The following is a 45092-nucleotide window of genomic DNA, read 5'->3' as shown; positions in this document are numbered from 1 at the left end:
TTAGTGCAATGAATCAATTTAAACCCTGTTATGCTTCTGGATAATTTCACTTAGTTACTACTTGCTCATCCCGGAGAGTGACAGAAGAGGGTTACAGCTATTTTCAGGTAAATAGACCACGCGGTAGGGGCACAGCAATGCTGTGCCCTTACGATAGATGTGGTTCAAATAGATGAAAATTGCTGTAAGCCCCAGCGAGTGGAATTCGCGGCTACACAAACAAAGTCCGCCTGCGCGGACTAAAAAAATTGAGTGTTTGAAACCCACGGAGGTGGGTTTTGTCTGTGTAGATGCGGTTTCTAACCGCCCATTTAACGTTAAGTTGACTAATAAGCAAAAAATTTACAGCTTGAATAAATTTAAAATACTCCCACAATCTATGAGTCAATCCAGGGAGATCCAGCCACCATTTGTCAGTTCAACTAGTTTTTCTTCTAACCAGGCTTCAAAGAGTTCATCTAGCAGCCGTTGGCGCATTGATTCATCTAGTAAAGCTGGGATAAGTATCTCTAGTCTCATAATCACCAGCCATTCTCCTAAACGAGTAGGACGCCATAGTTGACCCGGTTTACTGCCATACAACATTTGCGCTAACTTTGGCGAGATTTTACTGAGTTCGACTGGCCCACACCAACCTCCGCTTTTTGCTTCTGGCCCTTGAGAAAATTGTCGAGCTAGTTCAGTAAAGGACTGCTCTCCTCCCTGAAGTCGGAAATAAAGCTCGTCAGCAAGTCCTTCATCCTTCGTCCTAATTAAAGAATAAATTACTTTGTTGAGTGAAGACTTACGTTTCAGGAAATGACTTTCAATTTTCGGCTCCCAGTTAGCCTGTTTAAACTTCTCAATTCTTAGTTCTCGAATAGCTATAGTTTCTAGTTGCTCTGGAGTCATTTCATAGAGTTCTAGCCATTGCTGACGTTTTAACTCGGAAGTCAGCTGCCATTTCTGATAAAATTGCTCACAAGCACTGGTTTTTTCTTCAAGCGTACAGGTAAAGGAAGCGATCGCCTGATCGGTGATAATCTCACGTAAAAATTGGGGAAACAGCTGATAGCTCGCCAACAAGCTAACAACTTTTTCCATCGGAATTTTTTGATTTTTAACTTGCAAAATCTGAGCCATATCTGAGAAAGGCAACGGATTTATTCATACTTTTGATATGTTTTGTAAGCAGAAAACAAGACTCTACTTGCAAAACTCATCTATGCTTTAAAAGATAATTTTCAGCTACATGCACACAAGTAACTTTTATTTATCTATACAACCGAAAATCCTAGTGAATACTGGCCGCCATTTCCAGAAAACGCGAATTCAAAGTAGCCAGGGGTTCCATCAAAGAAAATTCCGCCGTCTTTGATTGTACCTGGATCGCTACCGAAAGTTTGGCGTATGGATTTAAATTTGTCATCGCCAGAAGAGCCAGGATCGTCTTCCCATAATGTAAAAAACAGAGGATCTGCTTTGGTCGCCGGATCGTTTTCGAGTAGTTTGTCTGGAAATAGGAATTCACCAGCATCAAAACTATTACTCACTGTATTTTTCTTAGAACTATTCTCAACTAAGTAATAGATTTCATCATTATTATCACCACCACGTGGATCTTGCTCTTTGATACATTCTATGTAGGATAAGTAGACTTTAGCCATGATGCTTATTCTCCTTCAACATTTTTCAGATGATATTTTACGCTTGAGCTTTGGCTAGTTTGCAGTGTGCAACCCAAAAGCTCTACAGTAATTGAGATAGGGCAAAATGCAGTCAATCACAAGGCTTAATTATTATTGAAAAGATATCACGCTGATCAATACAATTGCTGGTTTCAGACATAAAATTTCATATTGTATTATGCAAATATCTCCAATCTGTAAAGTTTGCAATCCCCCTATAGTTGTAGATAATTGCTAGGGAATTTTTAGAGAAGGAATATGCAGTTTTTGGCACTCAGTGAGGAGTATAAATTTATTCATCCTCACAGTTATTTGTCAACTAGCTTAATTCGCGTATATTTTAAGACTTGGGCGAATAGCAGTAATAAAACTTTTTAGCTATATGGGGTCAGAATTTAAACTTTTAATCAATAAGTAGTGAGTGAACAGATATAGTGTATACTTCCGCAGACATAGTTGCCGGATAAGATTTGCAAGTATCCCTGTAACTGTTTTAAATTCCAATGCTCCAAAATTTTATTCACTTTTTTAACAAGATTGATACAAGCCTTGGTGGTTTATTTTGGTCTTCTTCATGCCACCATTCTTTGAAGTCTTCAAGTAAGAAGCCATGAACCTTTGCTGCGTGAAAAAAGTCTGATAAATGATGTACAAATGCCGGAATTTCAATGGAATTTTGCTGTCTTTGAAAATTAGCTTTTGTTCCTTGATATTGCTTGAATGGATGAAGCTCGCAGATGAAAAAGTATCCTCCTTTAACTAATACACGAGATGCTTCTGAAAATATCAAGCTGAGGTCTTCGATGTGTTCTAAAACAAGATTACAAGTGACTAAATCAGCAGACTCATTATGACAAGTCCATTGCTTGGTAATATCTTCGGTAATAAACATCACATTAGCAGACCTCACTTTCTCTTTCGCCTTTTCAATCATCTGTGCTGAAAAATCGATCGCACAAACTTTCAGAGCAATTTGTGAAAGCAAAAGTGTATTTTTACCAGTGCCACAGCCAATTTCCACGACTGATTTACACCTCAAACCCATCAAGGTTTCTCTGGTGACGGTTTGATCGAGATCGCGCGTCAGATTTTCGTCAGCATCGTATGTGGCTGACCAATTATCGTATGCTGCTTGAATACTCATATAGCTTCATTTTACCGAGCAAGTATTATACCTATTCATCATTCCTATTTCACCGTGCGATCGCACAGTCCGAGTATAAGTGCTGCCGCAAGTGCCGCTATTGTCCGAACGTGGTTCCAGAACGTCCAGTTGGTAAGATATCTAGCCCATAGGTTCGCGCCTTCAGTGCTATCCGGTTTGGCGATCGCTAACGCATCATTTAGCGGCACATTAAACGCGATCGTCACTAGAACAGTGCCAATAAGATAGAGCAAGCTACCAATAAGCAAGTAGGCAGCGCCAGGTTGATGCCACTTTAACACCGATGAAACCGCTAGAAATATGCAAGCCATAGCCGTTCCGAAAAGTGCCAACATGAACAACGGATTGATCGCGGTGATATTGATGGATTGCATAGCGATAATGCCCTCCTTTGGCTGGAGTCGTGCAAGGGCATTCATCACGAAAGTGGAGAAGGCAAAGAAGACGCCAGCCACCAGCCCGCAACCTAGTGCTGTTAAAAGCGTCAAAGGGAAGCGTAAATTGTCAACAATTATCATAAAGCCTCCTGTTAATTACTACCCAACGCCTTATTTGCAGATAGTGTTATGTCACAATACCCTTGGGTTAAGGGTTATTAGTGTAGATGATTGGTCTTTCAAGACGCGATAAATCGCGTCTCTACAATCTGGGTTTTGAGCTTATCCGATCGGACATGATATTATTTTATTTGCTGTTGATCCCACTTCTACTCTTATTACTGGGTTGCGACGCAAGCAGTTTGTTTGACGAGCGATCGCACTGCTTGCGACAATCTATTTACAACCTTTTTACATTAACGATCTACAGACTACATTACTGTGAATTTGAAACCAATATTTTAGCTGTATAGCTTGGTAAGTCAGTAACTAAACCATCCTCTCCAGGTTTCACTTCTTGATTGCTAACCCAATCTCGCCAATACTCAGCAGTTGGGAAGTCTGAAATTTTATATTGATTTAGATTTTGGTCGGAAAAATTTACCACGACGACAACATGAGAATTCTGCTCATGCCAACGAGTGTAAGCCAGCACTTTATCAGCTGCATTTTCGTAGAAAAACTGAATATTGTCACTTTGCAAAGCTAGATTTTGCTGGCGTAGGGCAATCAACTTTTGATAATACTCAAATAAATTATGATTCTGGCTGTTTGACAATAAAGACCAATTAATCTTTCGCGGCTTAGTCACATCTTCGCTTTTTTGCTGATATTCGCCAAACTCTTCTCCCATCCACAGCATCGGTATACCCATCGCTGTCATTAACACAGCAGCAGCTAACTTGGCTCGTTCAAATGCGGCTGCGTCAAAGATGCCGCAATTGCCTAATTCTCGTAATACACGTTCGCGATCGTGGGTTGCCAAATAATTAATTACATTGGTTGCGATCGCATAACCCTGCTGTTTGGGATCTAAAATTTGCTTGAGTTGTTCTAATTCAAATGATTTACCACAAATATACGGAATTATAAAGTAGCGAAAACTCTCATGCCAACAAGCATCTAATGGGCCATCTGGCTTGACTACAGTCTTTGTATCGGGAATGTGTTCAGCAATGTTGTAAAACTGTTTGGGCGCAGCATGGTTTTTCGCTTCCTTAGTCAGCCAGTTGAGAAATTCAAAGTTAGCCAATTGCCGCACTGCATCAAAGCGAATTCCATCAATGTGATACTCCTGAATCCAAAACTTTACCACATCGCCGATATATTCCCATGCAGGTTTAATATTTAAGTTTTTGTCGTAATTATCATAGTTAAACTCTGGCCCCCAGTAATTATCTGGGTCTTCAGGATAATGTTTGTGTTCGTAATACCAGTAATTTCGGTCAATAAGTATTAAAGGGCATTCTTCATCTGTATGGTTATAAATTCCATCCATAAAGACGCAAATGCCTCTACCATGACACTCGTCAATCAACCGCTTTAAATCTTCTGTTGAACCGTAACTAGATTCTGTAGCAAAGAAGTGGCGAACTTTATAGCCCCAGTTATAATCACCAGGGTACTCATTAACTGGCATTAATTCAATTGCATTAATTCCCAATTTGCAAAGATAATCTAACTTAGCAATTATCCCTAAATATTTGTCTTGTTCGTTAGAGTTAACTTCATCACCAGTAAAATCGGCGACGTGCATTTCATATATTACTAATTCCCGATTGTCTGGCAACGTTATTTCATCGTGTTGCCAAAGGTAAGTATCAACAATGCGTTGACCATCTTGAATGCGTACTATGCTGTATTTTTCTGTTTCATTAACATTTGTTGCTTTGGGATCAATGACATCTATCCATTCATTAAGTGCAAAATTTGGGCTTTTGGTTTGAATGCGAAATTTATATTGATAAATGCCATCTTCCAGTTTAATTTTAGTGCGAAAATAACCATCTTCACTTTTTGACATGGGAATTTCTTTCCAATCTGAAAAAGACCCAATTAAAGATGCTCCTTTGTTACGAGGAGCAAATAATGTAAATTCAGTTAGATTTGACATTTTCACACGTTTAAATTTTAGCTAGTTCTAGTCACTAAAATTATTGTGTAATATAAAAGAGTTTGCAGCTTCTTTCTTAAGTATTATCAATATTTTCCTAATGTGCTGGACTTCAACCAGATATTGCGATCGCTATGATTATAGGGATGCAATGACTATTTACCGATATCTTCATTCCAAAGTTCGGGGTTAGTTTCAATAAACTCACTCATCATTTGTTCGCATTCATCAAGATTAAGATCGATAACGTCCACACCGTGAGATACCATAAATTCTTTAGCACCAGGAAAAGTTCTAGATTCTCCAGCGATGACTTTTTTAATGCCAAATTGTACCACTGCTCCAGCGCAAAGGTAACATGGCATTAAAGTTGAATAGAGTGTTGTTCCTCTATAACTACCAACTCTCCCAGCATTGCGGAGACAATCGATTTCGGCGTGGGTAACAGGATCGCCGTCTTGCACGCGTTTATTGTGTCCTCTGCCGAGAACTTTGCCATCCTTGACGAGAACCGAACCAATAGGAATTCCACCTTCTTGTCTGCCTTGTTTTGCTTCCTGAATTGCAGCTTCCATAAACTCATCCATGTAATTCTCCTTTTATGACAAAACAACTAGTATTAATGGATCACGATGGCGGTGTAGATGATTATCTGGCAACTATGCTGCTGTTGACGATGGATCGTATTGAACTCCTTGGTGTTGTCGTCACTCCAGCAGATTGTTACGTTCAACCAGCTGTTAGCGCCACACGTAAAATTATAGATTTGATGGGATTTTCTCATATCCCGGTAGCAGAAAGTACGGTGCGCGGGATCAATCCATTTCCTACTCTCTATCGCCGTGATTCGTTTATCGTTGACCATCTCCCCATTCTCAATCAAAGGGAAACCATCACTACGCCTCTGGTTGCTGAAACAGGTCAAGATTTCATGATTAAGGTGTTGCGCGAGGCATCAGACCCCGTAACATTGATGGTAACTGGCCCGTTGACGACAGTAGCCGTAGCTTTAGACAAAGCACCAGAAATTGAAGCAAAGATTCACAAAATTGTGTGGATGGGGGGTGCATTGAATGTTCCTGGCAATGTGGAAAAAAGTCTGGAACCTGGACAAGATGGTTCCGCCGAATGGAATGTTTATTGGGATGCGGTTTCAGCAGCGCGGGTATGGCAAACCCAAATTGAAATTATTATGTGTCCTTTAGATTTAACAAACAACGTCCCAGTTACATCGGAGTTAGTATACAAAATGGGACAACAACGGCACTATCCCATCTCTGATTTAGCCGGACAATGTTATGCACTAGTTATCCCCCAAGATTATTATTTTTGGGATGTCTTGGCAACAGCTTATTTGGGACATCCAGAATTTTATCAATTGCGCAAATGGGAAACAGAAATTATCACCACTGGTCTGAGTCAAGGGCGGACTAAAGTAGTTACTGGTGGTCGGAAAATTTATGCGATGGATAAGGTAGATAAAGAGGCTTTTTATGATTATATTTTGCGACAATGGGCAAGATGAAAAACTAGAAATTTACATTGTAAAGAATAATGCGGCTGCCTGCAATTATAAGTCCTCGCTCCGTGCTAATGATAGTAGCTTATTCATTAGATGCTAAATTCATAACTGTAGCCTATTGAAAATTAACTTCATTTTGTTAGGCGTTGCTTACCCACTCTAACGATGCTTTACAGTTTAAATTGAGAATGTGCTTGCCAAACAAGAATGAGAGCAATCGTTGCTGGAAGTGTTTGAAGTACGAGCGTTGTAGGCTTTAACGTGACTGCACCATAAAGGCCAGCAACGATAACACAAACTAAGAAAAATAGCCGAATCGATCTGTTTTGGTTAAAAGCCCCCCAGAGTAAACCAGCCGCCATAAATGCATTGTATAGTCCTGCATTATTGACAATTGGAGCGACTTGATGCGCGATATCAGGGGTAAATCCAAGTCTTTCATAGATAAAGGGGGTTTCCCAGAAAAACATCTCTACCATCGCAATGGCGACATGAATAACACCAACAATTGCAACAGCAATGGTAGTAACAGTTTTCATAATGCTCCTGATTAAACAAATCAATCTATTTTAGAACCAGAGCCTTAAAGTAGTACAAGATTTCAATCACTAACCAGTGACCTTATCTTTAATCTTCTCGACAGCTTCGCTAACCACGTTCGCAGTTATAGAGTGGTTTGTGAGATTCCAAGCATGTATACCTCGTCTAGGTTATGATGTTTCTCCAAGGCAGCTTCATGAATAGTGAAGTAAATGGGTGTGCCAGTATGTACATAGTCTGGCATTCTTCTTTTATTTCTGTCATACATTGCTTTGAAGAAGCCGAAAATTGGATTCGGATTTTTGTCCACTCCAGCTACTCCGCCAATTCCAAGCTCTGCTGTCAGTTTTTCTTCTTCTGATCTTGTATCCAATGGTGCTGGCTTTAAAACGTTTCCTGTTGGAAATGGCAGCATAGTGACAATATCTTCCGTGTTGGCAATCCGCCAGTGCCGAACACCCAATTTCTCAAAACTCATTGCAAAATTTCTGTCTCCGCAGCGAGGGCTAGCAAAGGTGTACAGTTCAATGTTGTTAGGATTTGTAAAATGAGTGTTTTTAAGAATATCGGGAATTGCTAATGTTGCCAGTGCGCCACCTAAACTATGTCCTGTGACAAAGACTTTAGCATTCGGCGACTTTTGACTAATTTGATTAAGTGCATTAATGAGTTTCTCCCGTAGACTTACATAGATGCCTCTAAAACCTGCTGTTACAAACCCAAAATCATCAGTATTAGGGATGATAAGTGAACTTTGATTTTTCTGCACAACCCCATTTGCAATAATATCTACTTTATTACCAGCTTTATCCGTACTATCCTTCAAGGAAACAAGCTGAATATTCGCATCTTTGAACCATTCAACAAAGCCTCTGGTGCCACGAAAGATGACATATACATTGCCATTCTTAGCTTCAGAAGCAACATATCCAAAGGGAACGCCCTTTTCCGCAAATTCAATATCTAGCTGGTATAGTTCCTTAAGCTTAAAATCCTGTAATTGTTGATTCGGTGATTTCTTTTTAAGCTCAAACAAATCAAACTGCTCATACGCTTGCTGAGTTAACTCTGCCAGCTTTCGAGCCATTTCACCATCAAAACCTATAGGGTAGGTATGGGTATTCAATTGAGAAATAATTACTCTGTCTATGGGCATAACTTCTACTTAGATATTAAGAACGGCTGGTTTGATAGGTTTTCTCGATTTAAAACCTTCAGTCTATTGAGCCTAAGCATACTCAACTCTTATACAACTAATTACCGTATATTTATCCAATTTTTTGCAGATATATAAAGTTTTCAGTGTATCCTTCGCTGATATCCATAATTTTTCTGAATAACAACCGTATCCGGACATTATACGGAAACTTTCTGAATGTCATTCTCTAGTAAAATGCCCAAAAAAGTTGCTGTCAAAGGTTCAGAATATAATTCGCCTCAAGCATTTTTCTTAAAGAACAGGAAAAAGCTACATTGATTATTAATTAAGTAATAAAATTTAAACCTAAGAAGAGAGCCGCAATAGTTCCCGCCACAGAAATTTCGCCTTGGGCAATTTTATTTAAAATTGATTCTACAGGAATTAATATCACTTCAATTTCTTCTGTAATATCTAGTTGTTGCTCTCCAACTTTTCTGACATTTTCTGCTAAAAATAAATGTATTTGATTAGTATCTTTGCTTGGCTTATCGTATAGGGTTCCGATTTTTCTAAATTCTTGGGGAATATAACCAGTCTCTTCTCTCAGTTCTCTAATTGCAGCTACTTCGGCACTCTCTTTTGTGGAATCGAAATTCCCTGCCGGTAGTTCCAAGAAAAATTCACCTACGGCGTGTCTATATTGCCGGACAAAAATAATTTCTCTATTACTGGTGATAGGTAAAATCATTGCAACGTCAGGCTTAATACTGACAAAATAATCATCTACAATTTTACCATTTGGTAATTCTATTTCATCTTGCCTCACCTGACACCAAGGATTATCTAAAACCATTTTTGATTTTAAAATCTTCCATTTCTTTAAGTTATTCATAAAATAAGTAAAAATAAAATGTATGTATAAAAACTTTGTAATTAATGTAAAAAAGTATAACAGATACATCCGATAATCTAAATTTTGAACTTACACTGACTTTGGCAATATCATAATATGCATAATAAATATGCAAATAAATGTAAACTTATTTACTGTAAATAAGAGATTTCCGTTGACCATTAGTCGAGGTACAACGGCACAGACAACTAATGTATGGGTGAGAATTTCAGAAGATGGGATCGAAGGCTGGGGGGAAGCATCGCCATTTGGTGTAGGTAATCATCGGCAATCAACTGATGCAATCAAAGATGCCTTACAGCAAGTTGTACCGCTGTTGCAAGCATTCAACCCCTTACAGCGGCAGGAAATTGAGCAAGTTTTAACACAAAACCAAATTCCTTCTGCTGCAAGAGCTGCCTTAGATATGGCGATGCACGACTGGTTGGGTAAACGCGTAGGTTTACCTTTGTGGCAACTTTGGGGACTCGATCGCAATCAAATAGTCCCGACTTCAGTCACAATTGGAATTAATTCGCCGGAAGCGGCTAGGGCAAGAGCGCGAGACTGGTTACAATTTACTGATGTCCGCCTTTTCAAGGTGAAGCTAGGTAGCCCAGATGGCATAGATGCAGATCGAAAAATGCTCTTAGCGGTGCGAGAAGAAGCGCCTGAACTAGAATTTTTCGTTGATGCCAACGGTGGTTGGAGTTTAGAAGATGCGATCGCTATGTGCAATTGGCTGGCTGATTTAGGTATAAAGTATGTAGAACAGCCATTGCCACGGGGAGAAGAAAAAAGTTTAGCAAAACTCAAACAACACTCTCCCCTCCCCATCTTTGTCGATGAAAGTTGTTTCACCAGCGCCGATATTCCCGATTTGGCAAATTACGTGGATGGCATTAATATCAAACTAATGAAATCAGGGGGGCTAACAGAGGCAATGCGAATGGTACATACAGCACGAGCATATCGGTTGCAAGTAATGTTCGGTTGCTATTCTGACAGTTCGCTAGCTAATACAGCAGCATTACAGCTAGCACCACTAGCTGATTATTTAGATTTAGACAGTCACCTGAACTTAATTGATGACCCTTTTACGGGTGCATTGCTAAAAGCAGGAAAAGTTTTGCCAAACGATTTACCTGGTTTGGGAGTACAACATAGTGCGTCTACCACTTAATCAACGAGTAGCTATCTTGCTTCATGAAGGGACTATTGGGACTCACGGCAAAACAGGGCTAGCAATTTTACGTTACAGTGAAGCCCCAATCGTAGCCGTAATCGATCGCGAGTGTGCTGGTAAATCCCTACCAGAATTAACAGGTCTCAAGCGTGATGTGCCGATTGTGACATCTGTAGCCGCAGCCCTAGAGTACAAACCAGAAGTTTTAGTAATTGGTATTGCTCCAGGAGGTGGTGCTGTACCAGATGATTACTGGCTAGAAATCAAAGACGCTTTAGAAGCGGGAATGTCTTTGGTGAATGGTTTACATACACCAATGGCAAGTATCCCAGAATTAAATGCACTGCTCAAACCAGGGCAACTAATTTGGGATGTGCGAAAAGAACCATCTAATATCAGCGTTGCTAGTGGAATGGCACGTACTCTTCCGTGCCGGCGGGTGCTGACAGTGGGAACCGACATGGCGATCGGTAAAATGTCAACTAGTCTAGAGTTACATTGGGCATCAAAACTGCGGGGCTGGCGTTCTAAATTCCTCGCCACGGGGCAAACTGGGGTGATGTTGGAAGGAGACGGCGTGGCTTTAGATGCCGTGCGGGTAGACTTTGCCGCCGGTGCTGTGGAACAGATTGTTATGCGCTATGGGAAAAACTACGACATCTTGCACATTGAAGGACAAGGTTCGCTGCTACATCCTGGTTCAACGGCAACTCTACCCCTAATCCGTGGTTCGCAACCAACCCAACTAGTTTTGGTACATCGGGCAGGACAAGTTCATGTACGCAATCATCCCCATGTAATCATTCCACCTTTACCAGAGGTGATTCGGCTTTATGAAACTGTTGCTAATGCTGGTGGTGCTTTTGGAAGCGTTTCTGTAGTGGGTATAGCGCTGAACACAGCCCATTTAGATGAATCTGCGGCTCAGGAAAGCATCGCTCAGACAATAGCAGAAACGGGGCTACCTTGCACCGATGTAGTCCGCTTTGATGCCAATGTACTTTTGGATGCGGTGATGAATAATTAGTTGCTGTAGAATGCTTTAACCCTACACTTCTGAGAGAAAACTGGTTCCGACACCGGAAGAAGTGGCACAACACGAGAAGGAACACAGCGATCGCTTGGCAGCAAAACTGCGAGAATTAAATATAGATCCAGATACCATTTAACTTGCCCGCTGTCTTGCTTGTGCCTGTTGGCTCAAATCCTATGGATCTTCAGGAAAAACCCATTTTGGCGGTTCTGCCATTTTTTTCCGCAGACGTTCTTGTGCCAACTCCAGCATTTTGTCTAAGGGAGTCTCTTCAATAAATTTTGCGGCTGACTCTCTAAACTCGATATTGGGGCATTTATCCCCTAAAACACACCCGTTAACACAGGCTACAGCGCAGTTAATCTTTTGCTCCACAGTACATTCCTCTCTCTAAAAGTTATGAGTTGTAAGTTGTGAGTCATGATTTTCATCTCTAACTCTTCACTCTTAACTCTTTACTATCAGGCATGACCTATAGATAAATTTTACCTTGCCGATTGGTATCTCATTAGTCTAAATACTCACCATTTAGAAAGTTATAAGTTCTGAGTTAGGAGTTATGAGTTATGATTTTTACTCCTAACTCCTAACTCCTCACTTTTATAAAGGGCGCTCATGTCAGAACTGTTTGCTACTACTGGAACTATAGCCGCGATCGCCACTGCTGTTGTCCCCCAACAGGGTAGTGTTGGGATTGTGCGGGTGTCCGGTTCTCAAGCAATGACAATTGCCCAAAGTCTCTTTCATGCACCAGGGCGACAAGTTTGGGAAAGTCATCGGATTCTCTACGGTTACATTCGCCATCCCCAGACGCAACAACTGGTAGATGAAGCCCTGTTGCTGATTATGAAAGCACCCCGTTCTTACACCCGTGAAGATGTTGTAGAATTCCATTGTCACGGGGGAATTATGGCAGTGCAGCAAGTGTTGCAACTGTGTTTAGAAAATGGGGCTAGACTAGCGCAACCGGGAGAATTTACTCTCCGCGCCTTTTTGAGTGGACGGTTGGATTTAACTCAAGCCGAAGGTATTGCTGATTTAGTGGGAGCTAATTCGCCCCAAGCGGCTCAAAGTGCTTTAGCTGGTTTACAAGGAAAATTAGCTCATCCGATTCGGCAGTTACGCGCTAACTGTTTGGATATCTTGGCAGAAATTGAAGCTCGGATTGATTTTGAGGAAGACCTTCCTCCGCTGGATGATAAAGCGATCGTATCAGAAATCGATAAAATTGCCGCAGAAATAACTAGGTTATTGGAAACCAAAGATCGAGGTGAGTTGCTACGTACTGGTTTAAAAGTGGCAATTGTCGGGCGTCCAAATGTGGGTAAGTCGAGCTTATTGAATGCTTGGAGTCGGAGCGATCGCGCCATTGTGACTGATTTACCTGGTACAACCCGCGATGTTGTCGAATCTCAGTTAGTAGTCGGGGGAATTCCCGTACAAGTGCTAGATACTGCGGGGATTCGGGAAACAACAGACCAAGTGGAAAAAATTGGCGTCGAGCGATCGCGTCGTGCTGCCAATGCAGCTGATTTAGTCTTGCTTACCATCGATGCTTCCGCAGGTTGGACAGAAGGCGATGAAGAAATTTATGAAAAGGTACAACACCGTCCGCTGATTATAGTGATTAACAAAATCGATTTAGTGGAAGAAAGTGATAGGAAAAATTTTCAATCCAAAATCCCAAATGTAAAATCTAAAATTGTCACAGCCGCAGCCCAAAATCAAGGTATTGATGCTTTAGAAACAGCAATTTTAGAAATAGTTCAATCTGGAAAAGTGCAAGCTGCTGATATGGATTTAGCCATTAACCAAAGGCAGGCAGCAGCCTTAACTCAAGCTAAAATATCTTTAGAACAAGTGCAAGCAACAATTGTTCAAAAGTTACCTCTTGATTTTTGGACAATTGACTTACGAGGTGCGATTCAAGCTTTAGGAGAAATTACTGGAGAGGAAGTAACAGAATCAGTTTTAGAGAGGATTTTTAGTAAGTTCTGTATTGGTAAATAACCTAGAGAAGTATCAATTAAAAAAACCTTGTAATATTTATGTATAATTATTAATTATTATAATATAATGCTTGATACAATTCCAGTTCAAGTTCTTGGTTGTCTTAGACCAGGCATAATCACAGTTATAGCCTTTCCCGGTGCAGGAATGTTAGATGGTGGGTTACTAATGGAGTTACCAACCGAAATAATTCCGGTAGAGCTACGAATGCCAAATAGTGAATTTATAGTAGTTTGCAATAGACAAAGTGGAGAGTTTACACAGGTGTTACCAAAAGACTTATCCAAATAACATTATGTCTTTTATAGGAATCATATTTGATTTCTGAAAATATCTCAGTAGTCTTGTAGGGTGTGTTATGCCGTAGGCTAACGCACCACCCGAAGATTCTAGTGCCTTACGGCTTCCGTAACGCACCCTATATATACTATTGATAACTAAATGTACATCTCAATTCGTCAAGCAACCATACAAGATACGGCGATCGTTTCGGATATGCTATTAGAAGCAGCTTTGTGGCTCCAGCAGAGTGGTAGAACTCTGTGGCATGAGAGTGAGGTTTCGCCAGAAAATATCTCTAAAGATGTTGCTAACGGCTTGTTTTTTATTGCTGATTGGGCAGGTGAACCAGCTGGTACAATCAAGTTTCAACTAGAAGATTTACTGTTCTGGCCCGACATTTCTCAGGAAGAGTCAGCATTTGTACATCGCCTTGCAGTTCGACGGCATTACTCTGGCGGTAAAGTCTCTTCAGCACTTCTAGCTTGGGCTGTTCAACAAGCACAAACACTTGGTAGACATTATTTACGTCTAGATTGCGATGCTTCACGCCCACACCTTAGAGCAGTATATGAACGTTTTGGTTTCCGTCATCACAGCGACAAACAAGTTGGTGTTTATTTTGTCTCTCGCTACGAATATGAAATACCTTCAATGTGTAAAGTGCATAAGTCCTAACAACAATGTCTGATCGGCTAGCCAGTACTTCATTTTAAAATCAAAGTAAACTTCTTGTCTAATTGGTAGAAAAAAGGCTAAATAAGGATTATGACCGTAACTACCTATAAATGGACAATTCAACGTTATCACAGAGCAATAGAGGCAGGCATCTTTGACGACCAGCCCATTGAACTATTGCGCGGCGACCTAATTGTTATGCCCCCAGAACGAGAACCTCACGCCTACTACAACACAGAAGCAGCTGATTATCTTCGCACACTGCTCGGTGAACGGGTAAAAATCCGCGATGCCAAACCCGTTACCTTGCCCAACGATTCAGAACCGGCTCCCGATGTTGCGATTGTCAAACCATTAGGTGAGGTCTACCTAGAACACCATCCTTATCCAGAAGATATCTTCTGGCTTATTGAATTTTCCAAAGCCACCCTGAGCAAAGATTTAGGTGACAAAAAAGACATCTACGCTGAGGCTGGTATTGTTGAATACTGGGTTGTCAACCTGAAGACTCCGCAGTTAAAGGTATTTCGTGACCTAAAAAATGGAGAATACAAAATTGAACTGACACTAACTACAGGTACTATTTCACCCCTAGCCTTTCCTGATGTATCCGTCCGAGTTGAGTGCCTTATAAGTAAGACGTAGTAAAGCTTATAGGATTCCTATTTGATTTTTGAATAAAACTCAGTACATCTTTATTTTTTCTTCCCTGTTCCCTTTCTCTACGAGTGATTCAGGAATAAAAGACGCTCGATAGCGCAGCGTTAGCGACGCAGGAGCGTCTGACTCGCTACCGCTTCGCTATCGGATTGCTATATTTTGTTTATCGCTACGAATATGAAACACCTCCACAATTTATTTCTAATTTTTGAAGCAATTAAATAAGAGTTATGAGTTATGAGTTATGAATTTTTCACTCATAACTCATAACTTATAACTCATAACTCATTTTCTGTAGCGATCGCTCTTGGGATATTACCAGCAGTTGCCAGTTGCACTGTAAAAGCAGAACCTTCAGATAATTTACTTTTGACAGAAATAGATCCACCACAGCGCAGCAGTAATTGCTGTACTATCGTTAACCCTAACCCAGCACCACCATAATCTTCGGTTGCTGCTGTACGCACGCGATAAAAGCGATCGAAGATTTTGGAAATTTCGTTTTCCGCAATACCGATACCTGTGTCGCGGAATTCTAATTGGACATAATCGCCTTGATTACGGGCACGCACCCATACTTGACCTCCATTAGGGGTAAACTTAAGACTGTTGTGTAGTAGATTAATTACAATTTGTCTGAGTTTACCAGTCACGCACCAAACAGATGGGAGTTCAGTCGGTACGGTGTAGGCTAGCATAATTCCTTTTTCTTGGGCTACAGGTTGGTAGGTACTGACTACTCCAGGTACTATATCTGAGAGACGCACCAACTCCAAAGTCGTCCCGTCCAAATTTTGTTCTAGCTGCACCAGTTCCAAGAAACCAGTAATCAGGGAGTTTTGCTGATCGCACTGGGTATTTAACATCTGTAAATAACGTTGTCGTTGCGGGGGTTTAAGATTAGGGGAATTTAATAATGAAAGTGCTGTTTTCATGTGCGTCAAAGGTATACGTAGTTCCTGACAGACATTTTTCAGGTATTCATCTTTGAGTTGCTCTTTGTTGTGCAGTTCTTGATTTTGCTGCTCTAACTTATTAGTGCGTACTGTGATAATTTGACGATTAATTTCATCTTGTCGGAGGAGTTGTTTTGCCAACAGTTGATTCATAAGTGCGCCTTGGGGCACGGTTGGACAAATAAAACTAGCAGGTAAAATTGAGGATGATTCTGGTGCAATCGCTTGTTGGATACTATTTAATACTTGCTGAATTACTCTCCCCTCAACAGTAGTTATAATCAGCAACGGCTGGTTTTTATTAGTATTTACCTTCCCCGATGTCTGATTTTTGCGTTTTTTAAGTGGTCGATGAGCCAAAATTAAACTGCAAAACTGGGGCGATAACACCATCAGAAAGTTTTCCCGTCGCATTTGGCTATCTGGTGGTAGGTGAACGGGGACATAATTAGATGATGGGGATGAGGGAGATGAGGAGATATTTAATCTTTCCTCTTCCTTGTCTTCCCCTGCTTCCCCTTTCCTACTCTCGTCAATCTGGCAAGTATAAATGAGACTAGACGCACCTACCGAGGATTGATAACGCGCTAATTCTGATTGCCAAATTTTATCTGGTGGTAGCTTCACCCAGAGAGTGGCTGCAATTTGCTGCTCAATGAGTAAGTCAATTTGCGCTCTCACCAGTGATAGCAGAGTAGCAGGACTGAGGGACAATGGTTTCGGAGGCGCTTGCACTCCCATAACCAGTTGATAAACAGACAGATCCTTAGCCAGAGAAACATTCATGAGTCAAGCACAACTTGGATGAAGCAAGAAATAATTCTGTCTTCGATTTTCACCTTTATGTGTGCATTTTTTACAAAATCACCACGGAAAGAAATATTAACTATACAAAAATCCACCGATAAGGGGATTGGGAATGCAGAAGGGAATAGGTTATAGGTTACAGGGTACAGATTATTCCCTGTCATCTGTCACCTCTCCCCTAATTCCAATGCCCAATGCCCAAATTAAGCTTGTACCTTAAGTCTTTGCTGTAAAGCGTCGCGGGCGTGTTCTCGGTCGTCAAAATGGATTTTTTCGGTGCCGAGAATTTGGTAGTCTTCGTGACCTTTACCAGCAAGCAATACTCCATCACCGGGTTGTGCTTGTAAAATAGCGGTACGAATTGCGATCGCCCGATCGCAAATTACTGTTGGCTGCACTGTGCCAGCGATTCCCGCTAAAATATCTTGCAAAATCCTTTCTGGATCTTCAGTTCGGGGATTATCTGATGTCACCACTGCCACATCAGCTAACTCAGCAGCGATTTTACCCATTTTTGGGCGCTTAGTGCGATCGCGATCGCCTCCACAACCAAATACGCAAATCACTTTACCAGGTATAAACGGACGCGCAGCTTTTAATAAATTTTCCAAGCTATCGGGCGTGTGAGCATAATCCACAATCACGCTAATATCTTGCTCAGTACTAATCTGTACCCGTTCCATCCGTCCGGGAACTCCGGGAAACTCAGGTATCACAGATGCCACTAACTGCAAATCTAGCCCTAAGTGTAAAACTGCTCCTACGGCTGCCAGAAGATTTTCTAAATTATATTGTCCGACTAGGGGCGATCGAAAAGCCACGTCACCTTTTGGTGTATGCAATGTCCCACTAACACCATTTGGCTGGTAACTTAAATCGCTCATCCATAAATCAGCGCTGTTGTCGTTGACGCTGTAACTCCAAACCCGTTCGGAATCCAATGACGCAATTAACCGCTTTCCGTAAGAATCATCAGCATTAATTATTGCCCGTCCCTTGAGATAATCAGGACTAAACAACAATGCTTTGGCAGCAAAGTAATCTTCCATATCGCTGTGATAGTCGAGATGGTCTTGAGTAAGATTACTAAATACCGCCACCTCAAATTCACAACCCAACACTCTACCTTGGGCCAACGCGTGAGAACTTACTTCCATCACTCCGAACTCACTCCCAGCCTTCACCGCCTCTGCTAGCTGCTGTTGCAGTTCCACTGCAAAGGGGGTAGTGTGGGCAGCAGTTTGCTCAAAACCTGCCCAACGAGTATAGAGAGTTCCCATCAAAGCTGTAGCTAAATTAGCTTTGTTGAGTAGAAATTCAATTAGATGAGTAGTTGTAGTTTTGCCATTTGTACCAGTCACACCTACCAACTTGAGTTTTCGCCCTGGATAACCGTAAAAAGCATTGGCTATCTGCGCACAAGCTTGAGTTATGTTACTTGCACTAATGACCACAGCCTGATTTGTGGGAGGATTTTTTTGTGCAGCTTCGGGAGAAACGATCGCAGCTACAGCCCCCGATGCGATCGCACTTTGCCAAAATTCCCCACCATCAACCCGCGTTCCTGGCATCCCAATAAACAAATCTCCCACACGACAAGCATGGGAATTCGTCTTTAAACCCCTAACTTCCAAATCCTCTAAAGTTGGATAACTAGGCAATTGCTCAACACTGTCTACCGCTGTTAGTAATTCCCGCAATTTCATTTTGTGAACCTCGTCACATTCTTGATCTTGCGCTTATTCTGCATTATTTTTTTCTAATTGGCTAAATATTTACGCAACATTTGCTCCAATTGCTGCACACTAGCACGAGGAGAAGGACGCGGCAATGGTTTCTCACTTCCTTCCTCATCCTCTGCGCCTCTGTAGTTCGATAAATAAAGTACCGGGACTTCATACTCATACGCAGCAAACCAATCTTCACGAGTCGTAATATCCCTAACTTCCAACTCGAAACTGAGATTTTGGATTTGTTCTAGCTTCTCTTGCAAGCCTTCGCATAAATGACAGCCGGGTTTACTGTATAAAATTAATCGCATTCTTGATATGAGTTGGCGCAAGAAGTTATAAGTTTAGAATAACTTACACGCTTCTCCTGTCGGAGACGCTACGCGAACGGCTTGTCGCAGGCTACCGCAGAGGGCAGGGAGTAGAAGGGAAGCCAATTTCAAAGTCACTCTTCCAAGCTTGGCTACGGTGTACACACATCTTTGTATAAAATCAAAATCGTTGAAGATCCCCCTAAATCTCCCTTAAAAAGGGGGACTTTGACTCCGGTTCCCCCCTTTTTTAAGGGGGGTTAGGGGGGATCTAAACGCTGTGAGGCAACTCTCAAAGACTTGTGTGTACACTGTAGCCCAAGCTTGGGAGAGGGATTTAGGGTGAAAGCTCTTTGATTCATGAAAGAAGTCTAATGACCAAATTCTGTGACAATGATTAACAACCAACCAGAATACTGTATTTAAGCTACTCATGAGCCAAAGTTCTCAAAACAGCCCTTTACCAGGCAAACCTGTTCAATCATATTTCCAGTGGTTATACGCCTTCTGGAAATTCTCTCGCCCTCACACAATTATTGGTACAAGTCTGAGTGTTTTGGGTTTATATTTAATTGCCATTGCCATCAGTAGAGACGCGATTAATCATATTTCTACAAACGCAATTCATGGCGTCTCTACGTATTCCCTACTCCCTGTCTTTGGTGCATGGATTGGTTGTCTGTGTGGCAATGTTTATATTGTGGGGCTGAATCAATTAGAAGATGTAGAAATTGACAAGATTAATAAGCCTCATTTACCCCTAGCATCTGGTGAGTTTTCCCAGCAAACTGGGCAATTAATTGTCGCTTCTACTGGGATTTTGGCCCTGGTTGTGGCGTGGCTAACTGGCCCGTTTTTATTGGGCATGGTAGCAATTAGTTTGGCCATTGGTACTGCTTATTCTTTACCGCCAATTCGCTTAAAACAGTTTCCCATTTGGGCGGCGCTGTGTATTTTTTCGGTGCGCGGTACGATTGTTAACTTAGGTTTATATCTGCATTACAGCTGGGCGTTGCAACAAAGCCAAACGATTCCGCCTGTGGTGTGGGTGCTGACGTTATTTATATTGGTGTTTACCTTTGCGATCGCTATCTTTAAAGATATCCCCGATATGGAAGGCGATCGCCTCTACAATATTACCACTTTCACTATTAAACTTGGCCCCCAAGCTGTGTTCAATCTGTCTCTTTGGGTAATAACTGCCTGCTATTTAGGAATAATTCTGGTTGGGGTGCTAAACGTCGCCTCAGTTAACGCTATATTCTTGGTAGTTACTCATTTGGGGCTGTTGGCTTGGCTGTGGTTGCGGAGTTTGACGGTAGACTTACAAGAGAAAAGTGCGATCGCTGAATTCTACCAATTTATCTGGAAACTCTTTTTTATGGAATATCTGATTTTTCCTATCGCCTGTCTTTTGGCTTAGACAATGCTAGAAACCTTTCCCACTAGTTCGATTCTCGCTGCTGTTGTAGTTGTTCTGAGTCTGTCAATCCTTGGCTATTTCGCTTGGAAAACTTTGATAACCTCAGACTTGTTTCAAAAAGGTATCAATCTTGCCCAAGCAAAAGATTACCAAGGCGCAGAAGCAGCTTTTCGCAAAGTGATTTCCATCAATTCTACTAATGATGTCGTGCGCTTGTTTTTGGGAGATGTTTTAAACCAGCAAGGGCAAGTAGAAGAAGCAACAGAATTATTTCGGGAAGTAATTCGCCGCAGTCCGAAAAATCCTGATGCTTACTTGCGTCTGGCGAATATCCTCATGCAGCAAGAGCGAGAAGAAGAAGCTAAAACTAACCTGCAACAAGCTAAAGATTTATTACAAAAACAGCGCCAACCTGAAAAAGCTAAAAAAATCACTCAACTGTTAGATAAAATGAGTGCTAAGTCAAGTGAATCTTAACTTTAATCACAATTGCAGAGATTAAATTTTCCTGTTGTGTCTCCTAATTTTTTGCCATTCCCATCATTATGATGAGAATGGTTTTTATTTGGTAATTTACTGTTGTATACCATAATTATGTCCGCAATTTCCGCAAGTTTAACCACACTCTTTACAGCCCTTACAATTGCAATCGGATGCGCGACAAGCTCCATAACCAAAATGAATTTATTTAGGCTTTAGAAAAGAAAATATTAAGAATTTTAAATGACTGATTTTTGCCAAATAGCGATGATCTTAACAGCCTTTTTGTTTTGTAAAGATATATTGTAGTCTCCTTAAGCAGTGCAGAAATTAGACAGTAATATTTTGGGACTAGAATAGTATTAAGCAACGGCAAAAATTTAGTAATAGATTTTATAGCTTAAATAATCCAGTGTTTATGTCAAATATAATATCAGAATTGTGGACTAACTTTTTGACATCAGAATCATTTATTCCACATGGACACTGCTATCTATGGCAAACGAATTTAGTTTGGTTACACATATTATCTGACGCATTCATTGCACTAGCTTATTACTCGATTCCAGCTACACTCTTCTACTTTGTCCGCAAGCGACAAGATTTGCCCTTTGATTGGATTTTTTTGCTGTTTATTGGATTTATCGTAGCTTGCGGCACTACTCATTTAATGGAGATTTGGACACTTTGGCATCCAACCTATTGGGTGTCGGGGTTTCTCAAAGCAGTAACTGCCACAATCTCTGTAATTACAGCATTAGAGCTTGTGCCTTTAGTTCCCCAAGCATTGGCATTTCCTAGCCCTACTCAATTAGAACAAGCAAATCAAGAACTTCAAACCCAAATAGCCGAACGCTTATCGGTAGAGGAGGAACTACGAAAATACCAGAATCATCTCGAAGAAATGGTTGCTGTTCGCACCAATGAAATTACTCAGACTAACGAGCAATTACAACAAGAAATACTTGAACGCCAACGCATCTTAGAAATTCTCCGGCAAAGTGAAGAACGCTACCGTTACTTGGCTGAGGCAATTCCTCAACTTGTTTGGACAACTAAACCTAACGGTGAATGCGATTATTTTAATCAAAATTGGTGCGAATACACTGGGCTAACATTAGAGCAATCTTTGGGTTCTGGTTGGTTGGCTGCATTGCATCCAGATGATGTTCAAAGAGCTGATAAAGTGTGGTCTGATGCTGTCAAAAATAGCACTATGTATAACAATGAATATCGCTTTAAACGAGCTGCTGATGGCTCATATCGTTGGCAGCTAGCGCGAGGTTTACCACTTAAAGATGAGCAAGGTTTTGTAGTCAAGTGGTTTGGAACCTGTACAGATATCCACGAACAAAAACAAATACTTGAAGAACGAGCGCACCTGCTGGAATTAGAACAAGTAGCACGAGCGAAAGCAGAAACAGCCAATCGAATTAAAGATGAATTTTTAGCTGTTCTCTCTCACGAACTACGCACTCCACTCAACGCAATTCTCGGCTGGTCAAAGTTGTTGCAAACCCGCAGGTTAGACGAAACAAAGACATCTGAAGCACTAGCCACAATCGAGCGAAATGCTACCTTACAGGTTCAACTCATTGAGGACTTACTGGACATCTCCAGAATTTTACAAGGCAAACTGACACTGAATATCACAAAGATTAATCTAAAGTCTACGGTATTGTCGGCACTACAGACAATGCAGTTAGCAGCAGAAACAAAGTTGATTGAGGTGAATACAGTATTTGAAACGAGCGTGGGACAAATCATGGGTGACTCGACTCGTTTGCAGCAAGTCGTCTGGAATCTCCTTTCTAACGCAATCAAATTTACACCCAGGGGAGGAAAGGTAGAAGTGCGACTCCAGGAAACTGATGGCTATGCTCAAATAATTGTTAGCGATACGGGTAAGGGAATTAGCGCTGACTTTTTGCCATTCGTGTTTGATTACTTCCGCCAAGCAGATAGCACCTCTACGAGAAATTTTGGTGGATTAGGGCTGGGATTAGCAATTGTACGTAATATCATCGAAATGCATGGCGGCATTGTCAAAGCAGATAGCCACGGTGAGGGTCAAGGGGCAATATTTACTGTTAGCTTACCGCTTCTACCAGATGAAAGTCCAATGCGGACGGATAAACAAAATTACCCTACATTCTTAGCTACTAACTCCTTACCTTTAAATGGCATCAGGGTTTTAGTTGTCGATGATGATACTGATTCACGAGATTTTGTTGCTTTTGTATTAGAGCAAGATGGGGCTTTTGTAATGGCAGCCTCTTCCGCTGATGAAGCATTACAAACTTTAGCAGAGGTCAAGCTAGATGTGTTAGTCAGCGATATTAGTATGCCCGATATGGATGGCTATATGTTAATACATGAAGTGAGAACTCGGACACCAGAACAAGGTGGAAGAATTCCAGCAATTGCCTTGACTGCCTTTGCGAGAAACAATGACTACGAAAAAGCCCTAAAAGCTGGGTTTCAGATGCATTTATCTAAACCTCTGAACCCAGAAAAATTAATTGCAGCAATTGTGAAATTGATGGAAACAAAAGTGTCAGCAATTACCTAAAAACCACTTTTTAATTTTAATAAAACACATCTATAGTGGGGAAAATGGTAAGGGTTAAAGGGTAAAGGTATGAAATTTCTCCTTACCCTTTAAAATGCACCCCAACATGTTGCAAAAGTTACTTTTGCAAGATGCCTATTGTGTACAAATAGCCATTTATATGAGAGTACACTTGTATCAAGTTAGCTTAATCACTTATAATTCCAGCTATAACCTCGCCAAAGCTACACTTTTGCTCTCCTAACGGCAAGTGAGGAAGGGCTGAGATAGGGTTTTTTGACGATCGCAGTTAACCGAACTTGATATTAGATGTAAACCAAGCAGGTAAGGTAAGAAAAATGCTGAAAAACAAGAATCTACTGGTAGCAGCTATTATCTGCTTGTGTTTAAGTAATGGGAATACTGCCTTTGGTCAAAATGTTGGCGTTATTTTAGCAAAAATTCAAAATACTCAGTCGGCAGTTATTCGGAACAAAAACGCAGTTGCTAACTTCGAGCAAGGAAGCAATCTCTATAAACAGGGAGATTTAAAAGGAGCAGAGGCGGCTTTTCGGAAGGCAATTGAACTAGAACCCAATTTTGCACAAGCCTATATAGCCTTGGGAAATACTCTCGACGATCGAGGTAAACCACAAGAAGCGATCGCTCAATACAATAAAGCCATTAGCCTCGATCCTCAAGACTCTAGAGCATATTTTAATCTGGGTTTGACTTTAGCAAGACTGAATCAGTTAGAACCTGCGATCGCGCAATATCAGAAAGCCATCAGCCTTGAACCCAAGTATGCTGAAGCTCACTATAACTTAGGAAATGCTCTCTACGCTCAAGGCAAGCTAAAAGAAGCAGTTACCGAATATACAGCAGCTATTCGCCTCAAACCAGACTATGCGCCGACTTACACCCGTTTAGGAAATGCTCTGTACGATCGAGGTGAGCTAGCAGAAGCAGTTACTCAGTATAAAAAATCTATTAGCTTCGATCCTAACTATGCAGATGCTTACTATTACTTAGGAAACGCCTTGTACGCTCAAGGAAAGCCAGCAGAAGCAATTGCTGGCTATACCGAAGCGATTCGCCTCGCTCCGAAAAATCCAGCAGGTTATAATGCTTTGGGAAATACTCTGTACGCTCAAGGCAAACTAGAAGAAGCGATCGCACATTACCAAAAAGCCATCAGCTTCGCTCCCAACTATGCAGATGCTCATTATAATTTAGCAAGTGCTTTTTACGCTCAAGGCAAGCTCACAGAAGCAATTGCTGGCTATACCGAAGCGATTCGCCTCGATCCCAAACACGCACAAGCTTACACAGGTTTAGGAAATGCAATGGACGATCGAGGTAAACCTCAAGAAGCGATCGCACATTACAAAAAAGCCATTAGCCTTGTACCCAACGATGCATTCACTTACTATAATTTGGGAATCACTTTGGGAAGACAACAACAGCCAAAAGAAGCGATCGTTAATCTCAAAAAAGCTAGAGAATTATTCCAAGCTGAGAAAAACAAGGAGATGGTTGAGCAAGTCGATCGGCTAATCCAAAAAATTAATACCCAGACGAATTGAATAAAGGGTATGGGGCATGAGGATCAGGGGAGCAATACTGCTCGGTTAAAGGGAAAAGGGTAAGGGGAAAAGGATTGGAAAGCTCGATATATAAGGTTTTTTCCCTTTAACATGAGTCCCTTTCCCCCAAAACCCGACAAGTATTGAGCAGGGGAGAATGACAAATGACAAATGACAAATGACAAATGACAAATGACAGAGGTAAAGTCTACCTCGTAGGTGCTGGGCCTGGAAATGTAGCATACCTGACAGTAAAAGCTTACAATCTCTTAACTACTGCTCAGGTGTTAGTTTACGATGCTTTAGTAGATGCTCAATTATTGCAGTGCGTACCAGATGATTGTCTGAAATTGGATGTCGGTAAACGTGGTGGCAAACCCAGTACAAGCCAAGCACAGATTAACAAGTTACTGGTAAAGCACTGTCTGCAAGGAAAACAAGTTATACGGCTCAAATCAGGCGATCCGTTGATTTTTGGGCGTTGCACTTCCGAAATTGAAGCCTTGAAAGCATCCGGTTGTGATTTTGAATTAGTACCAGGAATTTCCTCAGCCCTTGCAGCACCTTTATTGGCAGGAATTCCCCTAACAGATCCGGTGTTAAGCCGCACTTTTGCAGTGCTAACAGCTCATGAACCAGAGGTTTTAGACTGGGAGGCGCTGTCACGCTTAGAGACACTGGTAATTTTGATGGGAGGGCAACATCTAGCAGAGATTGTAGATCAACTGGTGCGACATGAGCGATCGCACTTAACACCCATTGCCATTATCCGTTGGGCAGGAACTCCCGATCAACAAATTTGGACAGCGCAACTGGGCAATATTCTAGAACAAACCGCCGGATTATCCCTTTCCCCGGCGGTAATTGTAATTGGCGAAGTTGTTGGGCTACGCAAGTACTTACAACCTGAGAAAATAGATTGTCAGGTTTCGACTACAGCCAAAACTTTTAGCCCCCCTGCTATGTCAAGCAATTTCCCCCTATCTCCCCTTACTGGTAAAATGATTTTGGTGACACGTTCAGTTGGCCAATCGAGTCAATTTAGCGATCGCCTCATTGCATCAGGTGCAACAGTCATCGAAATGCCTACCTTAGAAATCGGCCCGCCCTCCAGTTGGGAAGCTTTGGATAATGCGATCGCTCATTTATCTGACTTCGACTGGTTAATTCTCACTTCTACCAATGGCATAGACTACTTTTTTGAAAGGCTTATTGCCCAAGGTAAAGATAGCCGTGCCTTAGCTGGCATCAAAATTGCCGTCGTTGGTGAGAAAACAGCCCAAGGTCTCAAACAACGCTCTCTGCAAGCAGATTTTATACCCCCCAACTTTGTTGCCGATTCTTTAGTGGAAAATTTCCCAGATAAATTAGATGGTAAAAAGGTGTTATTTCCCAGAGTTGAAAGCGGCGGCAGAGAAGTTTTAGTTAAGGAATTAACTCTCAAGGGAGCAAATGTGATAGAAGTTGCGGCATATCAATCTTGTTGTCCTAGTAGTATTCCACCTGCGGCAAAGTTAGCTCTCCAAAACCGCAAGGTAGATGCAATCACCTTTGCCAGTTCTAAAACTGTACAATTTTTCTGTCAACTTACTAATAGTATATTTTCCAACAACTCTGACGCTAGCCAATTATTAGAGGGAGTTTGTATTGCCTCTATCGGCCCCCAAACCTCTAAAACTTGCCATGATTTATTCGGACGTGTGGATGTAGAAGCCGAAGAATACACTTTAGATGGTTTAACCCAAGCACTGATCGCATGGGCGACAAATTCTTAGATGAGGGAGCAGGAGGGCAGGGGAGCAGCACTTCTCTACGAGAGGCTGCCCCAACGGCTACGCTCAGTGACCAAGGGAGCAGGGAGAATGACAAATGACAAATGACAAATGACAAATGACAAATGACAAAACGTATAATCGGCTTAACTGGAGGTATCGCCACAGGCAAAACCACTGTCACCAATTATTTAGCTAGCACTTATAACCTGCCGATTTTGGATGCAGATATTTATGCTAGAGAGGCAGTATCTTTAGGTTCGCCTATTTTGGGTGCGATCGCTCAACGTTATGGCGAACAAATTCTACTACCAGATGGCAGCCTCAACCGCCAAAAGTTAGGCGAAATTATCTTTAATCGTCAAGATGAACGCAACTGGATAGACAATTTGATTCATCCTGATGTGCGCGATCGCTTTCTCAAAGCAATTGCTCAGTCTTCGTCACAAACACTGGTGTTAGTAGTGCCTCTATTATTTGAAGCTGGGATGACTGATTTGGTAACAGAAATCTGGGTAGTGCGTTGTTCCCAAGAACAACAACTACAAAGATTGATACAACGAAACCATTTAAATACAGAACAGGCACGAGCCAGGATTAACAGCCAATTATCCATCGAAGAAAAAATGGCTCATGCAGATGTCGTTTTAGATAACTCTTCTACCCTAGAAGTACTACTGAAGCAGATAGATGTAGCTCTCGCCACGACAAGTAGTGACTAAATTATATTGATATTAAAATATATACATATATGACATTTTCAAGACATAAAAAGCTTATTAATTAATACTAGATAGTTAAGCAAAAACTTATATCTCACCAAATCTCGTCCAACAGTTAGGTGATTTTACAGTTGAATCTGCGGTTAATAGTACTGTAAATTTAAAAGAATCGGCTTTTAAATGAATTATAAGTTCTATTTTTTAAATGTTTTTCAGTGCCTTCTCTTCAATCAGAACAGGTATGAACTTAAGTTTTAGTTTTTTCAATAAATTATCTCTGGTTATCTCTCCAGTAACAGAATTAAAACAAAAGAATAAAATCCATGATTACAGACAACAAGTTTGTGGAGGCGACTACATATTTGAGCGCCTCAATGAAGGAACAATCGGGTACATGACTGGAGTAGGGAAAAGCATTAAAGCTTGCGATCGCATTATTTTACGAGAAGGTTGTGAATCTTATCAATATCAAGTTGAAGAAATTGATTACTATTCAGATCCATCTGATATGTGGATAGCTTTACTCAAGCAAATACCGAATGACTAAATATTAAATTCAACCAGTTTCTTCGATTCTAGAGTTCAATATAGTTCATAGTGAGCAACAAAATCCTGATATAGAGACGCAATTTATCGCGTCTTTAAAAACCAATTATCTACACAATTTTCCTTTTTTTACTAGAGAATAGTAAAAGTAATACCAATTGGAAAAAAGAATGCAACGAATAGACCATTTGTAGAGAGGCGATTTATCGCGTCTTTACCCAAGGATGTGTTGCAATCATTAATTGAATTGGTATAAGGTATACCATAATCGCCTCCTCGCTTGTTATGAGGGGAGTGAGGTTTTTATACCTCACTCAACCGAGAACAGCTATATCTATGTTAAATCGATCAAAAAATGAGCTATTAAAGTATTTCTTTCATAGGATAGCAAGTAAAGATGCAAAAGATTTGGATTATCTTTATCAAGGTGCATCACTGAACCATCAACTGCTAAGTGATGATGATCTATCCACCGCTCCTGTGAATCTAGTAAAAAACTGAAGTAGGGACTGACATCTGGATGATTTTTTGTTAATTCTTCATAGCTTTGATAAAAAGGAGGTATCCCAATTCCCATCGGCATATATAAGCCTTTAGAATAATCTGTTACAGGCAATTGAGGAAGTTTTTTCAGATTAATACCACTAATGAATAATCTATTTTGTTCGCCAGTCTTGGTATCTGTGAATCCTAGCTCAATTTCCTGTAAATTTTGTTCAACGCCAATCGGTTTAATGTTCCTTAAAATGGCTTTGTCAAATTTGCCTATTCTCCAGTATTGATTTCCCCAAGGCTTATTTTGATCGTAAAATCCTGGCGCTCGAAAACTTGCAAACTTAACTTCATTTTTAACGTCGTAAAAATCTCTCCATTTGGTGATGTTGGTCGCTAGCGTAGTTCTAACTTTTCTACTTTGCTCTCCTGATACAATTATCCTCTCATCAAGGGGGAACTGAGTAGCAACTTCTTTTTGATCGATTACATTTCTTAAAAGATTAGTTTTTACTATTGTGCCGCTCGGATCTTGCCAGTGTTCTAATTTCCACCAATGCTGCCAATATGAAATCTTATTAATTTTTTCAAAAATATTTTTGTAATGTCCAATTGGGAAAGTAAACCAACTTTGATAATAAAGGGTTTTGTTATTATCCTCTTTAGTAAAAAGTAAAATTTCCCAGAATCCGGCATTTAAGCAATTATTAGCCAAAGCTATCTCTACAATATTTTGCTTTTCAAAACCATCTCCTCCAACAATTTCTATATTTTTTGAATTGGCAGGAAAACTAATCTGTTGCCTGTTCCACTCCCTATCTGTAAAAGCGATTATTTCTAAACCTTTATCTTTTTTGACCCATTCTGGTGCTTTAGGAACTAATAGCTCTAAATCAACATTTTTTATAACTATTTTTGCTGTATTTTTGTCTGTTGCTTCCAGTACAAAATCGAAATGTGTATCATCTTTTTTAATAAGTGTTAATTTTCGATTAGAATATCGTTTAAAATTTTTTCCTAATGGTGCAGGATTGGCTGGATAATCGACATTAGATAATTCTTGTAGTTTTACACTCATCTGATTATCAAATTTATATCTAGATTTAAACCAGAAACCACCGAGTCCCAGCAAACCAAGGCAGAAAATAAGAGTACTAAATAAAATCTGTTTCTTCGTGACTCTGAAATTAGCTTTGCCGAATTGGGAAATGCCTGCAATTTTTTCTTTCGCAGAGATGTTTTTCATTAGATAAATTTCTTTTTATGAGAATGCTGCTTAACAGCATAGCATTCTGCAAAACGGATGTCTTATTTCTATTTTTAACTAAGAGGTTAATAAACAGTTACCTGCAATCAAGGAATTTAATACCAATTCTTGTAGATGCTGAACGTTATACAAATTCTCTAAAAGCTGGCTACAGATAAAGCCACCAAATATATTGCCTTCGAGCAATAGATGCAATAATTGGTCTGCTTAATTTCCCAACTTCAGCATAGAGAGCAGCACGTAATTCATCGAGGTTTTTTGGTAATAACCAACGAAGTCACCGCTTAATATATTGCCAAACCTGCTCAATTGGATTTAACTCGGGGGAATGTGCAGGCTGAAATAATAAAATAATATTACAGCAGATTCGGAGTTTATGAGGTACAGTAGCAGCAATTTGTCAACCAAATTTAAAATCTCTTTGTTAAAATATTGACTTCCGAAACTTTTCCTGCCTACTTATTTATAAGCCTTAAGAGATTTGTTAGTGTCGTTCCTGAGTAGTATTGAATATCGGGAGAATGAGTAACTTTATCTACAACGAAACCAATTTTCATTCCAGATGTATAGGTAACTCCGGAACGGGTAGTTTGTTCAATGCGAATTTCATACTCAACAGCTTGCCCTGGTTGAAGCCAAGAATCAAAGCGATCGCCCAAATTGATTTGATAAGCATCGGCCCAGTGAGGATAGGGTCGATGTGGAACAAGTGGGTAAGACATCTCGCTGACTTTGGAGTTGTTCTGAGACAAAATAATTGTCAATGTAACCGTTTTTAACTCGCCCAGAAGCTTACCTTCATCTAAAAGAGTAAAATTGCGGGGATCGGGGAAGCGATCAAATCCTTTAAATTTAAAACGTCCTAAACGTTTAGGGTGAATACCTCCAGTAATCGCAATTTCGGTTTGGTTTTGCGAATTATTGAGTTTATATTCCAATGTGCCTGGAATATAAAATTGCAATTTCCCCGATTCAGTAATTTCAGCTTTTAGCAAAGGATCTCCTAAATCTTGTGGGCGTTTAACAGTTTGCCAAGACACTTTAAAAGAATTTTGGACGGTTTCTAATAAACGATAACTATCTCGGACATCCGAACCAGTACCAAGTAGACTCCGTAGTCCCGTTTTTTTCGACAAATTTTTCTTGATCAGCCCAATGCTTCGATCGACTAACAGGCTAACGCGATTGCCATAACTAATTTGTTCTTGAGGAATTTCTGTACCCTTGACTAACAATACTTGACCGTAACTACCAGGTTCCCCATCTCTACCGTTGCGTCCCGGTTGACCAACGAGGCCATTCTCACAAGTAAAATCTCTCTGCTGTGATAGACCAATATATTTCCAGCCATAACGGTAGTTTGGATCTAAATTTAGAAGCTGCTGGGGCTGATATTGTTGTTCGTCATAGAACGCATCACCCGAACAGCGAAATAATTCTCTTTTAATTTCTTTCCACTCGGCGTTAGCTACATTGATTTGTTGCGCCATCAATGCCCAAGTACAGTAGTTTACACTCCAGCGCGGTTGAGTACAGTTACATCCACTACCTGCTTGTCCGCCCTTTCCTCCAACACCTGCCCTCCCGCCCCGATTACGTAACACCACATTCTTGAGTTGAGATAATGACTCAAAGTAAACAGTAGCATTACCGCCATGACCACCATGACCGCCATGACCACCATTACCGCCATTGCCGCCTTTAGCACCGCATACATTCACTGTCACATTCTGGGGCTGTTGGCATCCAGAAGCTTGTTCACCAGAAATAGCAGATTCTCCCGCTTCGCCATCTGTACCGGAGAGGTCAATCGGTTGTAGTTGTTCGCTAGCGCGAATTATTTGATCTAATGCAGAGTTCCCATCTCGTCCAGACCGACCATCTACACCATTTCTACCAGCTTGTCCAAAAGTTTGTACTTCAGCAGCAACAACATTGACAGCTAGACTATTAATAATTGTTGCCAGAAGGCATAGTTTGAGAATGTACTGAAGCGGCTGATTAATATTCACACAAGTCAAATAAATTAAATAAAACTTTTGATATAGCAATCCTAAATGAGTTACGAACTGGGGTTTGAGTTGGGTAAAGCCAGTCATCATTGTTTTGTTGAGTATTTTCTTTATACAAGTAGTTTATTGAAGGCAGTGGTTGCTACAAATGAACCACCGACAAAACTGCCATTAGAACCAAAAACGATGTCATTGGGATTTACAAAAAACACGTTAGCTGTGTCATTAGTACGAATTAAGCCATCAATATTAGAAATATTGTTACCAGTCACAAGAGTAAAAATGTTATTAAAGACTAGTCAAGCATCAATCAGGTTACAAATTTTTTATTATTTAGCAATTAACCTAATAAAATTTCATTCTCAAACTCAAATTTTTCGCAAAAACTTAAAAATTTTACAAACCTTTACAAACACGAACGCTACTTATCCCACTTCACCAGCACCCCATACACACAAGCGATACCCCACTGCGGAAACTTCGCCAACAATTTCTCGATCGCAATCTGCAAAGCCGGATCGTCACTCCAGCACTAGAGCAAAAAGTCAAACCCCGGATTCTGCACCGAATTCGCCGCTCTGTTAGAAAATTGCTCCAGTTGAAGAGGGCAAAATAGAGCAATTTTTCGCTAAACTTACAGCGTATTTCAAGTAAATGAAGACACGGTTAGGGGCAAAACATGTTATGCCCCTACGATTATCTGTACTGCAACTTAAGCTTTAGTCAGGTTTGATCCTCGACTTTATCCATTTTTCCTTTCTTGCGAATACTTACAGCAAACCGCTAAAAGCGCCTATACATAGGCTGAAACCTTTATTGATTAAGAAATTGGACTTTTTCAATTTCACCAAAATTAGTCACAATAGAAAAAGTTTCACTCCTCAAAGCAAAACTTTTACCCAACAACGTCGTTTACTTTCCTTAATTAGATAAAGTCGGACTAAGCTGTTGAAGAAACTCAATATTTAAATCTAGCTTTTCTCCTAACCATAGGGAATGAACTGCGTGGTCTGCCACAGCATCCCCTGTCTCAGGGTGAACGAGAATATCCAGTCCCTCACGATTGAGCATTAACCAAGGAACGACTTTCTCAAACTGATTCGGTAAGAAAGCAACTTGATACATCGCTTTTGGATGGGGCCCGATGGGCTTGTCAAACCAGCGTCCGAGTTGCACCTCAAACCTAGCGCCTAATCCTTCACGTACACGCGCAGCTGCATCCCGACTCGCAGGATCGAAGTAAACATGAGCATGAAAACCAGCGATCTCGATAGTATCTTCTTCCATAGATCCACTTTTCGCTCTCAACTCTAATTTTGGGTAGCTGACTTTTTATTTTTTACTAAAATCTACGGCGAGCTACGTCCACGCTCAATTTTAGCCCGATACAGTGTAGTTAGGGATCGGTTGTTGGAGATTCAATTTACAGAAAGCATTGATTGAGATAACTAACTTTTATGGGGTAGGCAGCCTACTGGGCGTTATTGTTAGCGCAGCCTCTTGCACAGAAGTAGCGATCGCGCCGAAGTTTTGCCCACCCTAATTATGCAAGTTAAATGTGGAATAGCTTAGTAGTTAGTTAACGCTGAAAGCGCTTGTAGTTTCTTTGACAACTTCATCTATTTTAGGAGTAACTGAAAGATGCACAACATGCACTGAACAAGGAGCATGGTGAAGAACATAGTTACTCACACTACCGAGAAATAGTTCCATCAGCCGAGAATGACCCCGACGCCCCATAACAATTAGGTCAGCGTCACAACTATGGGCTAAATCACAAATAATGCGACCAGGATTACCAACATTTTGTGTAAATTCCGTAGTCACACCTGCTGTGTTTGCTTGGGCACAGAAAGATTGCAACATCTGGATTCCTAGATTTTTAAAGGTATCCCACTGTTTTTGGTATAACTCAAAGCTTTGACTGGTCAATCCTGGATAGTAGTCCATATTAGACAGCATAGGTACATAAGGACTACCCTCTTCTTCCGAAGATAGGACATGAAGTAACATTAAGCTAGCTTGTGTTAACTTTGCTAAATCCAATGCTTCCTCAAAAACCTGTTGCCCTATTTCCGAGCGATCTAATGCAACTAGAATCTTTTTAAACATCATATAGACCTCCGATTTCATTGGTAATTGGTCTTTACGGTTTCGGGTTTCCAGATGCTGGATTGTCAAAAATGACTAAACCCTCAACTATGTTTAGCGACTTTTGAATTTTAAATCTCTTAAAGGTTTTCGCCTTATATTTATATTTATAGCAAAACAATTTGAGGAACTTGTGAGGAAAGCCAGCATTGCTCTTTGAGCATCAGGGAGCATCCCTTTTGGAAGAAATATCTTTGGGTTCTGAGCCTAAATCCCTTTCTCAAAGTTGCTATGCTTTAGCCACATTTTTCTTAAGATTGCTGTAAATAAGTCAGGAACAGGATTGTAGAACAAGTGGATATATGGATATTTGACAAAAGCAGAAGAATATAAATGACGAAAATTTTCTAGGCGATCGCTAACCACAAACTGGAGATTTTGAGTGGATAACTATCAATGCTTTTGCTCTTGTTTTAAGTAAGTTATATTTTTGTTGAGAAAGATTCGGGTAATGGATAGCCTTGTAGAGAAGAAGTCAATATATTGCATACAATTGCAAAGGCTAAAGTATTAAACAATCCGGTTGACAATTGTCCACACTTCCCCATCAGAGCGGACATAGGGAACAGAGATTGTCTTAAAGCCAGTAATAAAGGGTTTATAATAAATCTGCCAATACATTGGACTCAGTTGATTGGCACAAGCCTTAAGAAAACGGACTTCTGCGGCCAGTTCACTTGCTAGTTGATTAATGCGTTCAGCATGAACCTGAGCCACTTCTTTCGCTTCCTCTAGCTGCTGCTGTTGGATAAGTTGTTTGGATTCACCTTGCCAACGCACTAACTTACCTTGTTTTTGTTTGATCTGGCCTTCCAAGGCGGCGATTGCTGCATCTATGCCTTGGAGTTCAACCGATAATTGGGCATTTTCTCTGGCTTGACGGCGGTAAGCTTCCACCATCGCCTGGGGTGAATCATTCTCGCCAGAGATGACATTATTTTTTATAGTTAGTGCAGCGCGTTCTTCTAAAAGAATCTGAATTTCAGATTTAAGTGCCGCTATTTCAGCCTGAGTTTGCTCCATAAATCGAGTTTTAAATGCTGAGTAAAATATTAAAAGCTTTTTGCGCCTTGAGTATCGAGAGAAAGCGATCGCACCTCGGCTGTAATTCCTTCTTCTTGCCAAGCAGCTAACATCGCCGCCTCCACAGCCTTTGAGTGTAACTGATCCGCCAAAGCTAACAGTGTCGGCCCCGCACCACTAATCACCATACCATAAGCACCAGCACTAACAGCTGCGATGTTGAGAGCATCATAACCAGGAATCAAAGCTTTACGATAGGGCTGATGCAATTTATCTTGCAAAGCTGTCTTTAACCATTGTCCGTTACCAGTTTCTAAGCCGCGCAACAATAATCCCAAATGGGCTGTATTGAAAATCGCATCCGCACGACTCACCTCAGTTGGTAGAACGCCCCGCGCCTCGGAAGTAGAAAGTTCAAAATTAGGAATAGCCACAACTGGTACAACATCTTTATGCCAGGGGACATCACAAATTTCCCAACCTGCGCCACTGGTAGCAGCGAGACGACATCCTCCCAACAAAGCTGGAACTACATTATCAGGATGTCCTTCCATTGCGATCGCTAACTCCATTACCTGCGACTGAGAAAGAGTTGCACCTTCTAATTGATTAGCCGCAACTAATCCACCAACAATTGCTGTCGCCGAACTACCCAAACCGCGCGCCAACGGGACACCTAACTTAATCTCTATTTTCACAGTTGGCGGTGTCTGCTCTATATGTTGATAGAACTTGACAAATGCTTGGTAAAGGAGATTGCTCTCATCAGTTTGAACTCGTTCAGCTTCTATACCAGTGACATGAATAGTTAGCCCACCTTCTTCTAGGCGAGTGAACTTGAACTCGTTGTACAACTTTAAAGCTGCACCGATGCAATCAAAACCAGGCCCCAAATTCGCAGTTGTGGCGGGAACAGTAACAGTTATGGTAGAAACAACAGACATTGGCAAAACTCAGTAATCATCAACTAGCATCCCATGTAAAGGGTTGATTTGTTTATTAGCGATTTAATTATCTGTTGTGGTAGTTTGCATACCCTTGAAGATTTGAGACTGCTGGAACATGAATACTTTAAATCGAGGTTTGAAGGCATTTTCCATACTAACTACCGTACAGATCGTGACGTTACTAAACCCTCTAGCTGTTTGTGGAGTCCCTCAGTAACATGAGCATAACTCAAATGAGTTAAAACTAAAGTATCCAACTTTGAAAGACTATATTAATCTGTTATGGCTTTTTATGTATTGATTCTAAAAGAAAAGGAGGATGAAACCAGCGTTACTTACCACTTTGGCGCACATGAAGATCGTCTCGGCTCTTTATGGATAAATAAATTAAGTGGAGAAATTAAGGAACTTCAAGAAATCCCAGAGCAGAACTCGCAGGCATTTTTTCAACGAGCAGCAGTAAAGGTTTGGCAAAATTGGAAAAAAGGAGCTTTTCCAGAAAAAACATCTTGGGCATCCTGAGAATGATTTGAGATTGATAGCCTATCACTGTGGATAGACTATCAATACTCTGTTATTTCTTAGAAAGATACCTAGCGATCGCTCTTTTTAACAAGTCTATTGGTCAAAAAGCTTACTTCAAAGTTCCCAAAACGGGCGCTACCTCAACCTCGGAAATTTGCGGAACCAAGAATCCCTTAGCATAAATCTGGGGATTGCTTTGCGAGACTATGGCATAAGACTGGCGAAGATTAGCATTGACTGCAACGGTCTTCACATCGTACATCTGCATCGCCATCTTCGGATAGAAACCAATACCAATAATCATCAGCAGAAAACAGGCGGCGATAAATACCTCACGGGGTCTAGCATCCTCATAGACTGCATCTTCTGGCACGAGACAGTCTGTACCAAAACAAACTGTTCCCTCATCTTCTTGATTTTCCAAACCTGCATTATTAATGTCGCAGATGAGTGCTGCACCCTGACCATAAAATACCTCTCGCAGCATGGAAAGTAGATAAATCGGTGTGAGGATGACTCCAACTGCGGCGAGAAAAACTGTTACGGTGCAGAAAGTTGAACTGTAAACGTCACTACTTGTCATCCCAACAAATACCGAGAGTTCGCCAGCAAAGCCGCTCATTCCGGGAAGTGCCAAGGATGCCATCGCCCCAATTGTAAACAGGGCAAAGACTTTGGGCATGGCTTGACCAATACCGCCCATATCTTTCATGACCATTGTGTGGGTGCGATCGTAAGTAACACCTGCTAAGAAGAACAGCACCGATGCAATCAAACCATGCGAGATCATCTGCAACATCGCGCCGTTGATTCCCAAATCAGTGAAGGAGGCAATGCCAAGCAATACAAACCCCATGTGAGAAATCGACGAATAAGCCAAACGCCGCTTCATATTGGTCTGACCAAAGGAGTTCAATGCACCATAGATAATGTTGACAACACCGAGAATGGCTAGAACCGGCGCAAAATAAATGTGTGCATCGGGAAGCAACTCAAGATTCAGGCGAATTAGTCCATATCCGCCCATCTTCAGTAAGACACCAGCTAATATCATCGATACAGGAGAAGATGCTTCGCCGTGGGCATCAGGCAACCAAGTATGCATGGGGAAAACAGCAAGCTTGACACCAAATGCAATCAACAATCCTGCATAAAGTAATAGTTGTAAACCAAGGGGATATTCCTTGCTGGCGAGGGCGGTGATGTCAAATGTCATATTACCGCCGCCATATAGCCCCATTGCTAGGGCTGCCACTAAAATAAATATAGAAGCTGCTGCGGTATACAACAAAAATTTCGTAGCCGCATAACGACGCCTTTGCCCACCCCAAATGCAGACTAGTAGATAGACAGGAATCAGTTCTACTTCCCACATAATGAAAAATAGCAGCAAGTCTTTGGCAACAAACACCCCTACCTGTGCAGAATAAAGCACCAGCATTAAAAAATAGAAGAGGCGAGGTCGGTGGTCGACTTGCCAAGCCGAAAATATCGAGAGTGTGGTGACAAATCCGGCTAAAAGCACAAGTGGCGCTGAAAGCCCATCGACTGATACCGCCCAGTTAAAACCTAACTGAGGTATCCAGGCATAATTTTCCACCATTTGAAAACTAGCACTGCTGGCATCGTAATGCTTCCAAAACGCATAGCACATCAAGGCAAAATCTGCAATACCTACACCCAGTGCATACCACCGCACGCGCTTACCATCTTTATCAGGCAACACAGGGATAAGCAGGGAAGCAACAAGTGGCAGTAAGACAATCGCGGTAAGCCAGGGAAATTGATCCGCTATCATGTATGTATAGAAAAATACTTATTTAGTTAATTATGTCATTCTACTAAACTTTGTAACAATTTCTTCATAAATCTTTGTCCCAGTTAACTCCTTTGACCGAAAAAAAATTGACTGGAGACTGGGAAAGAAATATTTTTATTTGTTAAGTGTTCTTGTATACGCAGTTGATGATGGTTATTTACTTGCTCACGGTACTAATCCCGCCCGCAAAGCACGGACAGCAGCTTGTGTCCTGTCAGCGACACAGAGTTTATTGAGAATACCTCGAACATGAGTTTTGACAGTACCGACTGTTAAATAGAGCCTTTTAGCAATTTCTGCATTGTCACAGCCAGCGACAATCAACTCTAAAACATCCATTTCTCTGTGAGTTAAAGGATAGCTGACTATACTTTTCTCAGTATCTGCGTCAATACCTTCAATCAGGACTCTTTTTCCAGATGCGCCTCTGTTGCCATCGGGGAAATCTTGACGTATTTGTTGTAGTACAAGGTCTGCGATCGCAGGATCGATCCATGAGCTACCTGCATAAGTCGTTTGCACAGCCTCTACTAGTTTCTCAGTTTCTATATCCTTCATACAATAAGAATCTGCACCTGCTGCAAATGCTGCTAAAACTGCTTGTTCGCTATTTTGCATCGTTAAAATTAGCAGCTTTGTTGTATAGTCCTCATTCTCTGCCTGATATTGCCTAAATGTGCGTGTTAGCTCAATACCATCCATGTCAGGCAAACCAATGTCAATAGTAGCAACATCCGGCTTGAGAGTTTTCAGAAGCTTGATGCCGTCGGCTGCATTGGCTGCTTCACCAACAATGTTAAACTCTGGCTGAGTTTGTAAGGCAGACCGCAAGCCGATTCTTGTCAGGTTGTGATCTTCAATCACAAGGATCTTGATTTCACTCATAGTTGCTTAACTTTACTGTTATTTATCTAAAGTACAGATTAAAATAATCTCGTTCTTCTATTCGGGATCTTATACAAAAAGCAATGCGTTTGGTATTATTCCCTGAACTTCATCTACCATTAGACATAGATAACCTTATCTCGTAAGCTTTTCTAAGGCAAGAGTTTCGATATGACAATATAATTCAATCAAAAAATATTTTTATACATTAACCTAACGCTCAATGTTTTATGCTATACAATTTTTCATGAAAAATCTGGTAGCAAGCAAAAGTAGGTGATTATTAAGTAGTTATCCTTGCTTTGAGCGGTATTATGCACAGAAAAGGGACTAAAATAACTCACTCTAGCACCCAGGCACTCATATTAATTGGATAATTCAGGCAGCTAATATACTTATGACAAAAGTAAGTTATTAAACAAATGATACATTAAATAAAGAAAAAAGTAAGTTTAATTACGTAGAATACAGGTATTTAACTCAGGAAACTCTAAAAGAAAATGTTAATCCTTAATAATCTCAGCGCTGGTGAAGTAAGCTATTACTAGATTTGCTAGGGATAGCCAAGCACTTCTTTTTTTTTAGCCATGTCTTTACCTAAAACTGTCAAAAAAGATAAAATTCTCGTTGTCGATGATATTTTTGACAATCTACTGGTCTTAGAAGCAGTCCTAGAAGATGAGGACTATGAAATTAGCTTGGTAGAAGATAGTAAGATTGCTCTGGCTATGGTTGAAGAGTCACCGCCAGACATAATTCTCTTAGATGTGATGATGCCGGAGCTAGATGGCTATGAATTTACTCGACGCATCCGACAGAATCAGGCGTTGCCATTTATCCCGATTCTGCTGCTCACGGCTCACTATGAGTCTAGCGTTGTTGAAGGACTAGACGCTGGTGCGGATGACTTCATTCGCAAACCATTCGATCCTGATGAACTACATGCAAGGGTGCGATCGCTCCTGCGCCTCAAGCATAGTATCGACGAACGAGATCAGATGGCGAACCTCCGGGCAGATTTTGTCTCGCGTTTTACTCACGATTTACGTATACCCTTAGTAGCCTCCAACCGCGTATTAAAATTATTGCTGGAAGGCAGGTTTTGCGATGTTTCGCCACAATTGCAAGAAATAATTAATACCATGATTGGCAGTAATCAAGACCTGCTGGAAATGGTAAATACCTTGTTAGAAGTTTATCGTCATGAAGCGGGCTGTAAAACCTTAAAAATTTCTCCCTGCAATATTCAGGAATTAGTTAGTGAAGTTTCCCAAGAATTAACTCCTTTAGCTGAAGAAAAAGGATTAGCTGTAAACATCGATCGAGGTGAAACTGCAAGCACTATTATGGGCGATCGCTTAGAACTGCGGCGAGTTTTGACAAATCTTATCGGCAATGCTATCAAATTTACAGACAAAGGTTCTGTAAATATTCACTGTTATCTGACTCCGGTAGCTGTGAATATTGAAATCCAAGATACAGGGCCAGGAATTTCTAAACCAGATCAGGCAATATTATTTGAGCGATTTCGTCAAGGAAAACACCAACGTTCTGGTAGTGGCTTGGGACTATATCTTTCTCGCTGTATTATCGAAGCACATCAAGGCACAATCGATGTGACATCTGAACCAGGTAATGGTAGTACATTTACTATCCGTCTACCTTTAGCTGACGAAAACTAAAAGTAGGCAGACAAAAAATTATTACCGATCGATTTCTGGAACAATATCAGGACGTTCTTTATCTTCCCAACCTACAGGACGTTTAGAATTGTACCAAGCAATTGATCCTATAGTCACAGCAGCGATAAAGCCTAATCCTAATAGTGCTGTCAGCACAATAGAATAAGTAGAGTTACCTTGTAATGTTGGGATGTCTGTTAAAAGATAGGTAAATAGAATATTAATCATGAATTAGCAGCTTTTAAAAATCAGTATATAGATGGACAAAATGTCTTGCGATCGCTATTGTCAAAATACTTGAAAATCTTAGGTAAAAAATAGAGTTAATAAAGGGAGAAGGTTCAGTAAATAATTATTTAACTTAAACCTTCTTCCTAAATAAAGTTTCACCTATCACATTACCGCCAAAATCTAGTGACTTGAGCAACTTGTTACAGCGAGGAAAACCTCGATTGCGCTGTACTATTCTAAAGTCTTTTTAACTTCATCTTTGATATTTTCAGCGGTGTGACGGACTTGGGCTTCAGTTTGTTTAGCTTTACCTTCAGCTTTATCTTTAGGATCGCCAGTTACTTCGCCAATTACTTCTTGTACCTTACCTTCGACGTTTTTAGCAAAAGCTTTTGCTCTATCTTCGATACTCATATTATTTGCTCCTAAAATATGTTACGTAATCAATTACTTATTGCTTGCTTGAAAAGCGCTGCAATATCTATAGATTACTTTTAAATAACTTTTGATTCTTCTATCTGACGATGTTTTTATGACAAATATTTGTGTCCATTGTACATAGTTATTTAAAGCTTAAATTCATCTTGAGAATTCAACTAATATCCAAAAGAGAGAAAGGTACCATTGTATTTTTCAGTCTTAAGATAAGATAATTTATAACTTAAGGTAGATAGTGATGCTGATAAGCTGCAACTTAGCTTATCACAACTTGATATAATAAATATGTCAACAGTGTGCGGAGGCTTTCAGCTTGGTGCTTGGTGGTTGATAGTGCAATATTAGTGAGGCTGTGTATTCAGTTCCGGGTAAATGAAATGAGATGCTTTAAAATACTTTCGTCTTTAGTCACTAAATGAGGTGAGTTCAATGTCTGAACTTACGGATGAACTTCAATATATTTTGAATTGGTTAAAATCTACCAATCATGATTTCTTTGATTGTTACAATCCAGGTTTAACTCGCCAGCAGATTGACGAAATTACAAAGGATTTACCATTCCGATTATCGGAAGAAGTATACGAACTTTATCAATGGCGCAATGGAACCGCCGATCTTGGTTATAACAATGGGTATCTACCACTCTATTTTTTGTTTCCTGAGCAATTAAGAGCCGATATCATTTGTTCTTTTTGTTCCTTGCAAGATTCAGTTTATATTTACAAAAGTATAGGGGAAGCAACTAACTACGATGATGTATATTGGAATCAAGAATGGTTTCCTATTGCTGCGTATGAGACTAAAAGAATGCTTTATGTAGTTGGCGATCTCGATCCATCTCCGGTTTATCTTTGGGATGTTGGTTGCCTTGAGGATTCAGTAAGAATATATGAAAATCTTATCAGTATGATATCTGTAATTGCAGAGTGTTGTGAGTTTGGTTTATATCAACTCATACCAGATAAAAATGGAGAAGAAGATGACATGATAATCCGAATAGATGAAGAAAAACTGGAACTTGAAAAAGAGATATATCGAAAATATAACTCATAATTTAAAAAAATATGAAGTCCTGCCAATGTTGGGTTTCGTTCCTCAAACGCCACTTGCTATCTGAAGGAAACGCTAAAAGCAAGCGAACAAGTCGGGAAACCGTAAGGGCACAGTGGCTCCCCAACCTACGTAGTTTAAGGTTTTTGGGGCTAACCTAAGCTTATTAAGTTATATATTAGTCACATCTTTCTTAATAGTCACTTATTAACTTGCAATCTGCTGTATATTACTTCTGCAACTTTGACTACTTAAGCAAATATTAGAAATAACTGACACTAAAAATAGTTGAAATCTCAGTAAATACCTTAGGAGCAGTAGCTTGCAGAATAAGGATTTTGTCATAAAATTTAGCAGAAATCAACATAATTGTTCAGATTTTAACTGAAGAATAGTTTAGCTAGTGCAAGAAGGCATAGAGAAGTCTCGGCAGCGACTTTGAATTACCTAATAAAAGTTGTGACTAATTTCTGCTCAAAGACAGCAGGAAAAATTATCCACGTTTATTGCTAGCTTCTTACTTGTAGTATTTATGAAGATATTTATGCAATCAAATTTTAGTACTCAAGCAACTCCCAACTCCCAATATATAGACTCTAGTGTGCAAACTGATTCATCTGTTAACATTTTCATCGGATATTCTATCTTGATTCCAATGATTGTGTTTGTAGGGTTAAATATCTATAAGAAATACCGGGCTGCTGTTTTTCACAGACAAGTTGCTTCTTTAGAGAAACTGTGGCATTTAAATATTAAAAAAGAGCTTGAAGAAAAATAATCATGAAGTACTTATTTCTACTTTGGGTGCTTATATTCTCTTTAGTCGCTCCTAATGTGGCGATCGCTGACGACAAGCCGCTTTACGTCTACGCTCAAGCAAGACAGCCCTATACTTTAATATCTGGACTTGGCACAATCCACCATCCAGTTTCTACTTCTAATCCCCAAGCCCAAAAGTTTTTCGATCAGGGATTAAATTTGATTTACGCTTTCAATCATGATGAGGCGGCGCGTTCTTTTCAATATGCTGCCAAACTCGATCCGCATTTAGCGATCGCATATTGGGGTATTGCTTTAGCCTTGGGCCCCAACATTAACTCGGCAATAGATCCCAACCGAGAATTAGCTGCTTACCAAGCAGTACAGCAAGCTTTGGCCCTTTCTACCCAAGCTTCCACCCAAGAACGAGACTACATTACCGCCTTAGCAAAACGTTACTCTCAAGATGCCGATGCTGATTTGTATCAACTAGCGGTAGACTACGCCAAAGCAATGGGAAACCTAGTCAAGCGCTATCCTGATGATTTGGATGCGGCGACACTTTACGCTGAAAGCCTGATGGATCTGCATCCTTGGCAGCACTGGACTAAAGATGGTAAGCCACAGCCAGATACAGAAGAAATTGTGGCTGTTTTAGAATCAGTTCTCAAACGTAACCCAAATCATGCAGGAGCTAATCATTACTATATCCATGCAGTAGAAGCCTCACCTTCTCCAGAACGCGCCCTTGTCAGCGCTAAACGACTTGGAACTCTAGCGCCAGCAGCGGGACACTTGGTACACATGCCAAGTCATATTTATTTTCGTGTGGGGGATTATGAAGGGGCAATGCAGGCAAACAAGCAGGCGATCGCTCAAGATGATATTTACATCAAAAAATATCAAGTCCAGGGCACTTACCCCATGATGTATTACAACCACAACGTACATTTCCTCATGGTGGCCAGTAGCATGGCAGGAAGATATGAAGATGCTCTGAAATCCGCAGATAAATTAGTTACAAACGCTACTGCAATTGATCCGTATGCACCAATGCTAGAGGGATTCCTGGGCAGCAAAATGCTGATTCAAACACGCTTTAGTGATTGGGATGCCATCTTAAAAACTCCTGCTCCTGAAGCTAAATTGCCCACTACCTCAGCACTTTGGCATTTTGCTCGCGGTATGGCAAGCGCAGCCACAGGCAAACTTGAAGATGCAGCAAGTGAAAGTCGGGCATTACTAGCTGCCAAACAGGGAATTTCCACCGAGAGAACTATTGGATTCAGTCCAGCCAGTAATATTTTAGACATTGCCTCAAAAGTTCTAGACGCCAAAATTGCTAGAGAAAATCATGATTATGAATCTGCCATCCAATTGCTAGAAAAAGCAGTAGTAGCAGAAGATGCCCTAAATTACGTGGAACCACCAGACTGGTATTTTCCGACGCGGGAATCTTTGGGTGCTGTGCTTTTGGCTAAGGGTGACTATAAAAAAGCTGAGAAAGTCTTTCGTGCCGATTTAAAAAAATATCCCCATAATGGACGTTCTCTATTTGGCTTGCAGGCAACTTTGCAAGCACTAGGCAAAGATGAGGCCGCTCAACTTGTCAAAGCTGAATTGGAGACAGCTTGGAAAGGTGATGTTCGGCAACTTAAGATTGC

Annotated in this window: 44 protein-coding genes and 1 pseudogene (1 of these 45 only partly in view); 20 read left to right on the top strand and 25 right to left on the bottom strand. The window is 40.7% G+C overall.

Annotated features, from left to right (window positions below; genetic code table 11):
* Positions 1–384: 384 nt before the first annotated feature.
* The 6 genes from V7K53_RS00905 to V7K53_RS00880 form a co-directional block, all read right to left on the bottom strand.
* Positions 385–1122 (bottom strand): peptidylprolyl isomerase, encoded by a 738-nt coding sequence (locus tag V7K53_RS00905; RefSeq protein ID WP_335195825.1) that lies wholly within the window; start codon positions 1120–1122, stop codon positions 385–387.
* Between the two features lie 134 nt (positions 1123–1256).
* Positions 1257–1646, bottom strand: coding sequence for a hypothetical protein (locus V7K53_RS00900; protein ID WP_335195824.1), 390 nt, complete (start codon positions 1644–1646; stop codon positions 1257–1259).
* Positions 1647–2187: 541 nt separating this feature from the next.
* Entirely contained in the window at positions 2188–2811 is a 624-nt protein-coding gene (locus tag V7K53_RS00895; protein WP_335195823.1) for a class I SAM-dependent methyltransferase, read from the bottom strand.
* A gap of 44 nt (positions 2812–2855) precedes the next feature.
* Positions 2856–3206: an anthrone oxygenase family protein gene (locus V7K53_RS00890; RefSeq protein WP_335195822.1), complete on the bottom strand. Its 351-nt coding sequence runs from the start codon at positions 3204–3206 to the stop codon at positions 2856–2858.
* A gap of 439 nt (positions 3207–3645) precedes the next feature.
* Positions 3646–5322 (bottom strand): alpha-amylase family glycosyl hydrolase, encoded by a 1677-nt coding sequence (locus V7K53_RS00885; RefSeq protein ID WP_335195821.1) that lies wholly within the window; start codon positions 5320–5322, stop codon positions 3646–3648.
* A gap of 155 nt (positions 5323–5477) precedes the next feature.
* Positions 5478–5909, bottom strand: coding sequence for a nucleoside deaminase (locus tag V7K53_RS00880; protein WP_334719626.1), 432 nt, complete (start codon positions 5907–5909; stop codon positions 5478–5480).
* Between the two features lie 14 nt (positions 5910–5923).
* On the opposite strand from V7K53_RS00880, the gene V7K53_RS00875 reads away from it, so the two are divergent.
* A complete protein-coding gene (locus tag V7K53_RS00875; RefSeq protein WP_335195820.1) occupies positions 5924–6847 on the top strand; it encodes a nucleoside hydrolase in 924 nt (307 codons plus the stop codon).
* Between the two features lie 167 nt (positions 6848–7014).
* On the opposite strand, the gene V7K53_RS00870 is transcribed toward V7K53_RS00875, so the two are convergent.
* The 3 genes from V7K53_RS00870 to V7K53_RS00860 form a co-directional block, all read right to left on the bottom strand.
* Entirely contained in the window at positions 7015–7383 is a 369-nt protein-coding gene (locus V7K53_RS00870) for a DUF1304 domain-containing protein (RefSeq protein ID WP_335195819.1), read from the bottom strand.
* 125 nt (positions 7384–7508) lie between these two features.
* Positions 7509–8540, bottom strand: a complete 1032-nt coding sequence (locus tag V7K53_RS00865; RefSeq protein ID WP_335195818.1) for a lipase family protein — start codon at positions 8538–8540, stop codon at positions 7509–7511.
* Positions 8541–8868: 328 nt separating this feature from the next.
* A complete protein-coding gene (locus tag V7K53_RS00860; protein WP_335195817.1) occupies positions 8869–9417 on the bottom strand; it encodes an NUDIX hydrolase in 549 nt (182 codons plus the stop codon).
* 130 nt (positions 9418–9547) lie between these two features.
* Between V7K53_RS00860 and V7K53_RS00855 the strand changes: the two genes are divergently transcribed.
* From V7K53_RS00855 to V7K53_RS00845, 3 genes and pseudogenes are all read left to right on the top strand, one after another.
* The gene (locus tag V7K53_RS00855) at positions 9548–10600 is read left to right on the top strand and encodes a dipeptide epimerase (protein WP_335195816.1); all 1053 of its coding nucleotides are present in this window, start codon (positions 9548–9550) and stop codon (positions 10598–10600) included.
* On the top strand, positions 10584–11630 hold the full coding sequence (locus V7K53_RS00850; RefSeq protein WP_335195815.1) for a DUF1611 domain-containing protein: 1047 nt from the start codon (positions 10584–10586) through the stop codon (positions 11628–11630). Before V7K53_RS00855 ends, V7K53_RS00850 begins: the two co-directional genes overlap by 17 nt.
* Positions 11631–11652: 22 nt before the next feature.
* Positions 11653–11772: pseudogene (locus V7K53_RS00845) on the top strand (Uma2 family endonuclease); the annotation flags it as partial.
* A 38-nt stretch (positions 11773–11810) separates the two neighbouring features.
* Here V7K53_RS00845 and V7K53_RS00840 read toward each other — a convergent pair.
* Positions 11811–12011 carry a hypothetical protein gene (locus V7K53_RS00840; RefSeq protein ID WP_099101515.1) on the bottom strand — a complete coding sequence of 67 codons (201 nt, stop codon included), beginning with the start codon at positions 12009–12011 and terminating at the stop codon, positions 11811–11813.
* A gap of 240 nt (positions 12012–12251) precedes the next feature.
* Between V7K53_RS00840 and mnmE the strand changes: the two genes are divergently transcribed.
* From mnmE to V7K53_RS00820, 4 genes are all read left to right on the top strand, one after another.
* Positions 12252–13646 carry a tRNA uridine-5-carboxymethylaminomethyl(34) synthesis GTPase MnmE gene (gene mnmE / locus V7K53_RS00835; protein ID WP_335195814.1) on the top strand — a complete coding sequence of 465 codons (1395 nt, stop codon included), beginning with the start codon at positions 12252–12254 and terminating at the stop codon, positions 13644–13646.
* Positions 13647–13712: 66 nt separating this feature from the next.
* A complete protein-coding gene (locus V7K53_RS00830; RefSeq protein WP_335195813.1) occupies positions 13713–13937 on the top strand; it encodes a hypothetical protein in 225 nt (74 codons plus the stop codon).
* 150 nt (positions 13938–14087) lie between these two features.
* The gene (locus V7K53_RS00825) at positions 14088–14603 is read left to right on the top strand and encodes a GNAT family N-acetyltransferase (protein ID WP_335195812.1); all 516 of its coding nucleotides are present in this window, start codon (positions 14088–14090) and stop codon (positions 14601–14603) included.
* A 90-nt stretch (positions 14604–14693) separates the two neighbouring features.
* Positions 14694–15248 carry a Uma2 family endonuclease gene (locus V7K53_RS00820; RefSeq protein WP_335195811.1) on the top strand — a complete coding sequence of 185 codons (555 nt, stop codon included), beginning with the start codon at positions 14694–14696 and terminating at the stop codon, positions 15246–15248.
* Between the two features lie 293 nt (positions 15249–15541).
* Here V7K53_RS00820 and V7K53_RS00815 read toward each other — a convergent pair whose 3' ends face one another.
* From V7K53_RS00815 to V7K53_RS00805, 3 genes are all read right to left on the bottom strand, one after another.
* Positions 15542–17005, bottom strand: a complete 1464-nt coding sequence (locus V7K53_RS00815; RefSeq protein WP_335195810.1) for a DICT sensory domain-containing protein — start codon at positions 17003–17005, stop codon at positions 15542–15544.
* Positions 17006–17229: 224 nt separating this feature from the next.
* Positions 17230–18732, bottom strand: coding sequence for a UDP-N-acetylmuramoyl-L-alanyl-D-glutamate--2,6-diaminopimelate ligase (locus V7K53_RS00810; RefSeq protein WP_335195809.1), 1503 nt, complete (start codon positions 18730–18732; stop codon positions 17230–17232).
* Between the two features lie 53 nt (positions 18733–18785).
* Positions 18786–19067: a glutaredoxin family protein gene (locus tag V7K53_RS00805; RefSeq protein WP_335195808.1), complete on the bottom strand. Its 282-nt coding sequence runs from the start codon at positions 19065–19067 to the stop codon at positions 18786–18788.
* Positions 19068–19500: 433 nt separating this feature from the next.
* Between V7K53_RS00805 and V7K53_RS00800 the strand changes: the two genes are divergently transcribed.
* The 7 genes from V7K53_RS00800 to V7K53_RS00770 all read left to right on the top strand — a co-directional run bounded on the left by V7K53_RS00800 (position 19501) and on the right by V7K53_RS00770 (position 28148).
* Complete coding sequence (locus V7K53_RS00800; RefSeq protein ID WP_335195807.1) at positions 19501–20490, top strand: homogentisate phytyltransferase; 990 nt, start codon at positions 19501–19503, stop codon at positions 20488–20490.
* 3 nt (positions 20491–20493) lie between these two features.
* Positions 20494–20967, top strand: a complete 474-nt coding sequence (locus V7K53_RS00795) for a tetratricopeptide repeat protein (protein WP_322674788.1) — start codon at positions 20494–20496, stop codon at positions 20965–20967.
* Positions 20968–21388: 421 nt separating this feature from the next.
* On the top strand, positions 21389–23542 hold the full coding sequence (locus tag V7K53_RS00790; RefSeq protein ID WP_335195806.1) for a hybrid sensor histidine kinase/response regulator: 2154 nt from the start codon (positions 21389–21391) through the stop codon (positions 23540–23542).
* A 338-nt stretch (positions 23543–23880) separates the two neighbouring features.
* Positions 23881–25107, top strand: coding sequence for a tetratricopeptide repeat protein (locus V7K53_RS00785; protein ID WP_335195805.1), 1227 nt, complete (start codon positions 23881–23883; stop codon positions 25105–25107).
* Positions 25108–25292: 185 nt separating this feature from the next.
* The gene (cobA, locus tag V7K53_RS00780) at positions 25293–26882 is read left to right on the top strand and encodes a uroporphyrinogen-III C-methyltransferase (RefSeq protein WP_335195804.1); all 1590 of its coding nucleotides are present in this window, start codon (positions 25293–25295) and stop codon (positions 26880–26882) included.
* Positions 26883–27004: 122 nt separating this feature from the next.
* Positions 27005–27601, top strand: a complete 597-nt coding sequence (coaE, locus tag V7K53_RS00775) for a dephospho-CoA kinase (protein ID WP_335195803.1) — start codon at positions 27005–27007, stop codon at positions 27599–27601.
* A 241-nt stretch (positions 27602–27842) separates the two neighbouring features.
* Positions 27843–28148, top strand: a complete 306-nt coding sequence (locus tag V7K53_RS00770; RefSeq protein WP_335195802.1) for a hypothetical protein — start codon at positions 27843–27845, stop codon at positions 28146–28148.
* 333 nt (positions 28149–28481) lie between these two features.
* On the opposite strand, the gene V7K53_RS00765 is transcribed toward V7K53_RS00770, so the two are convergent.
* The 8 genes from V7K53_RS00765 to thrB form a co-directional block, all read right to left on the bottom strand.
* Complete coding sequence (locus tag V7K53_RS00765) at positions 28482–29885, bottom strand: hypothetical protein (RefSeq protein ID WP_335195801.1); 1404 nt, start codon at positions 29883–29885, stop codon at positions 28482–28484.
* Between the two features lie 298 nt (positions 29886–30183).
* Entirely contained in the window at positions 30184–30258 is a 75-nt protein-coding gene (locus V7K53_RS33960) for a transposase (protein ID WP_442940458.1), read from the bottom strand.
* 103 nt (positions 30259–30361) lie between these two features.
* On the bottom strand, positions 30362–32008 hold the full coding sequence (locus V7K53_RS00760; protein ID WP_335195800.1) for a hypothetical protein: 1647 nt from the start codon (positions 32006–32008) through the stop codon (positions 30362–30364).
* Positions 32009–32028: 20 nt separating this feature from the next.
* Positions 32029–32202 carry a two-partner secretion domain-containing protein gene (locus V7K53_RS00755; RefSeq protein ID WP_442940457.1) on the bottom strand — a complete coding sequence of 58 codons (174 nt, stop codon included), beginning with the start codon at positions 32200–32202 and terminating at the stop codon, positions 32029–32031.
* Between the two features lie 637 nt (positions 32203–32839).
* Positions 32840–33205 carry a DOPA 4,5-dioxygenase family protein gene (locus V7K53_RS00750; protein WP_335195798.1) on the bottom strand — a complete coding sequence of 122 codons (366 nt, stop codon included), beginning with the start codon at positions 33203–33205 and terminating at the stop codon, positions 32840–32842.
* 288 nt (positions 33206–33493) lie between these two features.
* Positions 33494–34030, bottom strand: a complete 537-nt coding sequence (locus V7K53_RS00745) for a universal stress protein (protein ID WP_335195827.1) — start codon at positions 34028–34030, stop codon at positions 33494–33496.
* A gap of 549 nt (positions 34031–34579) precedes the next feature.
* A complete protein-coding gene (locus V7K53_RS00740; protein ID WP_335195797.1) occupies positions 34580–35092 on the bottom strand; it encodes a hypothetical protein in 513 nt (170 codons plus the stop codon).
* 29 nt (positions 35093–35121) lie between these two features.
* Positions 35122–36036: a homoserine kinase gene (gene thrB, locus V7K53_RS00735; RefSeq protein WP_335195796.1), complete on the bottom strand. Its 915-nt coding sequence runs from the start codon at positions 36034–36036 to the stop codon at positions 35122–35124.
* Positions 36037–36321: 285 nt separating this feature from the next.
* On the opposite strand from thrB, the gene V7K53_RS00730 reads away from it, so the two are divergent.
* Positions 36322–36561: a hypothetical protein gene (locus tag V7K53_RS00730; protein WP_335195795.1), complete on the top strand. Its 240-nt coding sequence runs from the start codon at positions 36322–36324 to the stop codon at positions 36559–36561.
* Between the two features lie 112 nt (positions 36562–36673).
* Here the strand turns inward: V7K53_RS00730 and V7K53_RS00725 are convergent, their stop codons facing one another.
* Positions 36674–38362 (bottom strand): NAD(P)H-quinone oxidoreductase subunit 4, encoded by a 1689-nt coding sequence (locus V7K53_RS00725; RefSeq protein WP_335195794.1) that lies wholly within the window; start codon positions 38360–38362, stop codon positions 36674–36676.
* A 186-nt stretch (positions 38363–38548) separates the two neighbouring features.
* Positions 38549–39268 (bottom strand): response regulator transcription factor, encoded by a 720-nt coding sequence (locus V7K53_RS00720; protein ID WP_335055433.1) that lies wholly within the window; start codon positions 39266–39268, stop codon positions 38549–38551.
* Between the two features lie 587 nt (positions 39269–39855).
* On the opposite strand from V7K53_RS00720, the gene V7K53_RS00715 reads away from it, so the two are divergent.
* A complete protein-coding gene (locus V7K53_RS00715; protein ID WP_335195793.1) occupies positions 39856–40950 on the top strand; it encodes a hybrid sensor histidine kinase/response regulator in 1095 nt (364 codons plus the stop codon).
* Between the two features lie 21 nt (positions 40951–40971).
* On the opposite strand, the gene psb35 is transcribed toward V7K53_RS00715, so the two are convergent.
* Positions 40972–41178, bottom strand: a complete 207-nt coding sequence (gene psb35, locus V7K53_RS00710) for a photosystem II assembly protein Psb35 (RefSeq protein WP_335195792.1) — start codon at positions 41176–41178, stop codon at positions 40972–40974.
* A gap of 234 nt (positions 41179–41412) precedes the next feature.
* Complete coding sequence (locus tag V7K53_RS00705; protein ID WP_335195791.1) at positions 41413–41595, bottom strand: CsbD family protein; 183 nt, start codon at positions 41593–41595, stop codon at positions 41413–41415.
* Between the two features lie 453 nt (positions 41596–42048).
* On the opposite strand from V7K53_RS00705, the gene V7K53_RS00700 reads away from it, so the two are divergent.
* From V7K53_RS00700 to V7K53_RS00690, 3 genes are all read left to right on the top strand, one after another.
* The gene (locus tag V7K53_RS00700) at positions 42049–42672 is read left to right on the top strand and encodes an SMI1/KNR4 family protein (RefSeq protein WP_335195790.1); all 624 of its coding nucleotides are present in this window, start codon (positions 42049–42051) and stop codon (positions 42670–42672) included.
* A 541-nt stretch (positions 42673–43213) separates the two neighbouring features.
* Positions 43214–43447, top strand: coding sequence for a hypothetical protein (locus V7K53_RS00695; protein WP_335195789.1), 234 nt, complete (start codon positions 43214–43216; stop codon positions 43445–43447).
* Between the two features lie 2 nt (positions 43448–43449).
* Positions 43450–45092 carry the 5' portion of a tetratricopeptide repeat protein gene (locus V7K53_RS00690; RefSeq protein ID WP_335195788.1) on the top strand. The gene runs 16 nt beyond the window's last position, so 1643 of the gene's 1659 nt are visible here — the first part of the coding sequence; its start codon is at positions 43450–43452; the stop codon falls past the right edge of the window.

This window comes from Nostoc sp. (assembly GCF_036917355.1).
Classification (GTDB): Bacteria; Cyanobacteriota; Cyanobacteriia; order Cyanobacteriales; family Nostocaceae; genus Nostoc.
The sequence above is the reverse complement of the archived record's forward strand: the minus strand, read 5'-3'. Positions and strand labels throughout refer to the sequence as shown.

Coding starts and splice junctions, on each gene's coding strand:
- V7K53_RS00905 (WP_335195825.1), bottom strand. CDS start 1,122: ATGGCTCAGATTTTGCAAGTTAAAAATCAAAAAATTCCGATGGAAAAA.
- V7K53_RS00900 (WP_335195824.1), bottom strand. CDS start 1,646: ATGGCTAAAGTCTACTTATCCTACATAGAATGTATCAAAGAGCAAGAT.
- V7K53_RS00895 (WP_335195823.1), bottom strand. CDS start 2,811: ATGAGTATTCAAGCAGCATACGATAATTGGTCAGCCACATACGATGCT.
- V7K53_RS00890 (WP_335195822.1), bottom strand. CDS start 3,206: ATGCAATCCATCAATATCACCGCGATCAATCCGTTGTTCATGTTGGCA.
- V7K53_RS00885 (WP_335195821.1), bottom strand. CDS start 5,322: ATGTCAAATCTAACTGAATTTACATTATTTGCTCCTCGTAACAAAGGA.
- V7K53_RS00880 (WP_334719626.1), bottom strand. CDS start 5,909: ATGGATGAGTTTATGGAAGCTGCAATTCAGGAAGCAAAACAAGGCAGA.
- V7K53_RS00875 (WP_335195820.1), top strand. CDS start 5,924: ATGACAAAACAACTAGTATTAATGGATCACGATGGCGGTGTAGATGAT.
- V7K53_RS00870 (WP_335195819.1), bottom strand. CDS start 7,383: ATGAAAACTGTTACTACCATTGCTGTTGCAATTGTTGGTGTTATTCAT.
- V7K53_RS00865 (WP_335195818.1), bottom strand. CDS start 8,540: ATGCCCATAGACAGAGTAATTATTTCTCAATTGAATACCCATACCTAC.
- V7K53_RS00860 (WP_335195817.1), bottom strand. CDS start 9,417: ATGAATAACTTAAAGAAATGGAAGATTTTAAAATCAAAAATGGTTTTA.
- V7K53_RS00855 (WP_335195816.1), top strand. CDS start 9,548: ATGCAAATAAATGTAAACTTATTTACTGTAAATAAGAGATTTCCGTTG.
- mnmE (WP_335195814.1), top strand. CDS start 12,252: ATGTCAGAACTGTTTGCTACTACTGGAACTATAGCCGCGATCGCCACT.
- V7K53_RS00830 (WP_335195813.1), top strand. CDS start 13,713: ATGCTTGATACAATTCCAGTTCAAGTTCTTGGTTGTCTTAGACCAGGC.
- V7K53_RS00825 (WP_335195812.1), top strand. CDS start 14,088: ATGTACATCTCAATTCGTCAAGCAACCATACAAGATACGGCGATCGTT.
- V7K53_RS00820 (WP_335195811.1), top strand. CDS start 14,694: ATGACCGTAACTACCTATAAATGGACAATTCAACGTTATCACAGAGCA.
- V7K53_RS00815 (WP_335195810.1), bottom strand. CDS start 17,005: ATGAATGTTTCTCTGGCTAAGGATCTGTCTGTTTATCAACTGGTTATG.
- V7K53_RS00810 (WP_335195809.1), bottom strand. CDS start 18,732: ATGAAATTGCGGGAATTACTAACAGCGGTAGACAGTGTTGAGCAATTG.
- V7K53_RS00805 (WP_335195808.1), bottom strand. CDS start 19,067: ATGCGATTAATTTTATACAGTAAACCCGGCTGTCATTTATGCGAAGGC.
- V7K53_RS00800 (WP_335195807.1), top strand. CDS start 19,501: ATGAGCCAAAGTTCTCAAAACAGCCCTTTACCAGGCAAACCTGTTCAA.
- V7K53_RS00795 (WP_322674788.1), top strand. CDS start 20,494: ATGCTAGAAACCTTTCCCACTAGTTCGATTCTCGCTGCTGTTGTAGTT.
- V7K53_RS00790 (WP_335195806.1), top strand. CDS start 21,389: ATGTCAAATATAATATCAGAATTGTGGACTAACTTTTTGACATCAGAA.
- V7K53_RS00785 (WP_335195805.1), top strand. CDS start 23,881: ATGCTGAAAAACAAGAATCTACTGGTAGCAGCTATTATCTGCTTGTGT.
- cobA (WP_335195804.1), top strand. CDS start 25,293: ATGACAAATGACAGAGGTAAAGTCTACCTCGTAGGTGCTGGGCCTGGA.
- coaE (WP_335195803.1), top strand. CDS start 27,005: ATGACAAAACGTATAATCGGCTTAACTGGAGGTATCGCCACAGGCAAA.
- V7K53_RS00770 (WP_335195802.1), top strand. CDS start 27,843: ATGAACTTAAGTTTTAGTTTTTTCAATAAATTATCTCTGGTTATCTCT.
- V7K53_RS00765 (WP_335195801.1), bottom strand. CDS start 29,885: ATGAAAAACATCTCTGCGAAAGAAAAAATTGCAGGCATTTCCCAATTC.
- V7K53_RS00760 (WP_335195800.1), bottom strand. CDS start 32,008: ATGATGACTGGCTTTACCCAACTCAAACCCCAGTTCGTAACTCATTTA.
- V7K53_RS00750 (WP_335195798.1), bottom strand. CDS start 33,205: ATGGAAGAAGATACTATCGAGATCGCTGGTTTTCATGCTCATGTTTAC.
- V7K53_RS00745 (WP_335195827.1), bottom strand. CDS start 34,030: ATGTTTAAAAAGATTCTAGTTGCATTAGATCGCTCGGAAATAGGGCAA.
- V7K53_RS00740 (WP_335195797.1), bottom strand. CDS start 35,092: ATGGAGCAAACTCAGGCTGAAATAGCGGCACTTAAATCTGAAATTCAG.
- thrB (WP_335195796.1), bottom strand. CDS start 36,036: ATGTCTGTTGTTTCTACCATAACTGTTACTGTTCCCGCCACAACTGCG.
- V7K53_RS00730 (WP_335195795.1), top strand. CDS start 36,322: ATGGCTTTTTATGTATTGATTCTAAAAGAAAAGGAGGATGAAACCAGC.
- V7K53_RS00725 (WP_335195794.1), bottom strand. CDS start 38,362: ATGATAGCGGATCAATTTCCCTGGCTTACCGCGATTGTCTTACTGCCA.
- V7K53_RS00720 (WP_335055433.1), bottom strand. CDS start 39,268: ATGAGTGAAATCAAGATCCTTGTGATTGAAGATCACAACCTGACAAGA.
- V7K53_RS00715 (WP_335195793.1), top strand. CDS start 39,856: ATGTCTTTACCTAAAACTGTCAAAAAAGATAAAATTCTCGTTGTCGAT.
- psb35 (WP_335195792.1), bottom strand. CDS start 41,178: ATGATTAATATTCTATTTACCTATCTTTTAACAGACATCCCAACATTA.
- V7K53_RS00705 (WP_335195791.1), bottom strand. CDS start 41,595: ATGAGTATCGAAGATAGAGCAAAAGCTTTTGCTAAAAACGTCGAAGGT.
- V7K53_RS00700 (WP_335195790.1), top strand. CDS start 42,049: ATGTCTGAACTTACGGATGAACTTCAATATATTTTGAATTGGTTAAAA.
- V7K53_RS00695 (WP_335195789.1), top strand. CDS start 43,214: ATGCAATCAAATTTTAGTACTCAAGCAACTCCCAACTCCCAATATATA.